Source organism: Streptomyces sp. NPDC051555, assembly GCF_044454405.1.
Classification (GTDB): domain Bacteria; phylum Actinomycetota; class Actinomycetes; order Streptomycetales; family Streptomycetaceae; genus Streptomyces.
In genome coordinates, this window is sequence record NZ_JBITDP010000003.1 from 1 (window position 1) to 55355 (window position 55355).

General features: G+C 72.1%; 56 protein-coding genes (1 of these 56 running past the window's edge). 21 read left to right on the plus strand and 35 right to left on the minus strand.

From position 1 onward, the window contains the following. Window positions 1-512: 512 nt before the first annotated feature. Entirely contained in the window at window positions 513-1154 is a 642-nt protein-coding gene (locus tag ACIBEA_RS08430) for a DNA-3-methyladenine glycosylase (protein WP_399259083.1), read from the minus strand. Between the two features lie 104 nt (window positions 1155-1258). On the opposite strand from ACIBEA_RS08430, the gene ACIBEA_RS08435 reads away from it, so the two are divergent. The 3 genes from ACIBEA_RS08435 to ACIBEA_RS08445 all read left to right on the plus strand — a co-directional run bounded on the left by ACIBEA_RS08435 (window position 1259) and on the right by ACIBEA_RS08445 (window position 3275). Then, on the plus strand, window positions 1259-2041 hold the full coding sequence (locus ACIBEA_RS08435; RefSeq protein ID WP_399259084.1) for a sporulation protein: 783 nt from the start codon (window positions 1259-1261) through the stop codon (window positions 2039-2041). Between the two features lie 49 nt (window positions 2042-2090). Then, window positions 2091-2624: a YbhB/YbcL family Raf kinase inhibitor-like protein gene (locus ACIBEA_RS08440; RefSeq protein WP_385787534.1), complete on the plus strand. Its 534-nt coding sequence runs from the start codon at window positions 2091-2093 to the stop codon at window positions 2622-2624. A 147-nt stretch (window positions 2625-2771) separates the two neighbouring features. Continuing rightward, entirely contained in the window at window positions 2772-3275 is a 504-nt protein-coding gene (locus ACIBEA_RS08445; protein WP_399259085.1) for an HNH endonuclease, read from the plus strand. A 70-nt stretch (window positions 3276-3345) separates the two neighbouring features. Here ACIBEA_RS08445 and ACIBEA_RS08450 read toward each other — a convergent pair whose 3' ends face one another. The 4 genes from ACIBEA_RS08450 to ACIBEA_RS08465 form a co-directional block, all read right to left on the minus strand. Next, window positions 3346-4122, minus strand: coding sequence for a sulfite exporter TauE/SafE family protein (locus ACIBEA_RS08450; protein WP_399259086.1), 777 nt, complete (start codon window positions 4120-4122; stop codon window positions 3346-3348). Window positions 4123-4200: 78 nt separating this feature from the next. Then, complete coding sequence (locus tag ACIBEA_RS08455; RefSeq protein ID WP_399259087.1) at window positions 4201-5157, minus strand: SPFH domain-containing protein; 957 nt, start codon at window positions 5155-5157, stop codon at window positions 4201-4203. Window positions 5158-5252: 95 nt separating this feature from the next. After that, on the minus strand, window positions 5253-5684 hold the full coding sequence (locus ACIBEA_RS08460; RefSeq protein ID WP_399259088.1) for an NfeD family protein: 432 nt from the start codon (window positions 5682-5684) through the stop codon (window positions 5253-5255). A gap of 54 nt (window positions 5685-5738) precedes the next feature. Next, window positions 5739-6533, minus strand: a complete 795-nt coding sequence (locus ACIBEA_RS08465) for an ABC transporter ATP-binding protein (protein ID WP_399259089.1) — start codon at window positions 6531-6533, stop codon at window positions 5739-5741. Between the two features lie 144 nt (window positions 6534-6677). On the opposite strand from ACIBEA_RS08465, the gene ACIBEA_RS08470 reads away from it, so the two are divergent. Beyond that, a complete protein-coding gene (locus ACIBEA_RS08470) occupies window positions 6678-7460 on the plus strand; it encodes a hypothetical protein (protein WP_399259090.1) in 783 nt (260 codons plus the stop codon). A 78-nt stretch (window positions 7461-7538) separates the two neighbouring features. On the opposite strand, the gene ACIBEA_RS08475 is transcribed toward ACIBEA_RS08470, so the two are convergent. From ACIBEA_RS08475 to ACIBEA_RS08485, 3 genes are all read right to left on the minus strand, one after another. Then, window positions 7539-7784: a chaplin gene (locus ACIBEA_RS08475; protein ID WP_354382313.1), complete on the minus strand. Its 246-nt coding sequence runs from the start codon at window positions 7782-7784 to the stop codon at window positions 7539-7541. Between the two features lie 148 nt (window positions 7785-7932). Next, window positions 7933-8601, minus strand: a complete 669-nt coding sequence (locus ACIBEA_RS08480) for a response regulator (RefSeq protein ID WP_399259091.1) — start codon at window positions 8599-8601, stop codon at window positions 7933-7935. Further along, entirely contained in the window at window positions 8594-9781 is a 1188-nt protein-coding gene (locus ACIBEA_RS08485; RefSeq protein WP_399259092.1) for a histidine kinase, read from the minus strand. Before ACIBEA_RS08485 ends, ACIBEA_RS08480 begins: the two co-directional genes overlap by 8 nt. Before the next feature lie 518 nt (window positions 9782-10299). Between ACIBEA_RS08485 and ACIBEA_RS08490 the strand changes: the two genes are divergently transcribed. Beyond that, the gene (locus tag ACIBEA_RS08490) at window positions 10300-10959 is read left to right on the plus strand and encodes a transglycosylase SLT domain-containing protein (RefSeq protein WP_399259093.1); all 660 of its coding nucleotides are present in this window, start codon (window positions 10300-10302) and stop codon (window positions 10957-10959) included. A 115-nt stretch (window positions 10960-11074) separates the two neighbouring features. On the opposite strand, the gene ACIBEA_RS08495 is transcribed toward ACIBEA_RS08490, so the two are convergent. Further along, window positions 11075-13561, minus strand: coding sequence for an FHA domain-containing protein (locus tag ACIBEA_RS08495; protein WP_399259520.1), 2487 nt, complete (start codon window positions 13559-13561; stop codon window positions 11075-11077). 249 nt (window positions 13562-13810) lie between these two features. On the opposite strand from ACIBEA_RS08495, the gene ACIBEA_RS08500 reads away from it, so the two are divergent. Together ACIBEA_RS08500 and serB are read left to right on the plus strand one after the other, a co-directional pair. Beyond that, window positions 13811-15655, plus strand: a complete 1845-nt coding sequence (locus ACIBEA_RS08500; RefSeq protein ID WP_399259094.1) for a streptophobe family protein — start codon at window positions 13811-13813, stop codon at window positions 15653-15655. Window positions 15656-15724: 69 nt separating this feature from the next. After that, window positions 15725-16924 carry a phosphoserine phosphatase SerB gene (serB, locus tag ACIBEA_RS08505; RefSeq protein WP_399259095.1) on the plus strand — a complete coding sequence of 400 codons (1200 nt, stop codon included), beginning with the start codon at window positions 15725-15727 and terminating at the stop codon, window positions 16922-16924. An 89-nt stretch (window positions 16925-17013) separates the two neighbouring features. Here serB and ACIBEA_RS08510 read toward each other — a convergent pair whose 3' ends face one another. The 4 genes from ACIBEA_RS08510 to ACIBEA_RS08525 all read right to left on the minus strand — a co-directional run bounded on the left by ACIBEA_RS08510 (window position 17014) and on the right by ACIBEA_RS08525 (window position 19494). Further along, a complete protein-coding gene (locus tag ACIBEA_RS08510) occupies window positions 17014-17535 on the minus strand; it encodes a SixA phosphatase family protein (RefSeq protein ID WP_399259096.1) in 522 nt (173 codons plus the stop codon). Between the two features lie 121 nt (window positions 17536-17656). Beyond that, window positions 17657-17875 (minus strand): hypothetical protein, encoded by a 219-nt coding sequence (locus tag ACIBEA_RS08515; protein WP_399259097.1) that lies wholly within the window; start codon window positions 17873-17875, stop codon window positions 17657-17659. 174 nt (window positions 17876-18049) lie between these two features. Beyond that, complete coding sequence (locus ACIBEA_RS08520; RefSeq protein WP_283451924.1) at window positions 18050-18166, minus strand: SGM_5486 family transporter-associated protein; 117 nt, start codon at window positions 18164-18166, stop codon at window positions 18050-18052. A gap of 5 nt (window positions 18167-18171) precedes the next feature. Beyond that, on the minus strand, window positions 18172-19494 hold the full coding sequence (locus ACIBEA_RS08525; RefSeq protein ID WP_399259098.1) for a CynX/NimT family MFS transporter: 1323 nt from the start codon (window positions 19492-19494) through the stop codon (window positions 18172-18174). A 99-nt stretch (window positions 19495-19593) separates the two neighbouring features. Here ACIBEA_RS08525 and ACIBEA_RS08530 point away from each other — a divergent pair, with 99 nt between their 5' ends. Continuing rightward, on the plus strand, window positions 19594-20265 hold the full coding sequence (locus tag ACIBEA_RS08530) for a FadR/GntR family transcriptional regulator (protein WP_399259099.1): 672 nt from the start codon (window positions 19594-19596) through the stop codon (window positions 20263-20265). A 32-nt stretch (window positions 20266-20297) separates the two neighbouring features. On the opposite strand, the gene ACIBEA_RS08535 is transcribed toward ACIBEA_RS08530, so the two are convergent. The 3 genes from ACIBEA_RS08535 to fabG form a co-directional block, all read right to left on the minus strand. After that, window positions 20298-20876: a hypothetical protein gene (locus ACIBEA_RS08535; RefSeq protein ID WP_399259100.1), complete on the minus strand. Its 579-nt coding sequence runs from the start codon at window positions 20874-20876 to the stop codon at window positions 20298-20300. Window positions 20877-21112: 236 nt separating this feature from the next. Next, window positions 21113-21892, minus strand: coding sequence for an enoyl-ACP reductase FabI (fabI, locus tag ACIBEA_RS08540; RefSeq protein ID WP_399259101.1), 780 nt, complete (start codon window positions 21890-21892; stop codon window positions 21113-21115). 5 nt (window positions 21893-21897) lie between these two features. After that, window positions 21898-22617, minus strand: a complete 720-nt coding sequence (gene fabG, locus ACIBEA_RS08545; protein WP_354382283.1) for a 3-oxoacyl-[acyl-carrier-protein] reductase — start codon at window positions 22615-22617, stop codon at window positions 21898-21900. A 146-nt stretch (window positions 22618-22763) separates the two neighbouring features. Here fabG and ACIBEA_RS08550 point away from each other — a divergent pair, with 146 nt between their 5' ends. From ACIBEA_RS08550 to tyrS, 3 genes are read left to right on the plus strand one after another with little or no spacing between them, the layout of a single operon-like run. After that, window positions 22764-24326, plus strand: a complete 1563-nt coding sequence (locus ACIBEA_RS08550) for a TldD/PmbA family protein (protein WP_399259102.1) — start codon at window positions 22764-22766, stop codon at window positions 24324-24326. Continuing rightward, on the plus strand, window positions 24326-25729 hold the full coding sequence (locus ACIBEA_RS08555; RefSeq protein ID WP_399259103.1) for a metallopeptidase TldD-related protein: 1404 nt from the start codon (window positions 24326-24328) through the stop codon (window positions 25727-25729). The genes ACIBEA_RS08550 and ACIBEA_RS08555 overlap by 1 nt, the downstream gene beginning before the upstream one ends. 51 nt (window positions 25730-25780) lie before the next feature. Next, window positions 25781-27046, plus strand: coding sequence for a tyrosine--tRNA ligase (gene tyrS / locus ACIBEA_RS08560; RefSeq protein ID WP_399259104.1), 1266 nt, complete (start codon window positions 25781-25783; stop codon window positions 27044-27046). A gap of 114 nt (window positions 27047-27160) precedes the next feature. Here the strand turns inward: tyrS and ACIBEA_RS08565 are convergent, their stop codons facing one another. Beyond that, window positions 27161-27439: a GlsB/YeaQ/YmgE family stress response membrane protein gene (locus tag ACIBEA_RS08565; RefSeq protein ID WP_399259105.1), complete on the minus strand. Its 279-nt coding sequence runs from the start codon at window positions 27437-27439 to the stop codon at window positions 27161-27163. Window positions 27440-27616: 177 nt separating this feature from the next. Between ACIBEA_RS08565 and ACIBEA_RS08570 the strand changes: the two genes are divergently transcribed. Together ACIBEA_RS08570 and ACIBEA_RS08575 are read left to right on the plus strand one after the other, a co-directional pair. After that, on the plus strand, window positions 27617-27949 hold the full coding sequence (locus ACIBEA_RS08570) for a DUF3099 domain-containing protein (protein ID WP_399259106.1): 333 nt from the start codon (window positions 27617-27619) through the stop codon (window positions 27947-27949). A 147-nt stretch (window positions 27950-28096) separates the two neighbouring features. Further along, window positions 28097-28339, plus strand: coding sequence for a hypothetical protein (locus ACIBEA_RS08575; RefSeq protein WP_399259107.1), 243 nt, complete (start codon window positions 28097-28099; stop codon window positions 28337-28339). A gap of 50 nt (window positions 28340-28389) precedes the next feature. Here ACIBEA_RS08575 and moaA read toward each other — a convergent pair whose 3' ends face one another. The 3 genes from moaA to ACIBEA_RS08590 form a co-directional block, all read right to left on the minus strand. Next, window positions 28390-29379 carry a GTP 3',8-cyclase MoaA gene (moaA, locus tag ACIBEA_RS08580; protein ID WP_399259108.1) on the minus strand — a complete coding sequence of 330 codons (990 nt, stop codon included), beginning with the start codon at window positions 29377-29379 and terminating at the stop codon, window positions 28390-28392. Between the two features lie 223 nt (window positions 29380-29602). After that, window positions 29603-31234, minus strand: coding sequence for a cation acetate symporter (locus ACIBEA_RS08585; RefSeq protein ID WP_399259109.1), 1632 nt, complete (start codon window positions 31232-31234; stop codon window positions 29603-29605). Further along, window positions 31231-31602, minus strand: coding sequence for a DUF485 domain-containing protein (locus ACIBEA_RS08590; protein WP_399259110.1), 372 nt, complete (start codon window positions 31600-31602; stop codon window positions 31231-31233). The genes ACIBEA_RS08585 and ACIBEA_RS08590 overlap by 4 nt, the downstream gene beginning before the upstream one ends. Window positions 31603-31889: 287 nt before the next feature. Here ACIBEA_RS08590 and ACIBEA_RS08595 point away from each other — a divergent pair, with 287 nt between their 5' ends. Further along, on the plus strand, window positions 31890-33422 hold the full coding sequence (locus ACIBEA_RS08595) for a S8 family peptidase (RefSeq protein WP_399259111.1): 1533 nt from the start codon (window positions 31890-31892) through the stop codon (window positions 33420-33422). Window positions 33423-33531: 109 nt separating this feature from the next. Here the strand turns inward: ACIBEA_RS08595 and ACIBEA_RS08600 are convergent, their stop codons facing one another. From ACIBEA_RS08600 to ACIBEA_RS08610, 3 genes are read right to left on the minus strand one after another with little or no spacing between them, the layout of a single operon-like run. After that, a complete protein-coding gene (locus ACIBEA_RS08600; protein WP_399259112.1) occupies window positions 33532-34575 on the minus strand; it encodes a zinc-dependent alcohol dehydrogenase family protein in 1044 nt (347 codons plus the stop codon). Window positions 34576-34621: 46 nt separating this feature from the next. Continuing rightward, complete coding sequence (locus ACIBEA_RS08605) at window positions 34622-35296, minus strand: lysoplasmalogenase (RefSeq protein ID WP_399259113.1); 675 nt, start codon at window positions 35294-35296, stop codon at window positions 34622-34624. Next, window positions 35293-36201 carry a sterol desaturase family protein gene (locus ACIBEA_RS08610; RefSeq protein WP_399259114.1) on the minus strand — a complete coding sequence of 303 codons (909 nt, stop codon included), beginning with the start codon at window positions 36199-36201 and terminating at the stop codon, window positions 35293-35295. The genes ACIBEA_RS08605 and ACIBEA_RS08610 overlap by 4 nt, the downstream gene beginning before the upstream one ends. Window positions 36202-36344: 143 nt before the next feature. On the opposite strand from ACIBEA_RS08610, the gene ACIBEA_RS08615 reads away from it, so the two are divergent. Further along, on the plus strand, window positions 36345-39425 hold the full coding sequence (locus tag ACIBEA_RS08615) for an NACHT domain-containing protein (RefSeq protein ID WP_399259521.1): 3081 nt from the start codon (window positions 36345-36347) through the stop codon (window positions 39423-39425). A 74-nt stretch (window positions 39426-39499) separates the two neighbouring features. Here ACIBEA_RS08615 and ACIBEA_RS08620 read toward each other — a convergent pair whose 3' ends face one another. Genes ACIBEA_RS08620 through ACIBEA_RS08635 form a run of 4 tightly spaced genes read right to left on the minus strand, consistent with a single transcriptional unit; the run spans window position 39500 to window position 43740 of the window. Then, entirely contained in the window at window positions 39500-40750 is a 1251-nt protein-coding gene (locus ACIBEA_RS08620) for an amidohydrolase family protein (protein WP_399259115.1), read from the minus strand. Further along, complete coding sequence (locus ACIBEA_RS08625) at window positions 40747-42033, minus strand: amidohydrolase family protein (RefSeq protein ID WP_399259117.1); 1287 nt, start codon at window positions 42031-42033, stop codon at window positions 40747-40749. Before ACIBEA_RS08625 ends, ACIBEA_RS08620 begins: the two co-directional genes overlap by 4 nt. An 11-nt stretch (window positions 42034-42044) precedes the next feature. Next, window positions 42045-42929, minus strand: a complete 885-nt coding sequence (locus tag ACIBEA_RS08630; protein WP_399259118.1) for an SDR family NAD(P)-dependent oxidoreductase — start codon at window positions 42927-42929, stop codon at window positions 42045-42047. A gap of 1 nt (window position 42930) precedes the next feature. After that, window positions 42931-43740 (minus strand): acetoacetate decarboxylase family protein, encoded by an 810-nt coding sequence (locus ACIBEA_RS08635; RefSeq protein WP_399259119.1) that lies wholly within the window; start codon window positions 43738-43740, stop codon window positions 42931-42933. Window positions 43741-43898: 158 nt separating this feature from the next. Between ACIBEA_RS08635 and ACIBEA_RS08640 the strand changes: the two genes are divergently transcribed. The 6 genes from ACIBEA_RS08640 to ACIBEA_RS08665 all read left to right on the plus strand — a co-directional run bounded on the left by ACIBEA_RS08640 (window position 43899) and on the right by ACIBEA_RS08665 (window position 50299). Continuing rightward, a complete protein-coding gene (locus ACIBEA_RS08640) occupies window positions 43899-44561 on the plus strand; it encodes a TetR/AcrR family transcriptional regulator (protein ID WP_399259120.1) in 663 nt (220 codons plus the stop codon). Between the two features lie 141 nt (window positions 44562-44702). Continuing rightward, window positions 44703-47324, plus strand: a complete 2622-nt coding sequence (locus tag ACIBEA_RS08645) for an MXAN_6230/SCO0854 family RING domain-containing protein (RefSeq protein ID WP_399259522.1) — start codon at window positions 44703-44705, stop codon at window positions 47322-47324. Window positions 47325-47365: 41 nt separating this feature from the next. Continuing rightward, window positions 47366-48352, plus strand: a complete 987-nt coding sequence (locus ACIBEA_RS08650) for a DEDDh family exonuclease (RefSeq protein WP_399259121.1) — start codon at window positions 47366-47368, stop codon at window positions 48350-48352. Between the two features lie 64 nt (window positions 48353-48416). Further along, the gene (locus tag ACIBEA_RS08655) at window positions 48417-48650 is read left to right on the plus strand and encodes a hypothetical protein (protein WP_385776540.1); all 234 of its coding nucleotides are present in this window, start codon (window positions 48417-48419) and stop codon (window positions 48648-48650) included. Window positions 48651-48733: 83 nt separating this feature from the next. Continuing rightward, window positions 48734-49534, plus strand: a complete 801-nt coding sequence (locus tag ACIBEA_RS08660; RefSeq protein ID WP_399259122.1) for an SURF1 family protein — start codon at window positions 48734-48736, stop codon at window positions 49532-49534. Window positions 49535-49543: 9 nt separating this feature from the next. Further along, the gene (locus tag ACIBEA_RS08665; RefSeq protein ID WP_399259123.1) at window positions 49544-50299 is read left to right on the plus strand and encodes an SDR family oxidoreductase; all 756 of its coding nucleotides are present in this window, start codon (window positions 49544-49546) and stop codon (window positions 50297-50299) included. A gap of 31 nt (window positions 50300-50330) precedes the next feature. Here the strand turns inward: ACIBEA_RS08665 and amaP are convergent, their stop codons facing one another. The 8 genes from amaP to ACIBEA_RS08705 form a co-directional block, all read right to left on the minus strand. Further along, the gene (amaP, locus tag ACIBEA_RS08670; protein WP_399259523.1) at window positions 50331-50909 is read right to left on the minus strand and encodes an alkaline shock response membrane anchor protein AmaP; all 579 of its coding nucleotides are present in this window, start codon (window positions 50907-50909) and stop codon (window positions 50331-50333) included. Window positions 50910-50950: 41 nt separating this feature from the next. Further along, window positions 50951-51565, minus strand: coding sequence for a DUF6286 domain-containing protein (locus tag ACIBEA_RS08675; protein ID WP_399259124.1), 615 nt, complete (start codon window positions 51563-51565; stop codon window positions 50951-50953). Beyond that, the gene (locus ACIBEA_RS08680) at window positions 51562-51972 is read right to left on the minus strand and encodes a hypothetical protein (protein WP_399259125.1); all 411 of its coding nucleotides are present in this window, start codon (window positions 51970-51972) and stop codon (window positions 51562-51564) included. Before ACIBEA_RS08680 ends, ACIBEA_RS08675 begins: the two co-directional genes overlap by 4 nt. A 7-nt stretch (window positions 51973-51979) precedes the next feature. After that, the gene (locus tag ACIBEA_RS08685; protein ID WP_399259126.1) at window positions 51980-52210 is read right to left on the minus strand and encodes a hypothetical protein; all 231 of its coding nucleotides are present in this window, start codon (window positions 52208-52210) and stop codon (window positions 51980-51982) included. 17 nt (window positions 52211-52227) lie between these two features. Beyond that, window positions 52228-52677 carry an Asp23/Gls24 family envelope stress response protein gene (locus tag ACIBEA_RS08690; protein WP_399259127.1) on the minus strand — a complete coding sequence of 150 codons (450 nt, stop codon included), beginning with the start codon at window positions 52675-52677 and terminating at the stop codon, window positions 52228-52230. A 216-nt stretch (window positions 52678-52893) separates the two neighbouring features. Further along, the gene (locus tag ACIBEA_RS08695; RefSeq protein WP_385776556.1) at window positions 52894-53673 is read right to left on the minus strand and encodes an enoyl-CoA hydratase/isomerase family protein; all 780 of its coding nucleotides are present in this window, start codon (window positions 53671-53673) and stop codon (window positions 52894-52896) included. A 130-nt stretch (window positions 53674-53803) separates the two neighbouring features. Beyond that, complete coding sequence (locus ACIBEA_RS08700; RefSeq protein WP_354382253.1) at window positions 53804-54028, minus strand: helix-turn-helix domain-containing protein; 225 nt, start codon at window positions 54026-54028, stop codon at window positions 53804-53806. 356 nt (window positions 54029-54384) lie between these two features. Beyond that, a protein-coding gene (locus ACIBEA_RS08705) for an ABC-F family ATP-binding cassette domain-containing protein (RefSeq protein ID WP_399259128.1) crosses the window boundary here: on the minus strand, window positions 54385-55355 show its 3' portion. 628 nt of this gene lie beyond the right edge of the window; the window shows 971 of its 1599 coding nt (coding positions 629-1599); the start codon falls outside the window, past its right edge; it ends in the stop codon at window positions 54385-54387.

The window sequence follows — 55355 nt, forward strand, 5'->3', positions numbered from 1 at the left end:
GAACCTCATCCACCGAAATGGACGGGGTATCAACTTCTGGCGTTGATTTTTGGCACGCTGTTGAGTTCTCAAGGAACGGACGCTTCCTTTGTACTCACCCGCAGTATCACTACTGGGGCTTTCCTCCGGGCTTCGTTCTTCGTTTCCGACTCTATCAGACTCTTTCGTGTCCGATTCCCGGTCGAAACGGGATCTTGCTTTTCGCTTTCCAGTTCTTCGCTTTCGCGTTTCCCTTTCCGGCGATTCCAACTCTACCAGATTCTTTTCCCGCTCCGTTTGCCGGAGTTGAATTCGAATTCGGTGACCGTTGGGGGTCCTGCCTTTCGGCATGTCCACTACGTTAGCGGTTTTCCCTGGTGGCTCATAATCGAGCCGCCGGTTTGAATTCGGGCATGCCGAATTCATCCCCGTCAGGGTGATCGCAGTAGTGGGTTGGCCGCCTCCGGAGGGCTGCAGAAGCAGTGCTCCGTTTCAAGCGGCTCGGGCTACGTTAGGCGTCGGCCAGGAGTGAGTCAAGTTGAGCGGCGGCGTGGCGCATGGGCTCGGTACGGGCTCACCGTGGGGTCCCTGGTGATCCAGAACCGGTACGGATGCTCCGCCCCCGCGCCGCCCACTCCGGTGCGGGGGCCCGTACTGACCAGGTCGGAATCCGCGGGCGTGCCCGCGAGGACGGACAGGGGGGCGGTGCCGCCCGCGCAGAGGTCGACGCCGTCCAAGGAGCGGTCGACGGCCAGGGCGGTCGCGAGCCGGGCCGGGCCTTTGGCCAGTTCCTTGTCGGCTTTGGCCGATAGTCGACGTTTGCGGGCCAGCTCGGCGCCCACGGTGACCTCTCCGGCCCGGAGCAGCACACCGCTCGCGCGGTCCGCCGGCCCGCACACCAGGTTGAGGCTGAACCACATGCCGTAGATGAAGTAGACGTACGCGTGTCCGGGCGGACCGAACATCGACGCGTTGCGCGCGGTGCGGCCGCGGTAGGCGTGGGAGCCCGGGTCGTCCTCCCCCTCGTACGCCTCCACCTCCGTGATGCGCAGTTCCATCGGCCCTTCGGGGGCTCGGCGGACCAGGGTGCGGCCCAGCAGGTCCGGGGCCACGGTGAGGGCCGGGCGGTCGAAGAATGCCCGGGTCAGGGGCGTACGGTCGGGGCGCGCGCTCATCCGGTCGAGCGTAGTGGAACGCCTGCCGCGGTAACCGGGCCTTAGGGTTTCGCGTTCGTAGGGGTTCGTCCGTGCAGTGCACGTCTTCAAGGGGAGTCAGGAACATGGGGTTCAGGAAGCTGCTCGCAAGCCTGGGTGCCGGTGGTGCTTCGGTGGACACGATCATCACCGAGCCGAACGTGGTGCCCGGTGGGATCGTCCAGGGCGAGGTCCGCATCCAGGGCGGGTCCGTGGAGCAGCAGATCGAGGGGCTGAACATCGGCCTCCAGGCACGGGTCGAGGTGGAGAGCGGCGACCAGGAGCTGAAGCAGGACATCGTCTTCACCAAGCAGCGGCTCGGGGGTGCCTTCCAGGTGCAGGCGGGCGCGCTGCACGTGGTGCCGTTCAGCCTGGAGGTTCCGTGGGAGACCCCGGTGACCCACTTCGGGGGTCAGCACCTGCACGGGATGAACATCGGGGTGAGCACCGAGCTGGAGATCGCGCGGGCGGTCGACGCGGGTGACCTGGACCCGATCAACGTGCACCCGCTGCCGGCGCAGCAGGCGCTGCTGGACGCCTTCGGGCAGCTCGGCTTCCGTTTCCGCAGCGCGGACATGGAGCGCGGGCACATCCGGGGGACCCGGCAGACGTTGCCGTTCTACCAGGAGATCGAGTTCCTGCCGCCGTCTCAGTACCGGGGGCTGAACCAGGTCGAGCTGACCTTCGTCGCCGACGGCCACGAGATGGACGTCGTGCTGGAGATGGACAAGAAGCCGGGTCTGTTCTCCGAGGGCAGTGACACCTACCGCTGCTTCCAGGTCGGGCTGCAGTCCTACCAGGGGACGGACTGGGCGGGTTACCTCAACCAGTGGATCGCTTCCGTCGGTTCGCAGCGCAACTGGTTCTAGGCTCTTTTCCGTACGACGACGTACGGGTTCCGTCAACGGAGGTTGAGCAGTGTCCGACCAGAGCAGAGCGCCCCTTCCGCACGCCTTCCACCCCGAGGTGCACGCCTTCACCGTCGAGAGCCGCGATCTCGCGCCGGGGGCGGACCTGGGCGACGCGCAGGTGCTGGCGGGCGGGAACCTCTCGCCGCAGCTGCGGTGGGAGGGGTTCCCGGAGGGGACGAAGAGCTTCGCGGTGACCTGCTTCGACCCGGACGCTCCGACGGGCAGCGGTTTCTGGCACTGGGTGCTCTTCGATCTGCCGGCGTCGGTCACCGAGCTGCCGGTCGGGGCGGGCAGCGGTTCCTTCCCGGGGCTGCCGGCCGGGGCCGTGCACGTGCGCAACGACTACGGCACCCGTGATTTCGGCGGGGCGGCGCCGCCGGCCGGGGAGCGGCACCGGTACGTGTTCACCGTGTACGCGGTGGACACCGAGAAGCTGGGTCCGGACGCGGACGTCTCGCCCGCCGTGGTCGGGTTCAACCTGCGCTTCCACACGCTGGGGCGTGCCCAGCTGGTCGGTGAGTTCGAGGCCCCGGCGGGCTGAGTTCTCCGAGCGTTTGCCCGGTCCTGGTCTAAAGACGGCCAGGACCGGGCATTTTTATTGCGTTGTCCCCGGTGGCGGGCGCGGCCAGAGTGGTCCCGGGCCCCGTCGCCAGGGTGGTCGCGGGCCTGCACACGGGAGGTGGGCGAGATGCGGGACACGCTGGTGCTGAATGCGAGCTTCGAGCCGCTGTCGACGGTGACGCTGAACCGGGCGGTGGTCCTGGTCCTTCAGGACAAGGCCGTCGTCGAACAGTCGCATCCCGAACTCCGTGTGCGCGGCGCCACGATGGACCTTCCGATGCCCCGGGTGATCCGGCTGTGCAGGTACGTCAGGGTGCCCTTCCGAAGACATGCTCCCTGGTCACGGCGGGGTGTGCTGGCGCGTGACCAGCACCGGTGCGCTTACTGCGGGAAGCGTGCGACCACCGTGGACCACGTGGTGCCGAGGGCTCAGGGTGGTGGCGACACCTGGTTGAACACGGTGGCTTCCTGCGCCATGGACAACCACCGCAAAGCGGCCCGGACTCCGGAGGAGGCGGGGATGCCGTTGCTCCGCAAGCCCTTCGTGCCCTCTCCGGCGGACGCGATGCTGCTGGCCATGGGGGCGGGCATCCGGGAGGAGCTGCCCGAGTGGTTGGAGCGGATCGCGTAGCCGGATGACGTCCGCTGCCCGCTGGGCGTACGCAGGATCTACGTCTCGATGCGTAGATTTCCTACGTCGCTCAGCGGAGCAGTAGCTGGACGATGGCCACGAGCCCGACCACGACGATGAGGGCCCGCAGGGCGGTCGGCGGGAGCCTGCGGCCGACCTTGGCGCCGATCTGTCCGCCGAGCGTGGAGCCGACCGCGATGAGCAGGACGGCCGTCCAGTCGAATTCGGCGACGAAGAGGAAGAACACCGCCGCGATGCCGTTGACCAACGCCGCGACGATGTTCTTGACGGCATTGACCCGCTGCATGTCCTCGCGGAGCAGCGAGCCCATCAGGCCGAGGTAGAGCACGCCCTGGGCGGCCCCGAAGTAGCCGCCGTAGGCGCTGGAGAGCAGCATTCCGGTCAACAGGACCGGACCGCCGTCGGGGTGCGTTCCCTCGCCACCGGCGGCTTCCTGGCGTCGGCGCACGGACGCGGCGATCCGCGGCTGGAGGACGACCAGGACGAGGGCCAGTCCGATCAGGACGGGCACGATCGTGTCGAAGGAGTCGGACGGCAGGTTCAGGAGCAGGACGGCTCCCGCGAGCCCGCCGACGAGGGACACGGCGCCGAGGCGCAGGATCCGAGCGCCCTGTCCCTTGAGCTCCTTGCGGTAGCCGATGGCTCCGCTGATCGAACCGGGCACCAGGCCGAGCGTGTTGGAGACGTTGGCGGTGACCGGTGACAGGCCGGTGGCCAGGAGCACCGGGAAGGTGATCAGGGTGCCCGAACCGACGATGGTGTTGATCGTGCCGGCGCCGATGCCGGCCGCGAAGACCGCGAGTGCTTCCCAGATGGACAACGCCATCCCCCTTGCATGAGTGGGTCGCCTCCCCGCCGTGAAGGTCGAGGGGCCGGACCGATCATGCCCGAGGGAGGGTGAGTCCTAGTCGATCGGGGGCTGTTCGCGGCGGTCCGGGGCGGCCGGCTGCTCGTCCTTGCGGTGCAGGCCGTTGGAACCGCCGCCCATGGGGCCGAAGTTGCCGATGGCTCCGCTGAGCCCCTTGAGGGCGTCGCCGAGCTCGCTGGGGACGATCCAGAGCTTGTTGGCGTCGCCCTCGGCGATCTTCGGGAGCATCTGGAGGTACTGGTAGGCCAGGAGCTTCTGGTCCGGGTCACCGGCGTGGATGGACTCGAAGACCGTACGGATCGCCTGGGCCTCGCCCTCGGCGCGGAGTGCGGCGGCCTTGGCGTCACCTTCCGCGCGCAGGATCGAGGACTGCTTCTCGCCCTCGGCGCGCAGGATCTCGGACTGGCGGACACCTTCGGCCTGGAGGATCGCGGCGCGCTTGTCGCGGTCGGCGCGCATCTGCTTCTCCATCGAGTCCTGGATGGAGGTCGGCGGCTCGATCGCCTTCAGCTCGACGCGGTTGACGCGGATGCCCCACTTGCCGGTGGCCTCGTCGAGCACGCCGCGCAGGGCCGCGTTGATCTCCTCGCGGGAGGTGAGGGTCCGCTCCAGGTCCATGCCGCCGATGATGTTGCGCAGGGTGGTGACGGTGAGCTGCTCGATGGCCTGGATGTAGCTGGCCACCTCGTACGTCGCGGCGCGGGCGTCGGTCACCTGGTAGTAGATGACCGTGTCGATGTTGACGACCAGGTTGTCCTGGGTGATCACCGGCTGCGGCGGGAAGGGGACGACCTGTTCGCGGAGGTCGATCCTGTTGCGGATCGAGTCGATGAACGGGACGACGATGTTCAGGCCCGCGTTGAGGGTGCGGGTGTAGCGCCCGAACCGTTCGACGATGGCCGCACTGGCTTGCGGGATCACCTGGATCGTCTTGACCAGTGCGATGAAGACGAGGATCACCAGAATGATCAGGACGATGATGATCGGTTGCATGCGGTTCCCCGTGCCCTTCCGGCTGTCTGTGCTGCCCCGTTGAGCGGAGTCTCGCAGACCGGGGGCCCACGAGTCGGGTGCTTGGTCACATGACGTCACATGACGACGGCGGTCGCCCCGTCGATCTCCACGACGTCGACCTGCTGCCCGGGTTCGAAACTGCTGTCCGCGTCCAGGGTGCGGGCGGACCAGATCTCCCCGGCGAGCTTGATCCGGCCGCCGCTGCCGTCGACCCGTTCCGTGACGACGGCGCTCCTGCCCCTCAACGCATCGATGCCGCTGCGGTGTTGGGGGCGTTGGTCGCGGTGCCTGTTGGCGATCGGGCGGACCACGGCGATCAGCGCCACCGAGACGATGACGAAGACCAGGAGTTGTACGGGCACTCCCCCGCCGAGTGCGGCCGTGATCGCCGCGGCGATCGCGCCGACCGCGAACATGCCGAACTCCGGCATCGCGGTGACGACCAGGGGGATCCCCAGCCCGACCGCGCCGATGAGCCACCACACCCATGCGTCGATGTTGGTCACATGGTCATGGTAGGTCCGGGGGGCGCGGTCCGGACAGGGTGCGCGGGCGTGGGCTCAGCGGAGCGGCAGGCCCTGGGCGGTCCAGCGGTCGTTCTCGTTGCGCTCGACGAGCAGCGGCAGACCGAAGCAGAGGGAGAGGTTGCGGGAGGTCAGTTCGAGGTCGATGGGACCGGCGGCGACGACCTTGCCCTGTCGGATCATGAGGACGTGCGTGAAGCCGGGGGCGATCTCCTCGACGTGGTGCGTGACCATGATCATGGAGGGGGCCAGCGGGTCGCGCGCGAGGCGGCCGAGGCGGCGTACGAGGTCCTCGCGGCCACCGAGGTCCAGGCCGGCGGCGGGCTCGTCGAGGAGCAGCAGCTCGGGGTCGGTCATCAGCGCGCGGGCGATCAGGGTGCGCTTGCGCTCGCCCTCGGAGAGGGTGCCGAACTTCCGGTCGAGGTAGTCCGTCATCCCGAGGCGGTCGAGGAAGGCGCGGGCACGCTGCTCGTCGATGTCCTCGTACTCCTCCTGCCAGGTCGCGGTCATGCCGTAGGCGGCGGTGAGCACGGTCTCCAGGACGGTCTGGCGCTTGGGGAGCTTGTCGGCCATCGCGATGCCGGCGATGCCGATGCGCGGGCGCAGGTCGAAGACGTTGACCTTGCCGAGGGTGCTGCCGAGGATGGTGGCGCTGCCGCTGCTCGGGAAGAGGTAGCTGGAGGCGACATTGAGCAGGGTCGTCTTCCCGGCGCCGTTGGGGCCGAGGATCGCCCAGCGCTCCCCCTCCATGACCGACCAGGAGACCTGGTCCACCAGAGCGCGGCCCTCGCGGACCACGGATACGTCCACCAGTTCCAGAACGTCGCTCATGAGCGTGTTGTCTCCCCTTGCAGTGTCGGTTCTCTTGTGCGCCTGTAGGCGCAGCCCCAGGGGAAAACCTACGCCACTCGGAGGGGACCGCGGTCGCCAGGCCGAGCGGGGCGGGTTCCGGGGGCGGGTTACTAAGGTGGGGGGATGCTTGTGGAACCACGTTCAGGGCGGCTGGCCGCCTGGGGGAACTCGTTGTTGGCCGGCCTCGTCTCGCCCGACGACGCCGTCTTGTCGATCGTCGCTGCGGATGCCGTGCACCGGGTGGCGGGGCTGCCGGGCGAGGGCGGGCCGGTCGGGCTGACGCTCGCGCTCGGGCGGCTGCGGGCCATGGGGGTCACCGGCCTGCGCGTGGCGCTGCCCGCGCCGGGGCATCCGCTGGGCCTGAGCGGCCCGCCGGAGTTCAACGCGCGGGCGCTGGAGGCCGAGGAGGCCGTGGTCGCCGTCGGGGCGGCGCTGGGGCTCGTACCGGAGGTGACGGAGGCCGGGCCCGCGGGCGACGTGCACGTCGAGGTGGTGTGGCACTGCCTGCCGGTACGGGAGGCCCCGCCCGCGGACGTGCCCTCGCTGGGCGAGGCGGAGCGGGAGCTGGCGGAGGCACTGCGGGAGGCGACGGTCGTACTGACCCGGCTGGACGTGGCGGCCTCGGGGCCGGTGGCCGAGGCGGCGATGTCGGCGTACCGGGCGCGGGCGGAGGCGGGCCGGGAGGTGCTGGCCCCGGGCTATCCGCCGCGGGCGGTGCGGGTGCTGTCGCTGGCGCAGCGGATCGCCCTGCTGGTGTCCCTGGCCTACGAGCGGGGGCACGGCGGGGCGGTGGCCGCGTCGGAGATGGCCGCGCGCGCGGAGGCCCTGCGGCCGGTGGAGCGGGTGGCCCGGCGGGCCCAGGTGGCGGCGTACAACGCGTACGTGGAGGAACGGGAGCGCGGGTAGCCCCGGCGGTCCGGACGTGCCGGGGCCCCCGCTTCCCGGGGAGAGAGGGGGAAGGGGGGGCCGCGGTACGCGGGGGCGTTAGTTGTTGACGCCGGTGTTGCCGAAGGCGCCGTTCAGCAGGCCGATCACGTTGACCGTGTTGCCGACCGCGTTCACGGGGACGTGCACGGGGACCTGGAGCAGGTTCCCGGAGGCCACGCCGGGCGAGTTCAGGGCCTCGCCCTCCGCGGACGCACCGCCGTGCGCCGAGGAGACACCGGCGCCGACGGCGACGAGGCCACCCGCGATCATGGTGACGGCTGCGGCCTTCTTGATGTTCTTCACGTTCTCGTCCTCCAGTACGTCGGCCGCGGCGAGCCGCCGCGGCACGTCCTGGAGAACGGCCCGTGGGCGATCGGGATGCGCCATGTGGGCTACATACACCCGACCGTATGAATCTCAGTCCGGGAACGGGACGGTCGGATCCGGCCGGTCAATCGGCGATGCCGTGCCTGACCGCCCACAACGCCGCCTGCGTGCGGTCGGCGAGGTCCAGCTTCATCAGGATGTTCGAGACGTGCGTCTTGACCGTCTTCTCGGAGAGGACGAGGGCCCGCGCGATCTCCCGGTTCGAGCGGCCGTCCGCGATGTGGCCGAGGACCTCGCGCTCCCGTTCGGTCAGGGATCCGCCGCGGCCCGGGGTCGGGCCCTGCTCGTCCTGGGAGAGCAGCGCCTCGGCGACCTCCGGCTGGAGCAGGACGTGCCCCGCGTGGACGGAGCGGATGGCTCCGGCCAGCGCCTCGGGGTCGATGTCCTTGTAGACGTATCCGGCGGCGCCCGCGCGCAGGGCGGGGACCACGGTGCGCTGCTCGGTGAAGCTGGTGACGATCAGGACCCGGGCGGGGTTCGCCAGCTCGCGCAGCCGGCGCAGGGCGTCGAGGCCGTCGGTGCCGGGCATCTTGATGTCCATGAGGATCACGTCGGGCCGCAGCTCCTCGGCCCGGGCGGCTCCCTCCGCGCCGTCGGCGGCCTCCCCGACCACCTCGATGTCGTCCTGTACCTCCAGGAACGTGCGCAGGCCGCGCCGGACCACCTGGTGGTCGTCGACGAGCAGCACCTTGATAGGGGCCGTACGAGCCGTACGGGCCGGCGTGTCAGCCACCGGGGACCTCCATTTCGATCGTGGTGCCCGCACCGGGCGCCGATTGGACGGTGAGGCGGCCGCCGGCGCCGCTCGCCCGGTCCCGCATGGAGACCAGGCCGAGGTGGCGGCCGGCCTTGTGGACGGCCCGGGGGTCGAAGCCGGTGCCGGAGTCGACGACCTTCAGCAGCGCGCCGCCGCCGGGGGTACGGGTCAGGGTGACGGCGACCCGGTCGGCGCCGGAGTGGCGCAGGGCGTTGTGGAGGGCCTCCTGGGAGACCCGCAGGAGCGCCTCCTCCTGGGAGGCGGGCAGGGCGCGCACGCCGTCGCAGAGGAAGGTGACGTGGGCGCCGTGGGCGCGGTCCAGGACCTTGACCTGGTTGCGCAGGGTCGCGACGAGGCCGTCCTCGTCGAGGGCGGTGGGGCGCAGCTCCACGACGGCGGCCCGCAGCTCGTCGGCGGCCTCCGCGGCGAGGGCGGCGACCTGGTGCAGCTCCTCCTTGGCCCGGGCGGGGTCGCGGTCCACCAGGGCGGTGGCGGCCTGGGCGGTGAGGCGCAGCGAGAAGAGCTTCTGGCTGACGGCGTCGTGCAGCTCGTGGGCGAGCCGGGAGCGTTCCTCGGCGATGGTCAGCTCGCGGCTGCGTTCGTAGAGGCGGGCGTTGGTCAGGGCGATGGCCGCGTGCTGGGCGAGGATGCCGAGGAGGGACTCGTCCTCTTCCGTGAAGCCGCGCCCGGCCCCTTCTTCCCCTTCTTCCGCGGGGCGCCCGTGGGGGCGACCGCCGCGCTTGTTGGCGAGGAAGAGGGCGCCGAGGGTCTCCTCGCCGTCGCGGATCGGCAGGCCGAGGAAGTCGGACATGTCGGGGTGGGCGGCGGGCCAGCCACCGAAGCGCGGGTCCCGGCGCACGTCGGCCAGCCGCTCGGGGGTGTCCTGGTGGAGCATCGCCGCGAGGATGCCGTGCTGGCGGGGCAGCGGGCCGATGCGGCGCCACTGCTCCTCGCTGATGCCGTCCACGACGAACTGGGCGAAGCCGCCGTGGTCGTCCGGGACGCCGAGGGCGGCGTACTCGGCGTCGAGGAGTTCGCGGGCCGAGACGACGATCGTCTTGAGTACGTCGCGGACCTCCAGGTGTCGGCTCATGGCGAGCAGTGCGGTGCTCACCGCGGCCAGCCCGGTGCGGGTTCCGTCGGGTCCGTTGCGCATGGGGTCACCGTACTCGCGGCCGTGACCTGCGGAATCGGGCCCGAGAACTAGGGCCGGTCGTCCCAGGACGTAGGTCCGCGGGTGGGTGCCGGTCCGACCGGGGGGCGGGGCGCCGTACGTCCGGAGGAGGGCGCCGGCAGGGGGCCGGTCTGCCTTTCGCAGGAGGCTGTGGGTCCCCGGTGTCCGACTCAAGGAGGAGAAGCCTCACGCTATGCATTGCTGACGCAACGCATGGTGAGACTGATACCTGCCCGATGTGAGCCCGCACATAGGACGCAGATCACTTACGAAGCTGCCTAGTGGACGGATAAAGGTCCTGTCAGGGCTGGTGGGATGGGCTCTGGGGTCGGACGGAGGGTCGCACCGGAGGGCCCTGATCCACTATCGCGCTTCGTATGTCACACCTTTGCCACAGGATTTTGCCGCCGCTAAGAATGGCTCTCGTCGCACAGCGCCGCGGATCAACACCGCCGTGGCGCTTTCCTGCGGCCCCCGCTATTCGAAGAGGTTGCTCACGCATGTCCGAGACCAGCACCCCCGGCCACAGTCGTCTGACCAAGGGCCACAAGCTGTCCATCGCCGGTGTCGCCACCCTCGGCGCCGCGGCCCTCGCGTTCTCCCTCGTTCCGGCCGGAACCAGCGGGGCCACCGAGACGGTCGTCGCCGCCCCCGTGGCGTGGACCCAGGCCGTGGACGGCGCTCAGGCGAAGACCCTGCAGCAGCACCTCACCGCGCAGCAGGTCGTCGCGGACAAGCAGGCCAAGGACGCGGCGAAGGCCAAGGCCGACGCCGACGCGAAGAAGGAGCGCGCGGACAAGGAAGCCGCGAGCCGCTCCGCAGCGCGCAAGCCGATGTACGCGAACAACCTTGACGGATGGATCAAGGAGTCGCTCGCGATCATGAAGGCGAACAAGATTCCGGGCTCGTACAACGGGCTCTACAAGAACATCATGCGCGAGTCCAGCGGCAACCCGCGCGCGATCAACAACTGGGACATCAACGCCAAGAACGGCATCCCCTCGATGGGTCTGCTCCAGGTCATCCGCCCGACCTTCCTGGCGTACCACGTGGCCGGCACCCCGCTCGACCAGTACCACCCGGTCGCCAACATCGTCGCCGCGGCCAACTACGCCGCCGACCGTTACGGCTCGATCGACAACGTCAACAGCGCCTACTGAGCCATGCTCGGCCATTGACGTCACCCCAAGCCCCCATGCGCCACAGGGCGGCCCCCGGAGTTCCGGGTGCCGCCCTGTGGCGTTCGTGCGTGCGGGTCCGTTCGCGCGCGGGAGGTTACTTGCGCATGACCTCGGGCTCGTGGCGGCGCAGCAGGCGCGCCACCGCGAAGCCGCAGGCGATGCCGATGAGCAGCAGGATGGTGATGTTCAGGCCCCACTGGCCGATCGAGTGCTCCCACAGCGGGTCGGTGTTGGTGGGGTTGTCGCGGTCCCACGGCGGCATGAGCTTGCCGAGGTTCAGCGTGGTGCCGGCGGCCGCGATGGCCCAGCGGGAGGGCATCAGCCAGGCGACCTGCTCCAGGCCCACGGAGTCGTAGACCTTGAAGAGGATGCCGGTGAACACGACCTGGACGATCGCGAACATGACCAGCAGCGGCATGGTCTTCTCGGCGGTCTTCACCAGCGAGGAGATCACCAGGCCGAACATCATCGAGGTGAAGCCCAGCGCCGTGACGGACAGGCACAGCTCGACGGCCGGCGGCATGAGCAGGCCCTCGGTGGGCAGGTCGCGCGGGATGAAGCCGATCGCGCAGATGACGACGCCCTGGATGGCCGTGATGACGCCGAGGACGATCACCTTGGACATCAGGTACGCCGACCGGGACAGGCCGGTGGCGCGCTCGCGCTCGTAGATCACCCGTTCCTTGATCAGCTCACGGACCGAGTTCGCGGCGCCCGAGAAGCACATGCCGACACAGAGGATCAGCATGATCGTGCCCGCGTCGCCGTTGAAGTTCGACGGCGGGGTCGGGGGCGCCAGGCCGAAGGTGGCCGGGATGACCGTGGAGACCACGCCCAGGACCGCGGGCAGGATCAGCATCAGGCCGATGAAGCCCTTGTCCGAGGCGATGACCGAGGTGTAGCGGCGGATCAGCGTCCACAGCTGCGAGCCGTAGCCCTGCGGCTTGGGCGGGCGCATCTGCTGCGCGGGCGGCATCGCGACCGACTGCGGGGCGACGGCGTCGATGTCGGCGGCGTAGAGCTGGAAGTGCTGCGAGCCCTTCCAGCGGCCGGCCCAGTCGTAGTCGCGGTAGTTCTCGAAGGCGGAGAACACGTCGGCCCAGGTGGTGTAGCCGAAGAAGTTCAGCGCCTCGTCCGGCGGGCCGAAGTACGCGACCGAGCCGCCCGGCGCCATGACCAGCAGCTTGTCGCAGATGGCCAGCTCGGCGACCGAGTGGGTGACGACGAGGACGGTGCGGCCGTCGTCGGCGAGGCCGCGCAGCAGCTGCATGACGTCGCGGTCCATGCCCGGGTCGAGGCCGGAGGTGGGCTCGTCCAAGAAGATCAGGGACGGCTTGGTCAGCAGCTCCAGGGCCACGGACACGCGCTTGCGCTGACCACCGGACAGCGAAGTGATCTTCTTGTCCTTGTGGATGTCGAGCTTGAGCTCGCGCAGTACCTCGTTGATGCGGGCGGCGCGCTCGGACTCGGCGGTGTCGCCGGGGAAGCGGAGCTTGGCCGCGTACTTGAGGGCCGTGCTGACCTTCAGCTCCTTGTGCAGGATGTCGTCCTGCGGGACCAGGCCGATGCGCTGGCGGAGCTCCGCGAACTGCTTGTACAGGTTGCGGTTGTCGTAGAGCACGTCGCCCTGGTCGGCGGGCCGGTAGCCGGTGAGCGCCTTGAGCAGGGTGGACTTGCCGGAGCCGGAGGGACCGATGACACCGATCAGCGACTTCTCCGGGACGCCGAAGGTGACGTCCTTGAGGATCTGCTTGCCGCCTTCGACCGTGACCGTGAGGTGGCGGGCCGAGAAGGAGACGTCACCGGTGTCGACGAACTCTTCGAGGCGGTCGCCGACGATCCGGAAGGTGGAGTGGCCGACGCCGACGATGTCGTTGGGACCGAGCAGCGCCGTGCCGGACTTCGCCAGCGGCTGGCCGTTGACGTAGGTGCCGTTGTGGCTGCCGAGGTCGTGGATCTCGAAGCGGCCGCCCGGCATCGAGCGGAACTCCGCGTGCAGACGGGAGACCTGGAGGTCGGAGACGACCAGCTCGTTCTCCAGCGCGCGGCCGATGCGCATGACGTGGCCCAGTTCCAGGTGGTGGAACGTGGTCGGGCTGCGGTCGCTGTAGCCCTGGCCGCCGGGCTGCTGCTGCGGGGCGCCCTGCTGTTGCGGGACGTGCGGCTGCTGCGGCGGCTGGTACTGCGGGGCCGCCTGCTGCTGCGGCTGCTGGTACTGCGGGGCCGCCTGCTGCGGGGCGGCCTGCTGCCACGCCTGCTGCTGGGCCGGCGCCTGCTGGGCGGCGGCCGACTGCGGGGCGGCCGCCACCGCGGCGACGGTCAGATTCAGCCGCGGCCCGTCCTGCGCGTTGCCGAGGTGCACCGGCGTTCCGGGTACCAACTCGGTCTGCTGGACCCGGGCACCGTGCACGTAGGTGCCGTTGGTGCTGCCGTGGTCCTCGATCCCCCAACCCCGCCCGTTCCAGCTGATGGTGGCATGGCGCCACGACACCCTGGCGTCATCGATCGCCACGTCACCCTGGGGGTCGCGCCCCAGGGAGTACGACCTGGACGGATCGAGCGTCCAGGTCCTGCCATTCAATTCCAGTACGTGTTCCGGCACTCCAGCCCCACTTTTTGTCCCCCGAGGATCCCCCTGACGTCAGGGAGTCTAGGGATGGCGAACATCCGGGGGAACTATTTCAGGCCCGGGGCCACAAGGGGAATCCGGGCTGCGCCGAATCCGTCTACGCGGCCGTCGCGCAGCCCTACGGAGGCCCGTTGACGGGGTCGGAAATCAGCCCGAGAGTGGTAAGAGCCCACATAGGGGACGGGAATCGGGGGTCCGCCCATGCACCGGATGCGCTGGGGCGAGGCGGTCCTGTCCGCCGTGGCCGCCGTCGGTTGGTCCCTGATCGTGATGGCCGGGGTCGCCGCGCTCGGGCTGCACCTGCTCGGCGCGGACGCGGCGGGCGGCTCCCTCGGGGCGATGACGGCCGCCGTGGTGGTGCTGGCGATGGGCGGTTCGGTCACCCCGACCGGGGACGTGTCGGTCTTCGGCGTGGCCGGGGCGGGGGCGCGGACCGGCCTGGACGTCATGCCGTTGGGGGTGGCCCTGGCCGGGGCGCTGGTGCTCGGCTTCTTCTTCCTGCGCTCGCTGCGGGTGGGCGCGGGCCCCGCCGAACTCGGCGCGCGGGCCGCCCTGGTGGCGGCCCTCCTCGTCGCGACGGCGGGTGCGCTCGGTTGGTTCGGCCACGATGTGGTCACCCTGGACGGGGCGTTGCTGCCGCGGACCCCGGCCAAGGTGGTGATCCCGGGGATCGGGGACGTCGGCGGGCTGCTGCCCGACCGGATCGGGGACCTGATCGGGGCCCGGGCCCGGGTGGGCTTCGCCGTGGAGACCGGGCCGACCCTGCTGGGCGCGGCGGTGTGGGTGTGCGGGGTGCTCGCGGTGGCGCTGCTGTCTTCGCGGCGCGGGCCGGCGGTCCTCGCCCGGCTGCGGCCCGCGGTGTCGGCGGTGCTGGCGATGCTGCTGGTGGCGGTGGTGGCCGGGCTGGGCGCCGCGGTGTGGGCGGCGGCCGGGGACGCGCATCCGGGTCGGGTGCTGGGGGCGGCGCTGCTGGGGGCGCCGAACGGGGCCTGGGTCGGGGTGCTGCTGGGGCTCTTCGTGCCCTTCGACGGGCGGGTCACCGGGGACGCGGCGCGGCTGCTGCCGGATCCGGTGGACCGGTTGTTCGGGGTCCCGGGGGCGGGCTCGGGAACGGGGTCCCGGGCGGTGACGGTGGGGCGGCTGGCGGAGTACGACCAGCGGGTGTGGCTGCTGGTGGTGGGCGTGGCGCTGCTGCTGCTGTACGCGGGGACGCTGGCGGCCGTACGGACTCCCGGGCGCGGGGTGGTGGGGTGCGCGGTGCGGCTGGGGGCGGTGACCGGGGTGGCGCTGGGGGTGCTGGCGTGGCTGACGGGGTTGTCGGCGAACGCTTCGTTGGCGGTGGTGGGGGTGGACGCGGTGGGGGCCGGGGTGGAGCTGCGGGGGGACGTGCTGCTCGCCGTGGTGCTGGGCGGGGTGTGGGGGACGGTGGCGGGCGGGGCGGGGGCGGTGCTGGTCGTGCCCGCGGGGGCCGGTGCTGTGGCGGGGGCCGGGGTGGCGGGGGCCGGTGCGGGTCGTGGGGCCTCCGGCGGCGCCTCAAACTCCCCCAGCTACCGCTGGGAGGTGCCCCCGGGCGGGGCTGGAATCGGGCCCTCCGGTGCCGGTGCCGGCGGCGCGGTGCCCGGGAGCGGTGCGGGTCGTGGGGCCTTCGGCTCCGCCTCAAACTCCCCCAGCTACCGCTGGGAGGTGCCCCCGGGCGGGGCTGGAATCGGGCCGGCCGGTGTCGGGGGTGCGGGCGTGTATGGCCACTACCGCGACTACGGCCCCTACCGGGCTCCCGCGTCCCCTGATCCGGCGCCCGACCGACCCAACCCGTACCGGGACCCCCCGGGCAGGAGCCCGGACCGGGCTCCGGACCAGGGACCGGGCCAAGGATCGGGCCAAAGCGCGGGCCAGGGCGCGGGGCAAGGGTCCGGGCGGGGGGCGGGGCCGGGGGTGGGGCGTGCTGCGGACGAGACGGTGGCGGGGGTGCCTGGGCGGGGGCGGCCGGTGCGGCGGCCGTTCACGCCTCCGCCGCCGCCGGGGCCGCCGCCCGATCCGTCGCGCTGAGCGGCACGGCGTCCGCTGGGCGGGACGGGGGATCACCTACGGGACCGGGGAAGATACGGTGAGGTCACCATGAGCGCTTCGCAGACCTCCGACGTCCCCACCCTCCTCGTCAAGATCTTCGGCAAGGACCGTCCCGGGATCACCGCCGGGCTGTTCGACACCCTCGCCGCCTACTCCGTCGACGTCGTCGACATCGAGCAGGTCGTCACCCGTGGCCGCATCGTCCTGTGCGCCCTCGTCACCCGGCCCGAGGTGGGCGGTGAGGGCGAGCTGCGCGCCACCGTGCACAGCTGGGCCGAGTCGCTCAAGCTGCAGGCCGAGATCATCTCCGGTACGGGCGACAACCGGCCGCGCGGTAGCGGTCGTTCCCACGTCACCGTGCTGGGCAATCCGCTGACCTCCGAGTCCACGGCGGCCATCGCCGCCCGGATCACGGCGACCGGCGGCAACATCGACCGTATCTTCCGCCTGGCCAAGTACCCCGTCACCGCCGTCGAATTCGCCGTCTCCGGCACCGAGACGGAGCCATTGCGCACCTCGCTGGCCCTGGCCGCCAAGCACATCGGGGTGGACGTGGCCGTCGTATCGGCCGGTCTGCACCGTCGGGCGCAGCGGCTGGTCGTCATGGACGTGGACTCGACCCTCATCCAGGACGAGGTGATCGAGCTCTTCGCCGCGCACGCGGGCTGCGAGGACAAGGTCGCCGCCGTCACCGAGCAGGCGATGCGCGGTGAGCTGGACTTCGAGCAGTCGCTGCACGCACGCGTGGCGCTGCTGGCGGGCCTGGACGTCTCGGTCGTGGACAAGGTCCGCGCGGAGGTCCGGCTGACCCCGGGCGCCCGGACCCTGATCCGCACGCTGAAGCGGCTGGGCTACCAGGTGGGCGTGGTCTCCGGCGGGTTCACCCAGGTGACCGACGACCTGCGCGAGCGGCTCGGCCTGGACTTCGCCGCGGCCAACACGCTGGAGGTCGAGGACGGCAAGCTGACCGGCCGGGTCACGGGCGAGATCGTGGACCGCGCGGGCAAGGCGCGGCTGCTGCGGCGCTTCGCCGCGGAGGCCGGGGTGCCGCTGGCCCAGACCGTGGCCATCGGCGACGGCGCGAACGACCTGGACATGCTGAACGCGGCCGGGCTGGGCGTGGCCTTCTGTGCCAAGCCGGTGGTCCGCGAGGCCGCGCACACCGCCGTGAACGTGCCGTTCCTCGACGCCGTGCTGTACCTGCTCGGGATCACCCGGGAAGAGGTCGAGGCCGCCGACCTCGCGTAGTGGCGTCCGTACGCGCGCTCCGCTCCCCTACGACGGCGACGGGCCCCGGCAGTGTGCCGGGGCCCGTCGCCGTCGTGGGGGAGGCCGGGTCAGTGGTCCTTGGGGGTCCAGAAGTCCAGCAGCGTGCCGACGCCCAGTTCCAGGGACTTCCAGGGGCCGGTGAAGGAGACCACGGCCAGGGCGGAGGTCGGGAAGCCGCTTCGGGCCATCCGGGTGCGGGTGTCGCCTTCGGAGCGGCCGGTGAGGCCGTCGGCGAGGGCGTGCATGCCGGGGTTGTGCCCGATGACGAGGAGGTCGGTCACCTCGTCGGGGGTCTCGTTGAGCAGGGCGATGAGCTCGCCGAGGGAGGCCTCGTACAGGCGGTCCTCGTAGAGGGTCTTCGGCCGGTGTGGCAGTGCGTGGACGGCGAGCTTCCAGGTCTCGCGGGTCCGGGCCGCGGTGGAACAGAGGGCCAGGTCGAAGGCGATGCCGGTCTCGGCCAGCTTCAGGCCGACGGCGGGTGCGTCGACGCGGCCGCGCTCGGCCAGCGGACGGTCGTGGTCGGTTCCGTCCGACCACTCGGCCTTGGCGTGCCGGAGGAGGACGATCCTGCGGGGTGATTCGGCGCTCATGGCTCCCAGCTTCGCATGAAATGAGCCACGGGGCGCAGGGTGTTGGGCGCTTCACTCCTGCGGGGAGGGCACCCTTGCCGGGCGGGCCGGGAGCGGGCCGTGACGGGCCGGGTACGGGCCGTCAGCCGACGACGCGCAGGATCTGCTGGGTGACCTGGGCGAGCGGTGACGTGTGGACCGGCGCGGCCTGGGCCTCGCCGGATCCGGCGAGCAGCAGCAGGAGCAGCCCGAAGGCGAGCGCGGGCAGGGCCAACACCCACCAGTGCAGCCGTGCGTCCGCGACCCCGCCGGCGCGGTGTCGGACGGGACGGACGGGACGGGTGTGCAGGGGGGCCGACATGACCGCCTCCGGGGTGCTGGGGTGTTCGGCCGGGAGTGGCTCGCTGCCTTCGAATCTATGGATCCGACGGTGCGCTGCCCATCCGGGGCACACCCCACTTCACCCTGACCCTGACCCCCTAGGGGGTGGTGGGGATAACCCCACCACCCTCCGGGGTTCCGGCCCGGTGGGGCCTCAGCGGGAGGCGATGCTCGCGATGATGGCGATGATCACGGTCACGCCGAGCATCGCGCCGAGCACGACGCCGAGCTTCTTGTGGCCGTTCTGGGGGTTCGGTTCGAGGACTGGCATGCCGATCAGTCTCGCACGCCGCATTCGTCCTCGATCGTCCGGTCCCGACCCGCGAGGATGCCGAGCACGAGCTGCGGCACGGTGAGGCAGGCCATCAGCGCGAGGGGCAGGTCCCAGCCGCCGCTGTGCTGGTAGAGGGTGCCGATGAGGAGCGGTCCGGGGATGGAGATCAGGTAGCCGGTGCTCTGGGCGAAGGCGGAGAGCTTGACGACTCCGGCCGGGGACTTGGCGCGCAGTCCGATCATCGTGATGACGAGCGGGAACGCGCAGTTGGAGACGCCGAGCAGCAGGGCCCAGGCCCAGGCTCCGGCGGCGGGGGCGAGGTAGAGCCCCAGGTATCCGGCGAGGCCGAAGAAGCAGAGGGTGACGGCGATGGGCCCCTGGTTCCTCATCCGGCCGGCCAGGCGCGGGATGACGAAGGCCAACGGTACGCCGAGGGCCATGGTGACGGCGAGCAGGACGCCCGAGGTGGCGGCGGAGACCCCGGCGTCGCGGAAGATCTGCGGGAGCCAGCCCATCGTGACGTAGGCGCTGGTGGCCTGGAGGCCGAAGTAGCAGCCCAGCGCCCAGGCGGTGCGGCTGCGCAGGACGCCCGGGCCGTGGTCGGGCCGGGGCGCCGGGGTGGTGGCGCTCGCCGCGGCGGCCCGTAGCGCCCGCTTCTCCCGGCGGGCGGCCAGGGCGATGGCCAGCCAGGGCAGTACGGCGAGGACCGCGAGCAGGGCCCAGACCATCAGTCCGCCGCGCCAACTGCCACCGAGCGCTTCGGTCATCGGGACGGTCGCGGCGGCGGCCAGCGAGGTGCCGGCGGCCAGGGCCATGGAGTACAGGCCGGTCATCGCGGCGACCCGGTCCGGGAAGTACCGCTTCACGATGACGGGCAGCAGCACGTTCGTGAGCGCGATGCCCGCGAGGGAGAGCGCGCTGGCGGCCAGGAAGCCGGCGGCGCTGTCGGCGAAGGGCCGGATCAGCAGGCCGGTCGCGACGGCGACCATGCCCGCGCAGACGACGGCGGCCGGGCCGAAGCGGCGGGAGAGCCGGGGCGCGGTGACGCCGAAGACGGCGAAGCAGAGGGCGGGGACGGAGGTGATGAGTCCGGCGACCGTACCGCTCATGCCGAGGCCGGTGCGGGTCTCCTCGAAGAGGGCGCCGAGGCTGGTGATGGCGGGCCGCAGGTTGAGGGCGGCCAGCACGATTCCGACGAGGAGCACCGGGCCGAGCCAGGTGGGAGCGGGGGCGACGGCGGGCTCCGCCGCCGTCGGGGCGAGCGGCTCGGATGCCGTTCGCGCGGCCGTGGGCCGGTTCAAGGTCTGGATTTCTTCGTCGGACATTGAACCATCATAGAATCATGGGATGATTGGTTGTCCACCCCCGGAGCCCGGCCAGTAGTCTCCCGGCCACCGGTTCCACCGATCTCCGAAGAGGGCTCCATGCCGCTGACGTCCCCCCGCCGCTCGGCGCTCGTCGACCAGGTGATCGCCCAGCTGCGCAACCAGATCACCTCCGGCGAGTGGCCGGTGGGGTCCCGCATCCCCACCGAGCCGGAGCTGGTCGAGCTCATGGGGGTGGCGCGCAACACGGTGCGCGAGGCCGTACGGGCGCTCGCGCACAACGGGCTGCTCGACATCCGCCAGGGTTCGGGGACGTACGTCATCGCGACGAGCGAGCTGGCCGGGGTCATGCACCGGCGCTTCGCGGGGGCCGACCCGCGGGACATCGCGGAGCTGCGCTCGACCCTGGAGTCCTCGGCGGCCCGACTGGCGGCGGAGCGGCGCACCGAGCGCGACCTGGTCCAGCTGGACGCGCTGCTGGCGCGCCGGGAGGCGGCCTGGGAGAGCGGGGGCACGGAGCTCTTCGTGGCGGCGGACGTGAGCCTGCACATGGCGGTGGTGACGGCCTCGCACAACGAGGTGCTGATCGAGCTGTACGCCGACCTGGGCGACCTGGTGGCGGACTGGCTGCGCGGGGACGTCGGCGCCGTCCTGGCGCCCGAACTGCACGTGGACCACGCGCGGCTGATCGAGGCGATCCGGCGCGGGGACGCGGACACGGCGGCGTCGGAGGCGGCCGGCTACCCGTTCGTCTGCCTGGGTCGCCGGTGACCACGACCCCCGGGTGCCACGGCTGCCGGTGACTACGGCCGCTGGTGGCTGACCCAGGCCGAGCGGACTTCCTTCCAGCACCGGCCGCTCAGCTCGGCCCGGCCGGCCGGGCCGAGGGCGAGCGGGGCGCCGTCCCCGTCCACGTCCCACCAGCGGTCGCACTCGACGTGCAGCCGGACCAGGTCGGTCTCCGTGAAGCGGTTGTGGCAGTAGGCCTTGACCTGGGACCCCTCGATGCGGGTGGAGCAGTCGGCGCCGAACAGCTCCTGGGGCGCGCCGCGCGCGGGGCGCGCCGGGGGTTCCACGGGCAGGTCCGCGACGCTGACGGTGGCCGTGTCCGGCGCCGCCGCACGGGCCGCCGGGCCCACCGGATCCGCCGGGCCCACGGGGACGCCCCGCCCCCCGGCGCCGGAGCCCGCGGCCCCGGAACCCGCGCCGGAGCCCGTGCCGGCGCCCGTGCCGGGGCCCGTACCGGCGCCCATGCCGACGCCCGCGGCCGTGACCGGGTCGGCCGCACCGGAGCGTGAGCCGGCCGTGGCCGGGAGCAGGACGCCGGTCACGACGATCGAGGTGACCAGCAGCGACACCGCCCGGCTGCGCCTGGTACGCACTCCCGCACCACCTCCCCGACGCGCTCCGGGAAGATCCCGGCGTGGTCAGTTTGCAGGCATATGTCCGCCTTTTCGACTCGGGAAGATCCCGTCGGGCGGCGTAAATGTGATCGAAGACCGATCGGGAACCACCTTCGGACCCGGTGCCCGCACGGAAAAACGGCGGCGGCCGCGCTCCCCGGAAGGGGGAGCGCGGCCGCCGCCGTACGGACGCGGTGCGGGTGGGACCGGGAGGGTCAGGCACCCATCGCGTGCAGGCCGCCGTCCACGTGGACGATCTCGCCGGTGGTCTTCGGGAACCAGTCCGAGAGCAGGGCCACGACGCCCTTGCCCGCGGGCTCCGGGTCCGCCATGTTCCACTCCATCGGGGAGCGGTGGTTCCAGACGTCGGCCAGCTCCGAGAAGCCCGGGATGGACTTCGCGGCCATCGAGCCGATCGGGCCGGCCGAGACCAGGTTGCAGCGGATGTTCCGCTTGCCCAGGTCGCGGGCCATGTAGCGGCTGGTGGCCTCCAGCGCGGCCTTGGCCGGGCCCATCCAGTCGTACTGCGGCCAGGCGTACTGCGCGTCGAAGGTCAGGCCCACGACGGCGCCGCCGCCGTTCTCGCCCTCCGGGAAGAGCGGCAGGCAGGCCATGGTCAGCGACTTCAGCGAGAACGCCGAGACGTGCATCGCGGTCGCGACCGACTCGAAGGGGGTGTTCAGGAAGTTGCCGCCGAGGGCGTCCTGCGGCGCGAAGCCGATGGAGTGCACGACCCCGTCGAGGCCGCCGAGCTCCTCGCGGACCAGGTCCGCGAGGCGGGCCAGGTGCTCCTCGTTGGTGACGTCCAGCTCGATCACCTTGACGGGCTTGGGCAGCTTGCGGGCGATGCGCTCGGTCAGCGTCGGCCGCGGGAAGGCGGTGAGGATGACCTCGGCGCCCTGCTCCTGCGCGAGCTTCGCGGTGTGGAAGGCGATGGACGACTCCATCAGCACACCCGTGATCAGAATGCGCTTGCCGTCGAGAATTCCACTCATGGTGATCAGTGACCCATGCCCAATCCGCCGTCAACGGGAATGACGGCTCCAGTGATGTACGCGGCGGCGTCGGACGCCAGGAAGCTCACGGCGGCCGCGACCTCCTCGGGCTGCGCGTAGCGGCCCAGGGGGACCTGTCCGACGATGCCCGCGCGCTGCTCGTCGGTGAGCACCTTCGTCATGTCGGTGTCCACGAAGCCGGGGGCCACCACGTTGAAGGTGATGTTGCGGGAGCCCAGCTCGCGGGCGAGGGAGCGGGCGAAGCCGACCAGGGCCGCCTTGGAGGCGGCGTAGTTGGCCTGGCCCGCGGAACCCAGCAGGCCGACGACCGAGGAGATCAGGACGACGCGGCCCTTCTTGGCGCGCAGCATGCCGCGGTTGGACCGCTTCACCACGCGGAAGGTGCCGGTGAGGTTGGTGTCCACGACCGAGGCGAAGTCCTCCTCGGACATGCGCATCAGCAGCGTGTCCTTGGTGATGCCCGCGTTGGCCACGAGCACCTCGACGGCGCCGTGCTTCTCCTCGATCTCCTTGTAGGCCTGCTCCACCTGCTCCGAGTCGGTGATGTCGCAGCGGACCGCCAACACGCCCAGCTCGGCCAGGACCTCCGGCGGCTCGCCGGAGCGGTACGTGATCGCGACCTTGTCGCCGGCTTCGGCGAAGGCTCGGGCGATGGCGAGGCCGATGCCCCGGTTTCCTCCGGTGACGAGAACCGAGCGGCTCAACGGATCACCCTTTCGCTAGCAGTCTGGATACCTGAAAACCTATCGCTCGCAGATGGTTTCCAAAGAATCGGGCTCCGACAGGGCCTTGGGACGCCCTCTGTCGAGTCCCTACAGAAAGCGGTAGGCACCAGGGCCCCCGGCGCGACATGATCGAGGGGACCGATCCACACCACGGGAGGACATCCGTGCCCCATTCCATCGACGCGGCATTCGCCGCTCTGCCCTTGCGGGCGCTGGCCGACGCGGCCCTCGCCCGGGCCCGCGCGCTGGGCTCGGACCACGCCGACTTCCGGCTGGAGCGGATCCGCAGCGCCTCCTGGCGCCAGCGGGACGCCAAACCGTCGGGCGGATCCGACACCACGGACCTCGGCTACGCGGTCCGCGTCGTGCACGGGGGCAGCTGGGGCTTCGCCTCCGGGGTGGACCTCACGATGGACGGCGCCGCCAAGGTGGCCTCGCAGGCCGTGGCCATGGCGCAGCTGTCGGCCAAGGTGATCAAGGCGGCCGGTTCCGACGAGCGCGTGGAGCTCGCGGACGAGCCGGTGCACGCGGACCGCACCTGGATCTCGGCCTACGAGGTGAACCCCTTCGAGGTCCCCGACGAGGAGAAGGCGGCGCTGCTCGCCGACTTCAGCGCCCGGCTGCTGCGCGCCAAGGGCGTGGCGCACGTGGACGCCTCGCTGCTCGCGGTGCACGAGAACAAGTTCTACGCCGATACGTCCGGGACGGTCACCACGCAGCAGCGGGTCCGGATCCACCCGGAGCTCACGGCGGTGGCCGTGGACGGCGAGACCGGCGAGTTCGACTCCATGCGGACCATCGCCCCGCCCGTCGGGCGCGGCTGGGAGTACCTGACGGGCACCGGCTGGGACTGGGACTCCGAGCTGGAGCAGATCCCGGAGCTGCTGGCCGAGAAGATGCGGGCGCCGAGCGTGCGCGCCGGACGCTACGACCTGGTGGTCGACCCGTCGAACCTGTGGCTCACCATCCACGAGTCCATCGGGCACGCCACCGAGCTGGACCGGGCGCTGGGCTACGAGGCGGCGTACGCGGGAACCTCCTTCGCCACCTTCGACCAGCTGAACAAGCTGACCTACGGCTCCACGATCATGAACGTGACGGGCGACCGCACCGCACCCCACGGGCTGGCCACGATCGGCTACGACGACGAGGGCGTCGCGGCGCAGAGCTGGGACCTGGTCAAGGGCGGCACCCTGGTCGGCTACCAGCTGGACCGGCGGATCGCGAAGCTGACCGGGCTCGGCCGCTCCAACGGCTGCGCCTACGCGGACTCCCCCGGGCACGTGCCGGTGCAGCGGATGGCGAACGTCTCGCTCCAGCCGGATCCGGGCGGGCTCTCCACCGAGGACCTGATCGGCGGGGTGGAGCGCGGGATCTACGTGGTCGGCGACCGGTCCTGGTCGATCGACATGCAGCGGTACAACTTCCAGTTCACCGGGCAGCGGTTCTTCCGGATCGAGAACGGCAAGCTGGCCGGTCAGCTGCGCGACGTCGCCTACCAGGCCACGACCACCGACTTCTGGGGCTCCATGGAGAAGGTCGGCGGCCCGCAGACCTACGTCCTGGGCGGCGCCTTCAACTGCGGCAAGGCCCAGCCGGGCCAGGCCGCGTCCGTCTCGCACGGCTGCCCCTCCGCGCTGTTCCGTGACGTGAACATCCTCAACACCACGCAGGAGGCCGGACGCTGATGTCGATCCGTACCAAGCCCCACGAGATCGTCGAGCGCGCGCTGGAGCTGTCCACCGCCGACGGCTGCGTCGTCATCGCCGACGAGGAATCGAGCGCGAACCTGCGCTGGGCGGGCAACGCCCTGACCACGAACGGCGTCACCCGGGGCCGCACCCTGACGGTCATCGCCACGGTCGACGGCAAGGAGGGCACGGCCTCGGGGGTCGTCTCGCGCTCCGCCGTCACCGCCGACGAGCTGGAACCGCTGGTGCGGGCGGCCGAGGCGGCGGCCCGTGGCGCGGGCCCGGCCGAGGACGCCCAGCCGCTGGTAAGCGGCACCCCGACCTCGCCGGACTTCACCGACGGGCCGGCCGAGACCTCCTCGGCGGTCTTCGCGGACTTCGCCCCGGCGCTGGGCGAGGCCTTCGCCCGGGCCCGCGCGGGCGGCCGCGCCCTGTACGGCTTCGCCCACCACACGATGGTCTCCACCTACGTGGGCACCTCGACGGGGCTGCGGCTGCGGCACGACCAGCCCAACGGCACCCTGGAGGTGAACGCGAAGTCCACCGCGGGCGCCGATGGCCGGCCGCGCTCGGCCTGGGCCGGCCGTTACACCCGGGACTTCAAGGACGTCGACCCGACGGCGCTGGACGCGGAGCTCGCCGTACGCCTCGGCTGGGCCGAGCGGAAGATCGACCTGCCCGCGGGGCGGTACGAGACCCTGCTCCCGCCGACCGCCGTGGCCGACCTGCTGATCTACCAGATGTGGTCGGCGGCGGCCCGGGACGCGGCGGAGGGCCGGACGGTCTTCTCCAAGCCCGGCGGCGGCACCCGGGTCGGCGAGCGGCTCTCCGGGCTGCCGCTGACGCTGCGCAGCGACCCGAACGCCCCGGGGCTGGAGTCCGCCCCGTTCGTGATCGCGCACAGCTCGGGCGACGACGCCTCGGTCTTCGACAACGGCCTCCCGGTGCCGCCCACCGAGTGGATCAGCGGCGGCGAGCTGGCGCGGCTGACCACGACCCGGCACAGCGCGGCCCTGACCGGGCAGCCGACGGCGCCGGGCTTCGGGAACCTGATCCTGGACGCGGGCGGCGAGAAGTCCCTGGAGGAGATGGTGGCGGCCACCGAGCGGGGCCTGCTGCTGACCTGCCTCTGGTACATCCGCGAGGTGGACCCGGCGACGCTGCTGCTCACCGGGCTGACCCGGGACGGGGTCTACCTGGTGGAGGACGGCCAGGTCGTGGGCGAGGTCAACAACTTCCGCTTCAACGAGTCGCCGGTGGACCTGCTCTCCCGGGCCAGCGAGGCGGGGCGGACCGAGAAGACCCTGCCGCGCGAATGGAACGACTACTTCACCCGGACCGCGATGCCCGCGCTGCGGATCCCGGACTTCAACATGAGCTCGGTCAGTCAGGGCGTCTGACCCACCTAGACTGACCAAGGAATTTTCGGACACAGAAGGAGTCGAGAGACCGTGACGGACATCGTCGACGAACTGAAGTGGCGCGGGCTCTTCGCCCAGTCCACCGACGAAGAAGCGCTGAGCAAGGCGTTCGCGGACGGTCCCGTCACCTTCTATTGCGGTTTCGACCCGACCGCGGCCTCCCTGCACGTGGGACACCTGGTGCAGGTGCTGACCGTACGCCGGCTCCAGCAGGCCGGGCACCGGCCGCTGGCGCTGGTCGGCGGGGCGACCGGGCAGATCGGTGACCCGCGGCCCACGGCCGAGCGCACCCTGAACGACCCGGAGACGGTCGCGAACTGGGTGGGCCGGCTGCGGACGCAGATCGAGCCGTTCCTGTCCTTCGAGGGCGAGAACGCCGCGGTCATGGTGAACAACCTGGACTGGACGGCGGGCCTGTCCGCCATCGAGTTCCTGCGGGACATCGGCAAGCACTTCCGCGTCAACAAGATGCTGACGAAGGACTCGGTCGCCCGGCGGCTGGAGTCCGACCAGGGCATCAGCTACACCGAGTTCAGCTACCAGCTGCTCCAGGGCATGGACTTCCTGGAGCTGTACCGGCGCTACGGCTGCACCCTCCAGCAGGGCGGCTCCGACCAGTGGGGCAACCTGACGGCCGGGCTCGACCTGATCCACCGGCTGGAGCCGAAGGCGCACGTCCACGCGCTGGCCACGCCGCTGATGGTGAAGGCGGACGGGACCAAGTTCGGCAAGTCCGAGAGTGGCGCCGTCTGGCTCGACCCGGAGATGACCACGCCGTACGCGTTCTACCAGTTCTGGTTGAACGTGGACGACCGCGACATCTCCACCTACATGCGGATCCTCTCCTTCAGGACCCGTGCGGAGCTGGAGGAGCTGGAGGCGCAGACCGCCGAGCGGCCGCAGGCGCGCGCCGCTCAGCGGGCGCTGGCCGAGGAGCTGACGACCCTGGTGCACGGCGCGGACCAGTGCGCCGGCGTGATCGCGGCGTCGAAGGCGCTGTTCGGCCAGGGCGAGCTGACGGACCTGGACGGGGCCACGCTGGCCGCGGCCCTGTCCGAGCTGCCGCACGCCCAGGTGGCCGAGCTCCCGCAGGTCGTCGACCTGCTCGTGGAGAGCGGTCTGGTCGCGAGCAAGTCGGCCGGCCGGCGCACGATCAAGGAGGGCGGGGCCTACGTGAACAACGTCAAGGTCACCGCCGAGGACGCGGTGCCCGCCGCGTCCGACCTGCTGCACGGTCGCTGGCTCGTGCTGCGCCGCGGCAAGAAGAACCTGGCCGCGGTCGAGGTCACGGGCTAGGCACCCGGTACGACGGCACGGCGCGGGGGCCGGTACGGACGCGATCGTCCGTACCGGCCCCCGCATCATGTTCCGGTCACGCGTCCTGTGGACGCGTCCCGGTGGCCGCGCCGCTCAGGTCACCTGCCGCTTGTTGCCCCGGAACATCATGTAGACCATGTCGCCGAGCCCGACGACCACGACGGCTCCGACCAGTTGCAGCAGGTGGCGGATCCAGTCGATGCCCCGGGTGTCGTGCACACCGATCCAGCCGGCGACGGCGTTGCCCAGGACGCCGCCGATGATGCCGAAGACGGTGGTCAGCCAGAGGGGCTGGTGCTGCTTGCCGGGCAGGATCGCCCGGGCTATGAGGCCCAGTACGAACCCGACGATGATCGCCCACAACCAATGCATGTCGCCTCCTCGTGGCGCGATGTGCGCATGTCAGCCCAGTCTCGGGCCGGTCCCACGGGTCCGCATGTCGGGTGACTCCGTTCGGGCGACACCCGCCCTCCCCGGCGCTCGGGGCGCGGCGTACGGTGGAAGGGTCCGGACCGGGGAGCGTCCGGCGGGTGGATCGGGTGGTGGAACGTGCAGCGGAAGAAGCGGAACGGGGCCGAGGTCTTCCGGATCACCGGGGCGCGCAAGGGCCTCGCGGAGGACGTGCGGGGGCGCCAGCGCCGGTACGTGATTTCGATGGGGATCAGGACGCTGTCGGTGATCCTGACCGTGCTGCTGTGGGACGTGGAACGGCCTGTGGCGATCGTGACGCTGGTGCTGGGCGCACTGCTGCCGTACGTCGCCGTGGTCATCGCCAACGCGGGGCGCGAGTCGACGCCCTCGCTGCCCTCGCACTTCATGCCCGCGCCTGTGCACCCCGCACTGGAGCCGGGAAACCTCAATAAAACCTCAGATCAATCATGAAGTTCCGGTGCACCGCACCGGGTCCTGCGTGACATACTGCCTACGCGCTCCGCATCCCCCGTCGGAGCGACGGACCGACGCCGGGCAGCTCCCCCCGTGGCTGCTCGGCGTCGCCCTTCCGTTCGTGTGGTTTGTAGGGTTGAGGCTGTGAACTCCCCTGATGCGAACGAAATCCCCACCTGTTCCGGCAAGGGCTGCCGCGACGCCGCCGTGTGGGTCCTGGCGTGGAACAACCCGAAGCTGCACGCGCCGGAGCGGCTCAAGACCTGGCTCTCCTGCGAGGCGCACCGAGAACACCTGAGCCAGTTCCTGGGGGTCCGCGGTTTCCTCAAGGACGTCGTGAAGTTCGAGGAGTGGGTACAGCCGGAGGGCTCGGAGCGGCCGTCCTGACGACCTCGCTCCGAGCCCTCCGTCGATCTTTCCGCCCGCTCCCGCTCCGGTCAGCCGCCGATCGCCGACATGGGGCGGTCGGGCTGGAGGAAGGTCGGGTCGTCCAGGCCGGATCCGGCCTTCTTGCCCCACATCGCGACCTTCCAGAGCCGGGCGATCTCCTCGTCCGGGGCGCCCGAGCGCAGGGCGGCGCGCAGGTCCGATTCCTCGGTGGCGAACAGGCACGTACGGACCTGGCCGTCGGCGGTGAGCCGGGTGCGGTCGCAGGCGCCGCAGAACGGCCGGGTCACGGAGGCGATGACGCCGACGGTGGCCGGGCCGCCGTCGACCACCCAACGCTCGGCCGGGGCGGAGCCGCGTTCGTCGGCGCCCTCCTCGGTGAGCGTGAAGCGGGTGCGCAGGGACTGGAGGATGTCACCGGCGGTGATCATTCCGTCGCGCTTCCAGCCGTGCTGGGCATCGAGCGGCATCTGCTCGATGAAGCGCATCTCGTACTCGTTCTCGACGGCCCAGGCCAGCAGGTCGGGAGCCTCGTCGTCATTGAGCCCGGGCATCAGGACGGCGTTGACCTTCACCGGGGTGAGGCCGGCCTCGCGGGCCGCGGCCATTCCCTCGATGACGTCCTTGTGCCGGTCACGGCGGGTGAGGGTCTTGAAGACCTCGGGCCGCAGGGTGTCCAGGGAGACGTTCACCCGGTCCAGGCCGGCGGCTTTGAGGGCGGCGGCCGTGCGCTTGAGGCCGATTCCGTTGGTGGTGAGGGACATCTTGGGGCGCGGCTCCAGGGCCGCGCACTGCTCGACGATCCCGACGAGGCCGGGGCGGAGCAGCGGTTCGCCGCCGGTGAAGCGGACCTCGGTGATGCCGAGGCTGGTGACGGCTATGCGGACCAGGCGGACGATCTCGTCGTCGGTGAGCAGGTCCGGCTTGCCCAGCCACTGCAGTCCCTCTTCGGGCATGCAGTACGTGCAGCGCAAGTTGCACCGGTCGGTGAGCGAGACGCGCAGGTCAGTGGCCACGCGGCCGAAGGTGTCGATGAGCACTGTGGGCCCCCTCCCCTGTCCGGTCCTAGTAGAGGTCGACGTCGCTTTCGATGGTGCGGGCGTCTTATTCGAGCCTACGCGACCTGTGTGCCGCGTAGGGGTGCCCAAAGGAACGAGACGTGACCCGGTCGTGTCGTAGGGAACTACGACACGACCGGTTCGGTTCTTCGGTCCCTCTCACATGAGCGGGGGGCTCAACGGTGGGGTGCTCCCGGGTACGGCGTCAGTGCGCGCCGGTGCCGGTGAGGGACCGTACCTCCAGCTCCGCGAACTTCTGCGGGTCGGCGGGCTCCTTGGACAGCACGGTGCCGAGCCAGCCGAGGAGGAAGCCGAGCGGGATGGAGATGAGGCCCGGGTTCTCCAGCGGGAACCAGTGGAAGTCCACGCTCTTGAACATCGAGGTCTTGGCGTTTCCGGACACGACCGGGGAGAACAGCACCAGGACGACCGACGAGATCAGGCCACCGTAGATGGACCACAGCGCGCCCTGGGTGGTGAAGCGCTTCCAGAAGAGGCTGTAGAGGATCGTCGGGAGGTTCGCGGAGGCGGCGACCGCGAAGGCGAGGGCGACCAGACCGGCGACGTTCATGTCGCGGGCCAGGGCGCCGAGCAGGATGGCGGCCGCTCCGATGAAGACGGTGGACCAGCGCGCGGCCCGCATCTCCTCCTCCTCGGTGGCCTTCCCCTTGCGGATCACGTTCGCGTAGATGTCGTGCGCGAACGAGGAGGACGAGGCGAGGGTGAGGCCCGCGACCACGGCGAGGATGGTGGCGAAGGCGACCGCCGAGATCACGGCGAGCAGGACCGCGCCGCCGGTGGTGCCGACGCCGCCGCCCAGGTGCTCGGCGAGCTGCGGGGCGGCCGCGTTGCCCGCCGGGTTCGCCGCCTTGACCTCCTTGGGGCCGATGAGGGCAGCGGCGCCGAAGCCGAGCGCGATCGTCATCAGGTAGAAGGCGCCGATGATGCCGATGGCCCAGTTCACGGACTTACGGGCGGCCTTCGCGGTGGGCACGGTGTAGAAGCGGATCAGGATGTGCGGCAGGCCCGCGGTGCCGAGGACCAGGGCGAGGCCGAGCGAGATGAAGTCCAGCTTGGAGGTGCCGTTCGCACCGTACTTCAGCCCGGGCTCCAGGAACTTCCCGCCCTTGCCGCTCTTCTCCGCGGCCGTCCCGAGCAGGTCGGAGACGTTGAAGTGGAACTTCCACAGCACCATGACGGTCATCAGCAGCGCGCCCGCGATGAGCAGCACGGCCTTGACCATCTGCACCCAGGTGGTGCCCTTCATGCCGCCGATGGTGACGTACACGATCATCAGGACGCCGACCAGGCCGACGATGAGGATCTTGCCGGCGTCGCCGGTGATGCCGAGGAGCAGCGAGACCAGGACGCCCGCGCCCGCCATCTGCGCGAGCAGGTAGAAGATCGAGACGACGATGGTGGAGACGCCGGCGGCGGTGCGCACCGGGCGCTGGCGCATCCGGAAGGCGAGCACGTCGCCCATCGTGTAGCGGCCGGCGTTGCGCAGCGGCTCGGCGACCAGCAGCAGGGCGACCAGCCAGGCGACCAGGAAGCCGATGGAGTAGAGGAAGCCGTCGTAGCCGTAGAGCGCGATGGCTCCGGCGATGCCGAGGAAGGACGCGGCGGACATGTAGTCGCCGGAGACCGCGAGCCCGTTCTGGAAGGCGGTGAACTGGCGGCCGCCCGCGTAGAAGTCGGCGGCGCTCTTGGTCTGGCGGCCGGCCCAGACGGTGATGCCCAGGGTCGCGGCGACGAAGACCGCGAAGAGGGTGATGATCAGTGGCCGGTGTTCGGCGGTCGAGGCGGCGGCGAGCTGGATCACGGCGGGGCTGCTCATGCGTCGGCCTCCATGCGGGACTTGATGGCCTCGGCCTGGGGGTCGAGCTTCGTCGCGGCGTGCCGGGAGTAGAACCAGGCGATGAGGAAGGTGCTGAGGAACTGGGCGAGGCCGAAGACCAGGGCGACGTTGATGTTGCCGAAGAGCTTGGTCCCCATGAAGCCGCCCGCGTAGTTCGAAAGGAACACGAACAGCAGGTACCAGGTGATGAAGGCGATGGTGAGCGGGAACGCGAAGGAGTGGTGGGAGCGGCGCAGGGCCGCGAACTCGGCGCTCTGCTGCACCTGGACGAACGCTTCGGGCGTGGGGCCCGGGGAGAGCGCCCCGGGATCCGCGGCGTCGGGGGGCGGCGCTGCTTTCGAGGTCACGGGCGGCTCTCCTTGCGACGTGGGCGCGGTGGGGACGATGGACAAGACGACCTCCATGAAGGGGGCGGTGGTGCTGAGCCCCCCTGTCAACGGCACGGTCGGCGCGTCGGGACGGTTCAACACCCGCTGAATCTTCGGAGAGTGGGCTTCCGGATCGGTTTCGCGGGGGACTGATTTCTCGAACTGATGGCGCGGACACGAACACCGGCGCTAGCTTCACCTGTCATGAACCCGTCGTAACGCGACCCGCGTCACGACGGCTTTTTCACGGATGATGTGGAGAACCCATGGCTCATCTGGGATCCGCCCGCAGGCGTGCGCTCGCCGTGCCGGTCGGCCTGTTGCTCACGGCCTCGCTCGCCTTCCTCCCGTCGGTGGCGGCCTCCGCCGCGCCGCTGGGGCCGGTGGCGGCGGCCGCGTCCGCCGCCACGGGACCGGAGCTGTCGTACGTGGTGAACCTGACCACCTACGCGTCGGCCAAGGAGGCGAAGAAGGCCGTCGAGCGGGCCGGCGGCACGGTGGTGACGGCCTATGAGCAGATCGGGGTGGTCATCGCGCACTCCTCGAACCCCGACTTCGCCAAGACGTTGCGGACGCAGCGCGCTCTCGTGGTCTCGGTGGGCGCCACGCGTACGGCCCCGCTCAAGGCGGTCCAGACGGACGAGGAGGGCACCACCCAGAAGCTCAGCGCGGCGGACGCCGCCAAGGCGGCGGCGCAGGCGGCGCCGGGCGAGGAGCCGCTGGAGCCCAACCAGTGGGACCTGCGGGCTATCAAGGCCGACCAGGCTCACAAGATCAACGATGGCAGCCCGGACGTGACCGTGGGCGTCATCGACACGGGTGTCGACGACACCCACCCCGATCTGGCGGCCAACTTCTCCGCGTCGCAGTCGGCCAACTGCGTCGGCGGGATCGCCGACACCACCGACGGCGCCTGGCGCCCGTACGTCGACGGCAGCGACCACGGCACCCATGTGGCCGGGACGATCGCGGCCGCGCGCAACGGCATCGGCATCAGCGGGGTGGCGCCCGGCGTGAAGGTCGCCGCGATCAAGGTGGCCGAGCCCGGCACCAACCTGTTCTTCGCCGAGGCGGTGGTCTGCGGGTTCGTCTTCGCCGCCGAGCACCACATCGCGGTGACGAACAACAGCTATTACATGGACCCCTGGTACTTCAACTGCAAGACGGACGACGACCAGAAGGCCCTCGTCGAGTCCCTCACCCGGGCGAGCCGCTACGCCGAGCGCAAGGGCACCCTCACGGTGGCCGCGGCGGGCAACGAGAACTGGGACCTGGCCGCGCCCTCGATCCTGGACGGCACCAGCCCCGACGACGCGACCCCCGTGCCGCGCACCGTCGACCCCAAGGTCTGCCCGTCCCTGCCCGCGCAGCTGCCGGGCGTGGTCACGGTGACGGCCACCGGTGACCAGGGCCTGCGCTCGTACTACTCCAGCTACGGGCTGGGCGTGGCCGACGTGAGCGCGCCGGGCGGCGACAAGTGGCAGCTCCCGGCCACCCCGGACGCCAACGGGCGGGTCCTGTCGACCCTGCCGGGCGGCGGCTACGGCTACAAGCAGGGCACCTCGATGGCCGCCCCGCACGTCGTGGGCGTCCTGGCGCTGCTCAAGAGCGCGCACCCGTGGGCCGCGCCCGCGCAGCTCCAGGCGCTGCTGAAGCTCCAGGCCGACAAGAAGGCCTGCCCCGACAAGATCTACGACGCGACCGGCGCCCTCGTGGACGCGACCACCTGCACCGCCAAGTGGGGCCAGACGAGCTACTACGGCGCGGGCCAGGTCGACGCCCTCGACGCGGTGAAGTAGCCGCGCGCGAGCCGGGTACGACGCGGGGGCCGGGCGGGGAAGTTCCCGCCCGGCCCCCGCACCGCGTCGAGGCCGTCAGGCCGTGAGCAGGCCCCTGATCAAGCCTTGGTCAGGCCTTGATCATGACCTTGAGGGCGCTGCGGTCGTCCATCGCGCGGTAGCCGTCCGGCACCTCGTCCAGGGCCACGGTCCGGTCGAAGACGGGCGCCGGGTCGATCGTGCCGTTCAGCACGTCGGTGAGCAGCTCCGGGATGTAGGCGCGGACCGGGGCGACGCCGCCGCGCAGGGTGATGTTCCGGTCGAACATGACCCCGAGGTCCAGGCCCGTCCCGCTGCCGTGCGGCACGCCGACGTAGCCGATGGCCCCGCCGTCGCGGGTGATGTTCACGGCGGTGCGCATGGACTGCTCGGTGCCGACGGCCTCGATGACCGCGTGCGCGCCCTGCCCGCCCGTGAGCTCACGCACGGCCGCCTCGGCGGCCTCGCCGCGCTCGGCCACCACGTCGGTGGCCCCGAAGAGCTTCGCGATGTCGGTGCGGGCGGTGTGGCGGCCCAGGGCGATGATCCGGTCGGCGCCGAGGCGCTTGGCGGCCAGCACGCCGCACAGGCCGACCGCGCCGTCGCCGACGACGGCGACCGTGGAGCCCTTGCGGACGCCGGCGCCGAGGGCGGCGTGGTGTCCGGTGCCCATGACGTCGGAGAGCGCGAGCAGCCCGGTCAGGAGGTGCTCGTCGGAGGCCGCCTCGGCGGGCAGCTTCACCAGCGTGCCGTCGGCGTGCGGGACGCGGACGGCCTCGCCCTGGCCGCCGTCGAAGCCGACCGAGCCCCAGAAGCCGCCGTGCACGCAGGAGGTGTGCAGGCCCTCGACGCAGTAGTCACAGGTGCCGTCGGACCACATGAAGGGGGCCACGACCAGGTCGCCCGCGCGCAGACCGGAGACCGCGGAGCCGGTCTCCTCGACGATGCCGAGGAACTCGTGCCCGATGCGCTGGCCCGGCTGGCGCTTGGCCTCGCCGCGGTAGGCCCACAGGTCGCTGCCGCAGATGCAGGCGCGCAGCACGCGCACGACGGCGTCTTCGGGCCGCTGGACCGCGGCGTCGGGCACCTCCTCCACGCGGATGTCGAGCGGGGCATGGATGACGGTGGCGCGCATGGTGCGGTCCTTCGGTGACTTCAGGGGATCAGAGTGGCCGAGGCGGTCAGACTGGTACGACTTCCCTACGGTACGCCCGGTCGTCCGCGAGGGCGCCCGCGGCCAGCAGGTACTGGGCCGCCGCGTAGGTCGCCATGACCCAGAAGTCGGGCCGGGGCAGCTGCGGCCACTCGGCGACCCCGGTCGCGATGAGCGTGTCGGAGAGCAGGAACAGCGCCCCGCCGAGCCCGGCCCGCCACCCCAGCGCCCCGGACCGCCAGGCCATCGCGGTCAACAGCAGGCTGTATCCGGCGACCGGGATCCGCAGGTCGGCCGGGAGGTCCCCCCAGAGCAGGGACACCGTCCCCAGGAGCGCGCCCGCGTACGCGGCCCCGGCGAGCGGGGAGGCCGGGCGCCGCCCGAAGAGCGCCAGGTAGCACAGGTGCCCGACGGCGAAGGAGCCCATGCCGACGAGGAAGGCGGGGTCCGCGTCGGAGAGCAGGGCGAGGTCCCCGCCCCACCCGAAGAACAGCGCGGCCACCAGCGCCCGGGGCGCGCCGCGGGTGAGCGCGTAGCCGATGAGCAGGGGCATCAGCAGGGGCTTGAAGACCAGGTGCCCGGTGTCCCAGCCCGCGAGCAGGGATGCGAGGTCGGCGGCGGTGGCGACGGCGAAGCCGACGAGCGCGACGGATCCGAGGGCGGCGGGCCCGGGGGCGGCGGCTCCGGTGCGGGGGGCGCTCACGCGGCGGGCCCGGCGGGAGCGGGCGCCTGGGCGGGAGCGGGAGCGGCGGCGGCTACGACGGCCGCGGGGCCCGCCGGTGCGGGCTGCCAGCCCGGGCCGCGGAAGACCCGCCCCGCGCGCTCGCGCCAACTGGTGGCGGCCCGTACGTCCCTGGCGATGGCGGCGTACTCGTGCGTGGCCACGCGCAGCGGGTTGTAGGTCGCGATGTTCTTGGTCAGGCCGAACTCGGGCCGTTCGGTCTCCCCCACCCACGAGCCGAAGATCCGGTCCCAGAGGATCAGGATGCCGGCGAAGTTGCGGTCCAGGTAGCCGCCCTGGGAGGCGTGGTGGACGCGGTGGTGGGAGGGGGTGTTGAAGACGTACTCGATCGGCCGGGGCAGCTTGTCGATGCGCTCGGTGTGGATCCAGAACTGGTAGACGAGGTTGATCGAGTAGCAGAAGGCGACGGCCGCCGGGTGCACGCCGAGCGCGATCATCGGCAAGTAGAACGGCCAGGAGGTCCAGCTGGTCCAGGGCTGGCGCAGCGCGGTGGTGAGGTTGAACTTGCGGCTGCTGTGGTGCACCACGTGGCAGGCCCACAGGACGCGGATGACGTGGTGGCCGCGGTGCTGCCAGTAATAGAGGAAGTCCTGCACGAGCAGCATGAGCGGCACGGTCCACCACAGGACGGGCACGCGCAGCGGGGTCAGCTCGTAGACCGCCGCGTAGATCAGGGCGATCGGGATCTTCCAGACGAAGTCGAAGGCGAGGCTGCCGATCCCCATGCCGAGGCTGGTGACGGCGTCCTTGGTCGCGTACCCGGCGGCGTCCTCGTCGGGATGCAACCGGTAGCTCACCAGCTCCACCACGGTGAGCAGCACGAAGGCAGGTATGGACCACAGCACGACATCGGGCAGGTTCGGCATGCCCGCACCATAGAGGCGCGTTCCACCGGCCCGCTAGATGTTGTTACCGATCGGTATCCATCGGTGTTACCGACGGTACCGGCGATACTGTCCGACCGGGGCGGGGAGGCCATGTGAGCGGGTTAGAGCCGGTTGTCTTGAAAGTGGCGGGAACGGCGCTGGGCGCGCTCGTCAAAGCGCTGTTGGCACGGGCTCCGGGGGCGGGCAGCACCACCGACCCGGCCCGCCCGGCCCCGCGCTGGCGCCGCCCGACGGAACTGGGCGAGGCGGAACTGGCCCACCTCGCCGGCACCCTCGCCGGGCGCCTGCACACCCCCGTGTCCCGGCTCCCCGAGCACGAGCGCCTCGCCGCGCTGGACGCCGTACAGGACGCCTTCGCCGGACTCGGCGCGCTGGACCCGGACGCCCTCTTCGCCCTCGACCTCGACCCGGACCGGCTCGCCCGGGCCCTGCCCGGCCCGCCGCCGGGCCTGGGCGACGCGGCGCGGGCGCTCTACGGGGAGCTGCTGGAGCTGTGCTGCCGCCACGCCGTCGAGTACGTCACCACGCTGCCGGCCTTCGGCGCCCGCGCGGACCTGGAGGTGATCCGGCGCACCGGGGACCTGGCCCGCGAACTGGGCGCCCTGCGCACCCGGCTGGGTCCCGCGCCCGGATCGGCGGCCGCGGACTTCGAGGAGCGGTACGCGGCCTACATCGCCGCGACCCACGGGCGCCTGGAGCTGTACGGGCTGACCTTCAGCCACTCCCCCCAGGAATGGCCGCTGGACCTGGCCTACATCAGCCTCTCGGTCAGCGGCGACCAGCCGTACGAAGAGCTGGGGCGCCAGGCGGTGACCACGGTCGAGACGGCGCTCGGCGGCTCCGGGCGCGTCCTGCTGCGCGGACCCGCCGGCTCGGGCAAGAGCACGCTGGTCCAGTGGCTGGCGCTGAACTCGGCCCGCCGCAGCTTCGGCCCGGAGCTGCGCGAGCTGGACTCCTACGTACCGTTCGTGCTGCGGCTGCGCTCCTTCACCCAGCGCGACGCGCTGCCGATGCCGGAGGAGTTCCTGCGCGCCTGCGGGATACCGCTCCACGGGGAGGCGCCGCCCGGCTGGGTCAGCTCGGTGCTGCGCGCCGGACGGGCCCTGGTCCTGATCGACGGGGTCGACGAGGTGCCGCAGCGGCTGCGCAACCGGACCGAGGCCTGGATCTCGTCGCTGGTCGACGCCTATCCCGACGCCCGGTACATCGTCACCACCAGGCCCTCCGCGGTGCGTGACGACTGGCTCTCGGGCCACGCCTTCGCCCCGGTGTCCCTGCTGCCGATGGAACGGGGGGACGTCCAGGCGTTCCTGGCGCACTGGCACGACGCGGCGCGCGCGGAGTGCGGATCCGCCGAGGACCGGGCCGAGTTGGACCGCTACGAGACCTCCCTCGGCCAGGCGGTCCGGCTGCGCCGGGACCTCGGCAGGCTCGCCACCAACCCCCTGATGTGCGCGCTGCTGTGCGCGCTGAACCGGGACCGGCACATGCACCTGCCGCGCGCCCGCAAGGAGTTGTACGACGCCGCGCTCGACATGCTGCTCGTCCGCCGGGACAGCGAGCGGGAGATCATCGGCGTCGAGGGGGTCTACCTCACCCGCGACGAACAGACCCTGCTGCTCCAGCGGCTCGCCTACTGGCTGATCCGCAACGGGCAGGTCGAGGCGGACTGCGACGAGGCCGTGGAGATGGTCGACGAGTGGCTGGACGCCATGCCGCAGGCCCGGGCCCAGGGCAGCGCCCGGCAGGTCTTCCGGCACCTGCTGATCCGCAGCGGGCTGCTGCGCGAGCCGGTCCCGGGCTCGGTGCACTTCGTCCACCGCACCTTCCGCGACTACCTGGGCGCCAAGGCGGCCGTCGAGGCGCGGGACTTCGGGGTCCTGGTGCGCAACGCCCACGAGGACGAGTGGTACGACGTCATCCGGATGGCGGTCGGTCACGCCCGCCCCGACGAACGGGCCCGGCTGCTGCGGCAGTTGTTGCGCCGGGCCGAGCGGGTCAAGCGGGACAGCAGTCGGCTGGTGCTGCTCGCGGCCGCCTGTCTGGAGCACGCCCCCGAGCTGGACCCCGAGGTGTGGCGGGAGGTGGAGACCCGCACCGCGCACCTGCTGCCCCCGCATTCGGTGGGCCAGGCCGAGGAGTTGGCCAAGGCGGGCGAACTGGTCCTGGAGCTGTTGCCGGAGCCCGCGGACCTCACCGAGGCCGAGGCGGCCGCGACCATCCGCACCGCGGCCCTGGTGGGTGGGGACCGGGCGCTCCAGGTCATCGCCGGGTTCCGACGGGACGACCGCTACGAGGTGAGCCACGAGATCTGCGGCTCGTGGGGCCTGTTCCCCACCGAGGACTTCGCGGACGCGGTGCTGGCCGACGCCCCCGTGCGCAGCGCGCACCTGCACGTCAGCACCCCCGAGCAACTGGCCGCCCTCGAAAGGCTGCCGCACATCCGGCGGCTCCACCTCACCTGGGACCAAGGGGTGCCGCCGGCCGTCACCGCCCGCCGGGACCTGGAATGGCTGGTCCTCCAGCGCAACTCCGGGCTGACCGGCCTGGCGGAGCTGACGGACCTCCGCGCGCTGCGCCACCTGGGCGTGTACGACTGCCCGAACCTCGACGGCATCGAGGCGGTCGCCGAACTCGCCGCGGACAGCCTCGCCTTCGGGTACCTGCGGGACGGGCTCTCGCTGGCCCCGCTGGCCGGGGTCCCCGGGCTGCGTTCGCTCGTCATCGGGTACGAGCCGCTGGAGCGCCGGATCGGGGACGTCCCCGCCGACGGGACCCTGACCTCGCTGTCGCTGTGGCAGGGGGCGCGCGGGCTGACCCTGGACGGGATCGACCGCTGGCCCGGGGTGGAGACCCTGACGATCGCCGGGCCCTGGCAGTACCGGCAGCTGGTCTCCCGGCTGCTGCTGGGCGGGCTGCGGAGCCTGGAGATCCGGCACACCGCGCCGGTGTCGATCGGCGCCCTCACGCCGTACGGGTGGCTGACCGGACTGCACCTGCGCCGCTGCGGGATCGAGGGGACGCTGGAGGCGCTCGCCGCGTTCCCCGCGCTGCGGCGCCTGACGCTGACCGAGTGCGTCGGCCCGGTCGACCTGTCCCCGCTCGCGGCCCTGGAGGGGCTGATGGTGGAGCTGGACCGGCGCACCGCCTTCACGGGGGCGGAGCGGATCCCGCCCGAGCGGCTGACGTACGTGGGGAACTGAGCCCCCGCCGGGCGGCCCGGGTCCGGTCGGTCCGGACCCGGGCCGCCCGGCGGGAAGGCGGTACCGACGCGGTGCTACCAGACCCGGACCGAGGCGCCGCGGGCGAAGGCCGGGCTGGTGGCCTGCGGCGGGATCTCGGTCAGGGGCTCGGCGACCTCCGTGACGAGCGGGCCGTGCTGGGCGGCCAGCGCGTCCAGGAGCGGCAGGTCGAACCCGTACACGCGGGCCGCGTTGCCGCCGACCATGGCGGCGACCTCGGCGCGCGGCAGGCCCGCGTAGGCGATGCGGAGGCCTTCGCGGGAGAAGGGGGTGGTGCCCTCGTCGTGGGGGTAGTCGCTGCCCCACATGATCTTGTCGAGGCCGATCCGGTCCCGCAGCGGCACCTCGTGGGGGCGCATGAAGCTCGCGCCCACGAAGCAGTTGTCCCGCCAGACCTCGGTGGGGCCCTTGCCCATCGAATCCGCCAGGCCCGCACCGAACTTGGACTCCGCGGTGGCGGCCCGCGCCGCCGCGTTCACCAGTCGGCCGTGGTAGTAGTCGAGCATCTCCAGCACGCCCGGGATCCAGCCGGACCCCTGCTCGGTCAGGACCAGTTTGAGGCCCGGGTGGCGCCGGAAGGCGCCGCCGAACATGAGGTGCCACAGGGCGCGGTGCGAGAACCAGGTGGTCTCCACCATGAAGACGGCGCGGGCCGCCGGTTCTTCGCCGAGCGGCGGCGAGGCCGAGCCGCCGTGGTGGTTGACCGGGACGTCCAGCTCCTCGCAGACCGCCCAGATCGGGTCGTACGCCGCCGAGTACAGCTCCGGGACGGGCGAGCCCGGCGGGACGCCCGGCAGCAGGATCCCGCCGGTCAGCCCCGCCTCCTTGGTCCGCCGGATCTCCCGGACCGCCGCGTCCACGTCGTTGAGCAGGATCTGGACCACCCCGGCCCGCCGCCCCGGCGCGTCCGCGCAGAAGTCGGCCAGCCAGCGGTTGTGGGCCTGGAGCCCGGCCCAGCGCAGCGCGTACTCGGCGGCGGTGGGCGGCTGCGCCATCAGCGAGGCCTTGGGGAAGAAGGGCGGGATCGTATTGGGGAAGAGCACCTCCGCCACGATCCCGTCCGCCTCCAGTTCGGCCAGGCGGCGCTGGGAGTTCCAGTTGCGGTCGGCGGTGTCGGCGAGGAGGTCCTCGTAGGGGTTGACGTAACCGGCGGCCCAGGCGTCGAACTCCTCGTGGTGGCGCTTCTCCAGGTACGGCTTGTAGTCCAGGAGGTCGGCGCCCGCGTGGCAGTCCGCCGAGATGACCGTGTAGCGGTCCTCCGCGGTCGTCGGCCGGCCGGAGGTCATCCGTCCACCCCCAGCACCGGGAAGTCGTGGTCGGTCAGCCAGTGCCTGCCGACCTCGCGGGAGCGGGACCAGGAGGCCGTCACGGCCGCCTGGTCGGCCGACTGGCCGAGCTCGGCCGGGGTCGGTCCGATCCGGCGGGCCAGCGGGGCGAGCGCGGCGGTGTCGAAGCCGAAGACCTCGGCGGCGGCCAGCCCCAGCATGCGGCGGGTCTCCTCGACCGGGATGTCGTGGAAGGTCTTCTTCAACCAGCCACGGGTGTTCGGCCAGGTGCCCTCGGGGTGCGGGAAGTCCGAGCCCCACAGGATGTTGTCCACGCCGATCTCGTAGCGCTGCGCCAGTTCCCGGCGCTTGGTGTTGGTCGCACAGACGAAGACCTGCCGGTCCAGGTACTCGCTGGGCGGCCGCTTCAGCTCCGCGAACGGCGAGAGCTTCTTGCCGCCGTGCGCGCCGAGGTAGAGCCGGTCCATGAACCACAGTTGGTTGGGCAACCACCAGCAGCCGGACTCGGCGACCCCGAACTTCAGGCCGGGGTGGCGCTCGAAGACCCCCGACCACAGCAGGAACCACAGGGGCCGGGCGGGCCACCAGGTGACCTCGGAGACGTAGATCCCGAGGTGGTCGCCGTACTCGTGGCGCGGCGCGGCACCCGAGTGGGTGACGATCGGCATCGCGGTCTCGGCGGCGGCCGCCCACACGGGGTCGTAACGGCGGTCGTGGTAGGGCGCCTTGTCCACCCACATGGACGGGATCATCAGGGCGCCGAGCCCGGACTCCTTGGCCCGGTGGATCTCGGCGACGACCCGGTCCGGCTCGCCCGTGATGGGGAGCAGGGCCACCCCGCAGTGCCGCTCGGGATGCTGCGACACGAACTCGGCGAGCCAGCGGTTGTGCGCCTGCGCGCCCGCCATGCCCAACTCGGGGTCCTGGTCGCCGGAGAGGCCGAGGCCGACGCCGAAGGGCGCGGCGGTCTGGCTGTCGACCGCGTCGGCGTCGGGGAAGACGACTTCGGCGGCCACGCCGTCGCCGTCGAGCTCCTTGAGGCGCTGGGTGGCGTCCCAACCGCCCTTGAGGCCCTCTTCGTGGTCGTGGAACCACTTCTCGGCGAAGGCTTCATTGCGCACGCCGAGCCGGGTGGCCTCCTCGCGGCGGGCGTCGCGCTGGCCGAGGAACTCGTCGAACTGGGGGTGGAAACGGGAGTCGAGGTACGGGCGGTACCGCTCGGTCGGCAACCCCGCGTGGCAGTCGGAGGAGATGATCAGGTACGGGTCTTCGTACGCGTTCACTGCGAGGCCCCTCAGTCGAGGATGAAGCTTTCCAGGTAGGCGGGGTCGGCCCGGTCGAGCATCGACTGCGACCGGGCGCGGATCTGCCGGTCGCTGTGCTCGCTCGCCGGGAGCATCCAGAAGCGGTCGGCCCGGATGCCGTCGACCACGTGCTCGGCGACCTCCTCGACCGGCGTGAAGTTCACCTCGTGCCCGGCCTGCTTCATCGCCGCCTCGTACTGGTCGAGGGTGCGGTACGGCGCCTTGCGCGGGCGTTCCTTGGCGTAGCGGTCGGGCCGGTTGCGGTGGGACTCCCACAGTCCGGTGCGCAACATGTGCGGCCCGGGGAAGAGGACGGAGGCGCCGACCTGCGCGCCTTCGGCCTTGAGGTGGGCGTAGAGCGACTCGGTCATGGTGACCACGGCCGCCTTGGTGACGGCGTAGACCGAGGCGGTGGGCAGCGGGGCGATGCCGCCGTCGCCGGAGGAGGTGTTGACGACGTGGCCGGGGACGCCGCTCGCGATCATGCGCGGGACGAAGGCCTGGATGCCGTGGAAGACGCCCCACACGTTGACGGAGAAGGCCCACTTCCAGTCGTTGGGCTCGTGCTCCCACATGCGGCCCTCGGCGCCCGAGCCGACGCCCGCGTTGTTGCAGAGCACGTGGACCGCGCCGAAGGTGTCGTAGGCCGCGTCGGCGAGGGAGCGCAGGGAGTCGCGGTCGCTGACGTCGACGGTGCGGGCGAGCACCTCGGCCCCGTCTGCGGCGAGTTCGTCGGCGGCCTTGCGCAGGGCGCCCTCCTCGACGTCGGCGAGGACCACCTTCAGTCCCTCCGCGGCGAAGCGGCGGACCATGGCGAGCCCGATGCCGCTGGCCGCGCCCGTGACGACGGCCACCTGTCCCGGTTCGAGTCGCATCTCAGACGCTCCCCGCCGACGATCCCTCGGGGGGCGCGTCGAGGATCTGCATCGGGTCGTCGTAGCGCTGGTGGATGTAGGGCAGCAGCGCCCGGGCGCTGACCCGCTCGACCACCTTGCCCTTCTGGTCGGTGGTCTTCTCGCCGATGGTGATCTCGACGATCCGGCGCACCGGCAGGTCCGCGATCGGGTCGAACATCGACTCCCGCAGGACGACGTCGCCGGTGATGTGTTCCAGCTTGCGGACCTTCTCGTTGCGGGTGCAGTGCACGAGGACGGGGTCGGCGTCGAAGCCGTCGCCGTCCACGGCGGGCAGGAACTTGAAGTAGAAGTCGGTCTTCGTGGTCGGCTCGGGCAGCGGCAGCTCGCGGTCCACCGCGCCGCGCACCTCGACGAAGGCGATACCGTGCCGGGCGAGGGAGGCCCGTACGACGAGGCCGTCGCGCTCGACGGCTACCTCGCCCAGCTTCTTCGGCTCGCCGAACACCTCGCGGCCGCCGACCAGGGCGCGCTCGTGGGTCATCGGCATGACGAGCGGGTACCAGCCCTCGACCGCGCCGTGCCGGGCGGCGACGGCCACGGAGCCCGCGCCGAGCGGGTAGCCGGGCAGGTCCACCTTGCTGATGTTGGCCCGTACGAGCGGCCGTTCGGCGGGCTTGAGCGGCGGCGGGAGGACCGCGGCCACCACGTCCGGATCGCTCTCCCAGACGGCCACCACACCGGTGGACCAGATGTCGGGAAGCTTGGAGCTCTTCTCGCGCGAGGCCGAGATCTCGGCTTCGGTCCGCGCGCCGTACCGTACGCGTGCCATGGGAAGCACCACCCTTCACGGGGTCCCCCGACGGTAGTCGGGGGAGGTCTGTAACACAGTTACACCGCCACCGATGAAGGGTAAAGAGGGCTGCACGTACGAGAACTGACGGACCGCCAGATCAATTGTTGCTCCACCGGACAGAGTTGGGGGCCGCGATGGCCAGAAGTGCGCTCACCCGCGAGGAGGTGCTGGAGACGGCCGCGTCCCTGGTCAAACAGCACGGCCCGGCCGCCCTCACCATGCGCAAGCTGGCCGCCGAACTCGGCACCGCGGTGACCTCGATCTACTGGCACGTCGGCAACCGCGAATCCCTGCTCGACGCGCTCGTCGAACGGACCGTCCGGGACATGGGCGCCGTGCGCCCCACCGGCCGCACCCCGCTCGACCGGATCGTCTCGGTGGCCCGGACCCTGCGCCGCGAGCTGCGCGGGCGCCCGCACCTGATCGCGATGGTGCACGAGCGCGGGCTGACCGAGCGGATGTTCCTGCCCGCGCAGCAGGCCCTCGTGCACGAGGTGCACGCGGCGGGACTGCGCGGGGCCCGCGCGGCCGACGCCGTGCGCGTGGTCCAGTTCCAGATCGTCGGCTTCGTCCTCATCGAGCGCAACCGCGAACGCTCCCCCGCCCAGTCCCCCGCCGAGGGCGAGCTCTGGGACCCGGCCGCGGCTCCCGACGATCCGGCCCTCTCCCGCGCCCTGGCCCGCCCGGCGGACCCGGAGCGGCTCTTCCTGTTGTCGGTCAGGACCCTGGTGGCGGCCCTGCTGGCACCGGACGGATCGGACGGATCGGACGGACGCGCCGGAGAATCGCTGCGCTGATCGCTTTGCGCCGCGCGCCCGTTCCGTGATGGGATCCCTGGGCACGGGGGCGGCTCCCCGGCGCGCATCCTTCTCACCTTCCTGCAAAGATCCCGCGCGCCCACTCTCCGCCCCCGTTCTTCACGTCCAGGAGGGGCACCCATCACCACTGTCGAGTCCGTACTGCTGCGCCGGATCCAGACCGTCTACGTCGACCCGGTGCCCGTATGGGCCCCCGACGGCGGGCCCGCCCTGCGCCGGCTCGAAGCCGCGCTCCTGGAGCGGGGCCACCTCCTGCGCCCGGAGCTGTACGCGGCGCTGGCCGCGCTCCCGGCCGAGGCACTGGCCGACATCCGGCGCGACCTCGTCGCCCTGATCGACGACCTGCTCGGCGCGGACCGGACCCACACCCCGCTGCTGCGGCGCTTCCCCTCGATCGTGCGGGGCGTGGTGCGCGACACCGACCGGCTCTATGTGGACCGGGTCTTCGCACACCTCCTCCAGCAGGCGGACCACCCCTGCGTGCTGTGCGGCGAGCAGCGCACCGTCTTCCCCGTGTCCCCCTGCGCCCATCTCGTGTGCCGGCTGTGCTGGGACGGCGCCGACTACTCCGGCTGCCCCCTGTGCCACCGGCGGATCGACCCCGCCGACCCCTTCCTGCGTCCCGTCCGCGCCGCCGCCGGCGTGCCCGTCCGACGGGGCCCGCTGCGGCTGCTGGAGCTCGGCACCGACCGGGCCGCCGACGCGGGCCGCATCGCGCTGGCGCTGCTCGCCCGGCGCACCCCGCTCTCCCCGCAGGACCGCGAGGACCTGCTCGTCCTGCTGCCGCTGAGCCCGGCCGCCCGCGGCGAGCTGCCCGCGGAGATCCCCGTACGGGAGACCAAGGCGCTGGTCCTGGGCACGCTCCTCGCCGCATCCGGGACGCGGGAGGCCGCGCGGGCGCTGCTCGCCGAGCGGCTGACCACCGCCACCGACGTGCTGCGGCTGCTGGCCGTGCTGTCCTCGGGGGACCCGGGGCTGCTGCCGCTGCCGACGCGGTTCGTCTCCGTCGGGCGGCCGCTGCGGCGCGCCCTGTTGGCCGTACTGGACGCCCTGCCGACCCCCTACGTCGTCGAGGACCTGCTGCGGCACCCCACCGCGTGGAAGCGCGCGGCCGAGGTCCTGCACCCCTTCGAGCAGCACGCCCGGCACCCGCGCGCCGCCCTCGCCTTCGCCGCCCTGCGCGGCACTGCGCTGACCGGCCCGCTGGGCGCGAGCCTGCGCGAGAGCGCCGCCGCGCACCCGGACGCCGTGCGCATCGACCCCGACGGTTCCCGGATCCGGCCCGCGACCTGGGGCCACCGGATGGAAGGGGCCCTGGCCCAGGGCGCCCCCGGGGCGGCCGCCGCGGTGGCCGGAGCGCGCCCCGGCGAACTGGTGCGCCGGCTCGACCACCTGATGCGCCTGCACGACGGGGACCACCCGGTGCCGGAACTCGCCCGGGCGCTGGAGCACGGGCTGCCCGCGGTGGGCCCCGGCCCCCTGCTGTCGGCGCTGGGAGCGCTGCGCGTGCGCGCCGAGGACCGGCTCGGCACCCGCCGGGTCTTCTTCCCCCGCGGCGAGGTCACCCGCGCCCTCTCGGTGACGGAGGCGCGCCCGCCGCTGCCCGAACCGCTGGTGCGCGATGTCGTCGGGCTGCTGGAGGACGAGGTGCTGCGCCGGTTCGCCCGGCCCGAGGAGCGCCCGTACGAACTGGCCGTCATCGACTCCGGGCTCGGGGACCTCGCCGTCCCCTTCGCGGAGCGCGACTCGGCCCGGACCCTGGTCGCGGTACCGCGGGGCAGCACGGCGACCCTGCCGCCCGGCGAGGTGCTGCGGCTGTTCCTGCACTGGACGGAGCCGACGGGCCACCGCACCGACCTCGACCTGTCGGTGGCCTTCTTCGACGCCGACTGGCGGTTCACCGGTCAGTGCGACTACACCCGCCTCGCGCACGGGCCCGCCGGCGCCGCCGTCCACTCCGGCGACCTCACCTCGGCCCCGGCCCCGGACGGGGCGACCGAGTACGTCGACCTGGACCTGACGAAGCTCGCCGCGCACGGGGACGCATACGCCGTCCCCCTGGTCTTCAGCTACAACAACGTGCCCTTCGACGAGCTGCCCGACGCCTTCGCGGGGTTCATGACCCTGGCGGCGGACGGCCCGCGCGACGCCCGCTACGACCCGCGGACCGTGCGCCAGCGCTTCGACCTCGCGGGCCGCTCCCGGGCGTACCTGCCGATGGTGGTGGACCTGGGCGCGCGCGAGGCGCTGTGGACGGACGTCCACCTGCCGCCCTCCACGTCGTTCCAGAGCGTCGACGCCTCGGGCGGCGAACAGCTGGGAGCGGCGGCCCGCGACCTCCGCGCGCACTTCGCCTCCGGCATCCGCACCACGCTGTGGGACCTCGCGGTGTGGCGCTCCGCCGCCCGCACCCGGGAGGTGGCCGTGCTCTGGCGGGCGCCGCTGCCCGGTGCGCTCGACGAGCTGTGGCTCTACCGGGCCGCCGCCGGCGAGGAACCGGCCGCCTTCGCAGCCCGGATCGCCGCCCTGGACGCGCCGCAGGAGCGCCGTCCCCACGCGGACGCCGACGGCGCGGCCGCCGAACTGGCCGCCGGGAAGCACGCGTTCCTCGCGCTCACCTGCGCGAGCGTGGCCCCGCAGGGGGGTTCGGGTACGGCGTACCGGCTTTTCCCCGGCCCGGCCGAAGTGCCCGCGGGCTTCGCCCGGGTGAGCGCCGGCGACCTCGTCGCCGAGCTGGGCTGAGCCGGACGGGCCACGGCTGTCGGTCCGGGCCGATATCCTCTGTGACCATGCTCGACGACCGTACGACCGCAGAGACGACCTGGCCGACCGCGTACCCGCAGGGGTACGCGGTCGTCGACGTGGAGACCACCGGGCTCGCGCGCGACGACCGGATAATCTCCGCGGCCGTCTACCGGCTGGACGCGCGGGGCAACGTGGAGGACCACTGGTACACCCTGGTCAATCCGCAGCGCGACCCCGGCCCGGTCTGGATCCACGGACTGACCAGCGACGTACTGCAGGACGCGCCGCTCTTCGGCGAGATCGCCGAGGAGTTCGCCGGGCGGCTCGCGGACCGGGTGCTCGTCGCGCACAACGCCATCTTCGACTGGCAGATGATCGCCCGCGAGTACGCCCGGGCCGCGGCGACGGCGCCGGTCCGTCAGCGGCTGTGCACCATCGCCCTGTCGAAGGAACTGAACCTCCCGCTGCCCAACCACAAGCTGGAGTCGCTCGCGGCGCACTTCGGCGTGGTCCAGCAGCGCGCCCACCACGCGCTCGACGACGCCCGGGTGCTGGCCGAGGCCTTCCGGCCCTCGCTGCACGCGGCCGCGCGCGACGGGGTGCGGCTGCCGCTGTTGGAGTGCCGCCCGCTGACCGAGTGGTCCGACACCCCGGCGACGCCGCGCATCGGCCACCAGGCCTCCTACCGGAGCGCGGGCACGGGCAGCTGGCGCCAGTCGCGCAAGCGGCCGCCGTGCCCGCACCCGAACCCGGGCCGCTACGAGGACGGCGGCACCCTCAAGCAGGGCATGCGCATCGCCTTCTCGGGCGACACCTCGGTGGACCGGGAGCTGCTGGAGGACCGCGCGGTCGAGGCGGGGTTGCACGTCGCGACCAGCGTGTCGCGGCTCACCAGCCTGCTGGTGACCAACGACCCGGACTCGGCGACCTCGAAGACGGTCAAGGCGAAGTCCTTCGGGACGCCGGTCGTCGACGAGGCCGCCTTCACCCAGCTGCTGCGGGACGTGGCTGCGGCAGACGGGTGAGCATCGGGCGACTCGCCCGGTGACCGCTTTCCCGGTCGGCCCGTCCGGTCCCACTCTGTGGCGCATGGCACGTTGTGAGGTTTGCGGAAACGACTACGGCATGTCCTTCGAGGTGCACGCGCAGGGCGCGGTGCACGTCTTCGACTGCTTCTCCTGCGCCATCCACCGCATGGCACCCATCTGCGAGCACTGCCGGGTCCAGATCATCGGCCAGGGCGTCGAGGTCGACCAGCAGTGGTTCTGCGGGGCGCACTGCGCCCGTGCGGAGGGGAAGGTGGGCGTCGTCGACCGCACCTGAGCGAGCGCACCCGAGCGACCCCGCCCGAGCGGGCGGGTCACCCGCCCGCCGGCCCCCGCGCGCCGAGGGGTACCGTCTTGGGCGTGTACCGCTTCGTACTGACCCGGCAGTGGCTGGGCCTGCACCTCCTGGCCCTCGTCCTGATCCCCTCGATGATCCAGCTGGGGTTCTGGCAGTTCCACCGCCATGAGCACCGGGTCGCCCAGAACGAGCTGATCGCGCAGAACCTGGCCGCGAAGCCGGCTCCGATGACCGAACTGACCTCGCCCGGGCACGAGGTCCCGCGCGCCGACTTCTGGCGCGCGGTCACCGCCACCGGCACCTACGACACCGCGCACGAGGTCGTCGTGCGGATGCGGACCTCCAACGGCGACAAGGTCGGCTTCCAGGTGGTCACCCCGCTGGTGCTGGCCGACGGCCGCGTGGTCCTGGTCAACCGCGGCTGGGTGCCGGGCGGCGGCGATCCGACCGCCTTCCCCCCGGTGCCCGCCGCGCCCCCGGGCGACGTCACGGTGACCGGCCGGCTCAAGGCCGACGAGGTCAACGGCGACGGCGGCATCCGGGACCGCAAGGGCCTGCCGGACCGCCAGGTGATGCTCATCAACAGCGACCGGCAGGCGAAGTACCTGGGCAGGCCGGTGCTCGGCGGCTACCTGGAGCTGACCGCTCCGGTCCCGCCCGGCGGCAGCCCCGAGCCGGTCGCCGAACCCGACCACGACTCGATCGGCCCGCACATGGCCTACGCCGTGCAGTGGTGGCTGTTCACCGCGGCCGTGCCGGTGGGCTGGGTGATCCTGGTCCGGCGCGAGAAGCGCGACCGCGAGGAGGCGGCCGCGAAGGCCACCGCCGCGGAAGGCGCCGAGGCCGAGCCCGCGACGGCGTAGCGTACCGGTATGGATCTTGGACTGAAGGACCGCGTCTACGTCGTCACCGGGGCCACCCGCGGCCTGGGCTTCGCGAGCGCCCGCGAACTGACCGCGGACGGCGCGCGGGTCGTCCTCACCGGCCGGGACGAGCGGCGGGTCGCGGACGCCGCCGCCGCACTCGGCCCGAACGCGGTCGGCGTCGTCGCCGACAACGCCGACCCGGACGCCGCCGCCCGCCTCGTCGCCACCGCCCGCGAGCGGTTCGGCCGCTTCGACGGCGTCCTCATCAGCGTCGGCGGGCCCACCCCGGGCGCGGGCGCGGACAACACCGACGAGCAGTGGCGCTCGGCCTTCGAGTCGGTCTTCCTGGGCGCGGTCCGGCTGGCCCGCACGGCCGCCGCCGAGCTGGGCGAGGGCGGGGTCATCGGCTTCGTGCTCTCCGGCTCGGTGCACGAACCGATCTCCGGGCTGACGATCTCCAACGGGCTGCGCCCCGGGCTGGCGGGCTTCGCCAAGTCCCTCGCGGACGACCTCGGCCCGCGCGGGATCCGGGTGGTCGGCCTGCTGCCCGCGCGGATCGACACCGACCGGGTGCGGGAGCTGGACGCGCTCTCCGGGGACGCGGCGGCCTCCCGGGCGGCCAACGAGTCCCGCATCCCGCTGCGCCGTTACGGCACGGACCGGGAGTTCGGCCGCGCGGCCGCCTTCCTGCTCTCGCCGGCGGCCTCCTACCTGACGGGCATCATGCTCCCCGTCGACGGCGGCGCCCGCCACGGCTTCTGAGCTCCCGCGTCCGACCTCCCGTCCGCCGGGCTCAGCTGACGCGCTGGGCCCGGTGGTCGGCGACCTGGAAGCGGATCTCGGTGGGGAGTTCGGCCAGGCCCGCCGAGGCGCGGGCGTGGTCCAGGACCGGGCCGGCCAGCGAGGCGAGGACGTCCGCGGGCACGGCGTGCGGCTCCAGTCGCAGGTCGAGCCGCAGCGCGGGGGCCGTGCGACGACCGCGCAGGGCGACCCGGCAGTGGGCGACCCCGTCCAGCGCGCCCGCCTCGACCGCCACCGCCTCCTCCAACGCCCGGCCGCGCAGCAGGGCGAAGGCGCCGTCCCCGGTGTCGACCAGGACGGCCGGGAGCCGGGAGCGGCGCAGCTGGGCCGACAGCCACCACAGGGCGAGCAGCACGCACAGGCCGAGGACCGCGACCACCGCCCACCACCACCAGCCCTCCGCGTGCCAGTGCCGCCGCCGGGCGGCGCTCAGCAGGGGCGCGCGGCGGCCCTCCAACGGCCGGCGGCCGGTGAGCAGGGCGGCGCCGCCCGCCAGCAGCACCAGGGCCACGAGGGCGAGCAGGATCCGGTTGACCGTCCCGAGCGGTTGCGCGTTCGCGTGCGCCTTCATGTGCCCCTTCGTGTGCGCGTTCCGCGCGTTCATTCGCGCGGTCATCCCTTGCCGGCCGGGCCGACCCGGACGCGCGGCTGCGGCTCGTGGGCCAGTCCCAGCTCGGCGAGCCCGACGGCGAGGACCGCCTCCAGGTCCGCCCGTACGTCGTCCAGTTCGCGGAAGTGGGAGGCCGCGCGCACGGTCACGTGCGAACGGGCCACCGTGACCCGGGCCGAGCGGACCCCGGACACCTCCATGGCACGGTCGCGCAGCACCAGCGCGGCGGCCTTGCGCCCGATCCCGGCGCGCACCTCGGGGGGCCCGCCGGCGGGCCGAGGGGGTCCCGGGGAGCGCAGCGGCAGGACCGAGCGCAGCCCGGGGGCCAGTGCGAGGAACAGCAGCGCCGCCCCGGCCAGCACCAGCACCGCGCCGGCGATGACCACCCCGGTGTCCGCGGGGGCGTGCCGCTCCAGCAGCCGGGCCAGCTCGCGGCGCCAGCGCATGCCGGGGCGCTGCGCGCGCACGGCGGCGAGGTCGTAGAGGAAGAGCCCGGCGCCGCCGAGCACCACGAGCGCGGTCAGTGCGGCGGGGACCCGGCGGGCCGAGCGGAAGCGCGGGGCGGCGCCGCGGGGCGGGTCGGCGAGCCGCTCGTCGGGTCCGGCGGGGGCGCTCACCTCAGCCGGTCCCGCCGGGCGGGGCCGACCTGGGCGGGGTGCAGCCGCTCCACGTCGATGTCCACTTCCGGCACCGCCATCCCGGCGCAGTCCTCGACCCGCTGGGCGACCCGGCGGCGCACGGCGGAGCACTCGGTGGCGAGATCGGCGGGGTAGCCGAGTTCCAGGCTGATCCGCACGCGCGCGATGTCGTGGTGCACGGTGACCGTGGCGTGCGGGGGCGCGGCTTCGGCGGGCGGTGCGACGGGCAGCGCCGTCAGGGCCTCCCGGGCCGCCTGCGCCGCGATCTTGGCGACGACCCGGTCGGCGATCCGGGTGGCACCGCGGTCGGCGGGGGCCACCTTGGGCGGGGTGCTCCGCGGGGTGCCGGACGCACGGGGGACGCCGTCGTCGCGCGGGACGCTCATCGCGGCCTCACCGGCGCCGGTCGTCGCGGCGGCCGCCACCGTGGTCGCCGTCGCTCGGGGAGCCCCGGTCGCGGGGCCGGAAGAAGTCCCCGGGATCCAGGTCGCCGTCCAGGAACCGGCCGGCGAAGAATCCGACGGCGCCGAGCGCCGCCACCAGCAAGAAGGCCCCGAAGCCGCCGAAGTACCCGGCGAACCCCAGCGCCATGCCGGCCATCAGGCCGACCACCGCCATGCTCATGCTGGTTCCTCTCGGCGCTACTGGAGCCGGGATTCCGGCTCCTCGTCCTCGTCGTCGGGCAGTTTGACGTCGCTCACCGCGACGTTGACCTCGACGACCTCCAGGCCGGTCATCCGCTCCACCGCCGAGATCACGTTCTCCCGCACCGCCCGGGCCACCTCGCGGATCGACACGCCGTAGTCCACGACGATCTCCACGTCGAGGGCGGTCTGCACCTCGCCGACCTCGGCCTTGACGCCCCGGCTGACCGAGGACTTCGCCCCGCCCGGGACCCGGTCGCGGACCGCGCCGAAGGTGCGGGAGAGGCCGCTGCCGCTGCCCATCGCGTGGACGCCGAGCACCTCGCGGGCGGCCAGCCCCGCGATCTTCTCGACCACGCCGTCGGCGATGGTGGTGCGGCCCCGGTCGGCCGGGGGCCTGGTGGGGCTTCCCGATGCGGATGCGGATCCGGATCCCGATTCGCTCATCGCCGTGTCCCTTCGCGCGTACGGACTTAGCGTCCACGGTATGCGCGCTCCACTGCCGATGCCCGGGCACTACGCCGGACGGCCCGGAAGACTTCCCCCATTCCGCGGCGGCCGAAGCCCACCCCGCAAGATCGGCCCCGCCGCGAGCAGGCCAAAATCAGCCCGCCCGGCGATTGAGGGCCCACAAACGCCGGGCAGGCTGAAATGCGGGCGGGGTCAGTCCGAGAGGCCGGCGAGGTCGCGCAGGCGGCGGGACTGGGCCGCGCGCTCGGCGGCACGCTGGTCGTCGTAGGTACGCCCCGACGCCCCCCGCAGCAGCGCCTTCGTCTCGATCACCGCATCCCGCGGCGGCGCGACCAGCGCCGCCACCAGGTCCTGCACGGCGGCGTCCAGCTCGGCCCCGGGCACCACGAGGTTGGCCAGGCCGATCCGCTCGGCCTCCTCCGCGTGGACGGAGCGCCCGGTGGCGCAGATCTCCAGGGCACGGGCGTAGCCGACCAGGTCGGTCAGCGGCCGCGTGCCGGCCAGGTCGGGAACCAGCCCCAGGCTGGTCTCGCGCATGGCGAACTGCACGTCGTCCGCGACGACGCGCAGGTCACAACCGAGCGCGAGCTGGAAGCCGGCACCGATGGCATGACCTTGCACCGCGGCGACGGAAACGATGTCGTTGCGCCTCCACCAGGTGAAGGCCTCCTGGTACTCGGCGATGGTGGCGTCCAACAGTTCGTCGGAACCACGCGCCAGGTCCAGGAAGGACGGCTCGCCCTCGAAGCCTTCAGGCGTGAACGCCTGTCGGTCGAGTCCGGCGGAGAAGGACTTGCCTTCGCCGCGCAGCACGACGACCCGGACGGTGCCCGGCAACGACCGACCGGCCTCTGCCAACGCCCGCCAGAGCGCGGGGGACTGAGCGTTTCGCTTGGCCGGATTGGTCAGTGTCACCGAGGCGACCGTGTCGTCGACGGTGAGCCGTACGCCGTCCTTGTCGAGCAGAGCCATCTGTGTGCCTCCGGTGTGCAGTCGGCCGCGGACTCGGCCTTAAGTGACTGCACAGTAACCACCCAGCCGGCCGCACGGCCGACCGGGGGTCACCGAAGGAACTCTAGGAGCGAAGCCTGCGGCCTGCGCCTCAGGCAGCCGAAGTCGCCTTCTTTCCGCGCGTCGCGCCACCGCGACCACGCAGCGTGACTCCGGACTCGCTGAGCATCCGGTGGACGAACCCGTAGGACCGGCCGGTTTCTTCGGCCAGCGCCCGGATGCTCGCACCGGAGTCGTACTTCTTCTTCAGGTCTGCCGCGAGCTTGTCGCGCGCGGCGCCGGTTACCCGGCTGCCCTTCTTCAGAGTCTCGGCCACCCGTGCCTCCTCATGGGAAGTGCGCTCTGGACTTCTCATGATCACCCCTCCCGGGCTTCCTGGCCACCCATTCAGCAAGGTCCGCGCGAGCGCTTTTCCCGAGGAGTGGACACCCGAGCAGAACGGAATCTCCTCTTCCACCCCTTGCTCTCCGTCACGATCGGCGACCCAGGGTAGGAACCTCCAGGTCAGGGCCCGGGCGGGAAAAACAGCGGGCCCCGGCCGCGCGACGGTGAGCGCGCGGCCGGGGCCGTTGTACAGGGTGCGGGAATACGAGACGTTCTCACTCAGATGATGGATCACTGGTGGGCCGAATGATCCATAAGGAACTGGATCAACGGCCCCGGCGAGGCGCCTCAGGCCAGGGACACCAGGTCCCGGTAGTCCGGGCCCCACAGGTCCTCGACGCCGTCGGGGAGCAGGATGATCCGCTCCGGCTCCAGCGCCTCGACCGCGCCCTCGTCGTGCGTCACGAGGATGACGGCGCCCTTGTACGTGCGCAGTGCGCCGAGGATCTCCTCGCGGCTGGCCGGGTCGAGGTTGTTGGTGGGCTCGTCGAGGAGCAGCACGTTCGCCGAGGACACGACCAGGGTGGCCAGGGCGAGGCGGGTCTTCTCGCCGCCGGAGAGGACCCCGGCGGGCTTGTCGACGTCGTCGCCGGAGAACAGGAAGGAGCCGAGCGTCTTGCGGACGGCGACCAGGTCCAGGTCGGGCGCGGAGGAGCGCATGTTCTCCAGGACCGTGCGCTCCGGGTCCAGGGTCTCGTGCTCCTGGGCGTAGTAGCCGAGCTTGAGGCCGTGGCCGGGGGTGACCTCGCCGGTGTCGGGCTTCTCGGTGCCCGACAGCAGGCGCAGCAGGGTGGTCTTGCCCGCGCCGTTGAGGCCGAGGATGACCACGCGCGAACCCTTGTCGATCGCCAGGTCGACGTCGGTGAAGATCTCCAGCGAGCCGTACGACTTGGACAGGCCCTCGGCGGTCAGCGGGGTCTTGCCGCAGGGCGCCGGGTCCGGGAAGCGCAGCTTGGCGACCTTGTCGGAGACGCGGACGGCGTCCAGGCCGGCGAGCAGCCGGTCGGCGCGCTTGGCCATGTTCTGCGCGGCGACGGTCTTGGTCGCCTTGGCGCGCATCTTGTCGGCCTGGGAGTTGAGGGCCGCGGCCTTCTTCTCCGCGTTCTGGCGCTCGCGCTTGCGGCGCTTCTCGTCGGCCTCGCGCTGCTGCTGGTAGAGCTTCCAGCCCATGTTGTAGACGTCGATCTGGGCGCGGTTGGCGTCCAGGTAGAAGACCTTGTTGACGACGGTCTCGACCAGGTCGACGTCGTGGGAGATCA

Excerpts from the sequence above, each read along its gene's own strand:
- ACIBEA_RS08430 (WP_399259083.1), bottom strand. The coding sequence starts at position 1,154 with ATGAGCGCGCGCCCCGACCGTACGCCCCTGACCCGGGCATTCTTCGAC.
- ACIBEA_RS08435 (WP_399259084.1), top strand. The coding sequence starts at position 1,259 with ATGGGGTTCAGGAAGCTGCTCGCAAGCCTGGGTGCCGGTGGTGCTTCG.
- ACIBEA_RS08445 (WP_399259085.1), top strand. The coding sequence starts at position 2,772 with ATGCGGGACACGCTGGTGCTGAATGCGAGCTTCGAGCCGCTGTCGACG.
- ACIBEA_RS08450 (WP_399259086.1), bottom strand. The coding sequence starts at position 4,122 with ATGGCGTTGTCCATCTGGGAAGCACTCGCGGTCTTCGCGGCCGGCATC.
- ACIBEA_RS08455 (WP_399259087.1), bottom strand. The coding sequence starts at position 5,157 with ATGCAACCGATCATCATCGTCCTGATCATTCTGGTGATCCTCGTCTTC.
- ACIBEA_RS08465 (WP_399259089.1), bottom strand. The coding sequence starts at position 6,533 with ATGAGCGACGTTCTGGAACTGGTGGACGTATCCGTGGTCCGCGAGGGC.
- ACIBEA_RS08470 (WP_399259090.1), top strand. The coding sequence starts at position 6,678 with ATGCTTGTGGAACCACGTTCAGGGCGGCTGGCCGCCTGGGGGAACTCG.
- ACIBEA_RS08485 (WP_399259092.1), bottom strand. The coding sequence starts at position 9,781 with ATGCGCAACGGACCCGACGGAACCCGCACCGGGCTGGCCGCGGTGAGC.
- ACIBEA_RS08490 (WP_399259093.1), top strand. The coding sequence starts at position 10,300 with ATGTCCGAGACCAGCACCCCCGGCCACAGTCGTCTGACCAAGGGCCAC.
- ACIBEA_RS08500 (WP_399259094.1), top strand. The coding sequence starts at position 13,811 with ATGCACCGGATGCGCTGGGGCGAGGCGGTCCTGTCCGCCGTGGCCGCC.
- serB (WP_399259095.1), top strand. The coding sequence starts at position 15,725 with ATGAGCGCTTCGCAGACCTCCGACGTCCCCACCCTCCTCGTCAAGATC.
- ACIBEA_RS08510 (WP_399259096.1), bottom strand. The coding sequence starts at position 17,535 with ATGAGCGCCGAATCACCCCGCAGGATCGTCCTCCTCCGGCACGCCAAG.
- ACIBEA_RS08515 (WP_399259097.1), bottom strand. The coding sequence starts at position 17,875 with ATGTCGGCCCCCCTGCACACCCGTCCCGTCCGTCCCGTCCGACACCGC.
- ACIBEA_RS08520 (WP_283451924.1), bottom strand. The coding sequence starts at position 18,166 with ATGCCAGTCCTCGAACCGAACCCCCAGAACGGCCACAAGAAGCTCGGC.
- ACIBEA_RS08525 (WP_399259098.1), bottom strand. The coding sequence starts at position 19,494 with ATGTCCGACGAAGAAATCCAGACCTTGAACCGGCCCACGGCCGCGCGA.
- ACIBEA_RS08530 (WP_399259099.1), top strand. The coding sequence starts at position 19,594 with ATGCCGCTGACGTCCCCCCGCCGCTCGGCGCTCGTCGACCAGGTGATC.
- fabI (WP_399259101.1), bottom strand. The coding sequence starts at position 21,892 with ATGAGTGGAATTCTCGACGGCAAGCGCATTCTGATCACGGGTGTGCTG.
- ACIBEA_RS08550 (WP_399259102.1), top strand. The coding sequence starts at position 22,764 with ATGATCGAGGGGACCGATCCACACCACGGGAGGACATCCGTGCCCCAT.
- ACIBEA_RS08555 (WP_399259103.1), top strand. The coding sequence starts at position 24,326 with ATGTCGATCCGTACCAAGCCCCACGAGATCGTCGAGCGCGCGCTGGAG.
- ACIBEA_RS08565 (WP_399259105.1), bottom strand. The coding sequence starts at position 27,439 with ATGCATTGGTTGTGGGCGATCATCGTCGGGTTCGTACTGGGCCTCATA.
- ACIBEA_RS08585 (WP_399259109.1), bottom strand. The coding sequence starts at position 31,234 with ATGAGCAGCCCCGCCGTGATCCAGCTCGCCGCCGCCTCGACCGCCGAA.
- ACIBEA_RS08595 (WP_399259111.1), top strand. The coding sequence starts at position 31,890 with ATGGCTCATCTGGGATCCGCCCGCAGGCGTGCGCTCGCCGTGCCGGTC.
- ACIBEA_RS08600 (WP_399259112.1), bottom strand. The coding sequence starts at position 34,575 with ATGCGCGCCACCGTCATCCATGCCCCGCTCGACATCCGCGTGGAGGAG.
- ACIBEA_RS08610 (WP_399259114.1), bottom strand. The coding sequence starts at position 36,201 with ATGCCGAACCTGCCCGATGTCGTGCTGTGGTCCATACCTGCCTTCGTG.
- ACIBEA_RS08620 (WP_399259115.1), bottom strand. The coding sequence starts at position 40,750 with ATGACCTCCGGCCGGCCGACGACCGCGGAGGACCGCTACACGGTCATC.
- ACIBEA_RS08630 (WP_399259118.1), bottom strand. The coding sequence starts at position 42,929 with ATGCGACTCGAACCGGGACAGGTGGCCGTCGTCACGGGCGCGGCCAGC.
- ACIBEA_RS08635 (WP_399259119.1), bottom strand. The coding sequence starts at position 43,740 with ATGGCACGCGTACGGTACGGCGCGCGGACCGAAGCCGAGATCTCGGCC.
- ACIBEA_RS08640 (WP_399259120.1), top strand. The coding sequence starts at position 43,899 with ATGGCCAGAAGTGCGCTCACCCGCGAGGAGGTGCTGGAGACGGCCGCG.
- ACIBEA_RS08655 (WP_385776540.1), top strand. The coding sequence starts at position 48,417 with ATGGCACGTTGTGAGGTTTGCGGAAACGACTACGGCATGTCCTTCGAG.
- ACIBEA_RS08665 (WP_399259123.1), top strand. The coding sequence starts at position 49,544 with ATGGATCTTGGACTGAAGGACCGCGTCTACGTCGTCACCGGGGCCACC.
- amaP (WP_399259523.1), bottom strand. The coding sequence starts at position 50,909 with ATGAAGGCGCACGCGAACGCGCAACCGCTCGGGACGGTCAACCGGATC.
- ACIBEA_RS08680 (WP_399259125.1), bottom strand. The coding sequence starts at position 51,972 with ATGAGCGTCCCGCGCGACGACGGCGTCCCCCGTGCGTCCGGCACCCCG.
- ACIBEA_RS08685 (WP_399259126.1), bottom strand. The coding sequence starts at position 52,210 with ATGAGCATGGCGGTGGTCGGCCTGATGGCCGGCATGGCGCTGGGGTTC.
- ACIBEA_RS08690 (WP_399259127.1), bottom strand. The coding sequence starts at position 52,677 with ATGAGCGAATCGGGATCCGGATCCGCATCCGCATCGGGAAGCCCCACC.
- ACIBEA_RS08695 (WP_385776556.1), bottom strand. The coding sequence starts at position 53,673 with ATGGCTCTGCTCGACAAGGACGGCGTACGGCTCACCGTCGACGACACG.